The organism is Chloroflexus islandicus, from assembly GCF_001650695.1.
Taxonomy (GTDB): Bacteria; Chloroflexota; Chloroflexia; order Chloroflexales; family Chloroflexaceae; genus Chloroflexus; species Chloroflexus islandicus.
The window spans coordinates 1-57,671 of sequence record NZ_LWQS01000046.1 but is presented as its reverse complement, the minus strand read 5'-3'; the positions used below and the strand labels follow the sequence as shown (position 1 = coordinate 57,671).

Below are 57,671 nucleotides of genomic sequence, written 5' to 3'. Positions count from 1 at the left end.
TGCGCAACATCTTGAGTGCTTCACCATATTTGTGTTGGGCCATCAGGATGCGAACGCGCTGCACATAAATAGTCCACACCTGATGATTGGGATCGCCGGTATAGAGTTTTTCAGCGAGGTCGAGGTATTCCAGCGCCTTACGGAGGTAGGTGTCAGGCTCTTTTGGGGTGGATTCGTCTGCTTCGACGCCAGCGCGTTCCTGATACAACCGGGCGAGATCTTGCGCCAAGACGTAAGCATTCTCAATACCAAGCTGGATGCCCATCCGGTAGCGCGACTCAAGGATGGCTAAGGCCTCTTGATGGTAGGCGGCGAGCTGGTCAATGCTGTCGAGCGTGCGCAACGGCACCGAGTCGATCAAGACGCGGCGGTAGGTGCGCAAGATATCCATTAACCCGTCGCGCTTGACGAAAAGCAGGCCATCATCAAGCAACTGCAGCGCCGTGACAGGATCGTTCAGGGTCGTGGCATGGTAAATTGCGCCATACCCCCAAAACCGCCAGTATGGTCCAGTCTGCTCGCGTGGCATGCTGGCAAGCGTTTGCCACAGCCGTTGCGCTTGTTCTTGATCGAAGTGGATCGAGAAACGGTATTGGAGCGCATCACATAAGAGATCAACGTTATTCGGCCACTCGCGCAACCCTTCTTCCACAAAAGCGAGCTGGGCTTGGTTATGTTGGACCCGTCCCGCGGTCATGGCAATGTTGTGCCACAGATCGGGCGGACCGGTGTAATGGCTAAGACCTTCGGCCAGAATTTGATCAAAACGGTCTCGAGCTTTCTGGTGGTTGGAGAATTCTAACCCATCCACCTCACGGTAAAATGGCCAGAGGGATTTGGTGCGACTAGTCTGAGACTGTGGCTCGGCCATCGTCGACCTCCTTACCACATGGTGTTGAATGGTTCTTAGCTTATGTTGTGAACGTATTGTTGTCAATATCTTAAAATTACAATATTATCCAAATGTAATAACTTATTTTCTATCAATATTCTTGAGACGATGTATCATATTTGCTAATCAACCGCTGGAATTTCCGCCGAGTTGAGCAGTATGGTGGGATCGGGTCTCGACAAGGTATTAACCAATTTGGCAGCGCCCACGAGATGACGAGATTGGGAGCCGATCAGCGTCGCCACAGCTTGCTCGGCGGCCAGCCAAGCGCCAGCCTGAGCGGGCAGCGTATTACTCGCAAAACCGTTATCTCTTGCGTCCCGTTCCTGACAAATTTGCCATCCATGCAGCCGCCGCTGCCCCGTATAATAAAAGGCAACCGCCGCCGCTGCGAGGGAGGGTTGCATGCGCCATTATCTTGCCATCGTATTGATCGTTTGGTGGCTGCTTTCGGTATCGGCGGCGGCTGCCCAATCGCAGCGAACGTTTACCCTCGATTTTGAAGGGTTTCCTGATAATCAATCGATCGATGCCTACGGCGGGCTGGTGTTTCAATTTGGCTGGCGGTTTGGTGATCTGCGCAGTGGGCGCTATAATGCACCGTTCCCAGAATCATGCCCTGACTTTGGCGGTACCTGCGCTTTTGCGGTGAATGGCAACGGTTTTGCGCGGGTGAGTGGTTCCGGTACCGGCGAGATTGCGCTGCCAGAGGGTGTAATGTCATTTAGCGCAGCAGTATCCACCTCAGACCCGCTCACCTTCACTGCATTCGCGGCTGGCGGCGTCGTGTTGGGGACGGCGGTGGTTGAACCGAATACCTTTACCGGCTGGCTTGATCGGGTGACGCTGACTGCGCCGCCGAACCAGACCATCGCTACAATTGAGGTGAGCGGCACGCGCGATACGTGGCTGATCGATGATGTGCAGTACACGGTGGATCTGGCGCGCGGGGCGCAACCGGCCCGGCTGGTGGTGGCGCAGCGGGTGGATGATGTGGCGCGACCCGGCGAGGTGGTGACGCTCGATCTGGTGGTGGAGAATTATGGCCGCGGGCCGGTGTTTGATGCGACGATCGAGTTGCCGTTTGATGAGCATACGTTGATCTTGCTCGATGCGACGCCGAGCCGGGCCGGGGTGTGGGTGAGCGAGGTGCAGCCGGGGTTGATCACGATCCGCACCGGCCCGCTGGCGGCTAACCGCGATCTGGTGAGGATGACCATCCGTTTCCGGGTGCGGGATGATGCGCCAAATGGGGTTGCGATTGGCCGGTTGGCCCGCTTGGCGTACCGCGACGGCGTGACCGAAGGGGGGCGAGGGCGGAGTAATGTGCCGCGCACTACCATCGGCCCCGGCCCGGAATTGTCCTATTGGCGCGCGCCTGAGGTGACAGTGGCCGGGCAATCGCTAACCTATGCCGCCGCTGGGTTTGCTCCCGGCGAGCCAGTGGGGATTTGGTATAACCCGCCGGATGGCGCGCCGCCGGTGACGGTGACAACGGTGCGGGCCGATGGTGATGGCCGGGTGAGCGGGACGCTATCGTTGCGCGATGTGCCGGCGGGATCGTATACGCTGGTGTTGTATAGCCACCATTCGCAGCAGACGTTTGTGGGTGAGTTTGCGGTGGTTGCCAGATAGCCGCGATCACGTTACCGCAGGGCGCGCAGGGGGTAGTTTTACCGCAGGGCGCAGAGGTTGATAGTTTTACCGCTGGGGGCGCAGGGGACGCAGAGGCTTTGTCAACCCTAACATCTCGGCGCCCTCTGCGTCCTTCGCGTCTTTGCGTTTAAGGTCTCTGCGGCTTTGCCCCCTCTGCGGCGTGAGCCGCACCGCTGTGCGTGATGAGAGCCGCACCGCCGTGCGGCTTTACTTGCTTATGCCGCCAACACCCGCTCGTGGCCGAGGATCTGCCGCAATTCGTTAACCAGCGCGTCTGACAGTTCGATGGTTTGTTGCGATTGCAGCACGACCATACCGACGCCGTTGGGCAGGTATAGCGTGACCTGATCGTGGCCGTGGCTGGCGCTGAGCAGGCTGTGAATGTGCTGCATTAAGGCAACGTCGGCGTCGAAGTCGTTGCTGCGCGGCAAGTAGATGCGCAGATTGCGCGCCGGCGGGCCATCGGCGCGGGCCGGTTCGGCTGTCTTCCCGTGGCCGTTGCCATTGCTATGCCCGTTGCCATTGCCGTTGCTGGCTAGCTTGACCGGCTGGCGCGGGCGCACGGCTGGCGGTTTGGCCGGCGGCGGGGCAGCGGCAGGCACGGCAGCGGCAGGCGCGCTGGCGGCAGCGACCGCCGGGGCTGGCGCCGGTTGCGCGGCAGGTGCAGGCGCCGGTAGTTCGATCACTATGTCGCTGATCAGCTCCTCACTCATCCCTTCCAGATCCATCTCGACCGGTTGCGCGCTAGCGGCGACGTCAATCGTGCTCGGCGCTTCCACACTCTCAACCACCAACTGCGGTGTATCGCGCCGGTTATCAACTTTCGCCGTCACCCGCACCACCGCATCGTTCTGCAACAGATCGGCGGACTTCGCCAGCACCTTGGGGAAGACCACGATCTCGATGCTGCCGGTGAGGTCTTCGAGCATCGCCACCAGCATCGAATCACCCTTCTTGGTCGCAATCCGGCGCACGCCGCTCAGCACGCCGACGAAGGTCAGCGTCTCGCCGATCAGCTCTTCGTTGATTGAGCCAAGCTCGGTAGCGCCGCTGAGGTCAATCCCTTCCAGCGCCTTGGCGATCGGATCGTCCGAAATATTCAGCCCCAGCAGCTCTTTCTCCCACAGCAGCACCTCTTTCTGCTCGGCGGGAGTCTCGGTGATGAGCGGCATTGGGATGCGGGCCACGGTCGGGCCGCTGGTGCTGCTCTCGCCGAAGATATCGAACAGGCTGCTCTGGCCGATTTCGCGCGCCTTCTGCGCTTCAACGCCAGCGTTCACCGCCTGATCGAGGATGGCCAGCTTTTGGCGGCGAGTGCCGGGCAGCGAGTCGAGTGCGCCGGCCTTGATCAAACTTTCCAGCGTGCGCTTGTTGAGAGCGTGGCGATCGACGCGGGCGCAGAGGTCTTCGAGCGATTGGAACGGGCCGCCGGCCTCGCGGGCAGCGATAATCGCCTCGACTGGCCCTTCGCCGACGTTCTTGATGGCCATCAGACCGAAGCGAATGCCGCGGTTATGAGTGACGCCGGGGGGCAGCGGCGGCGCCAGCGGCTCGATGGTAAAGCCCTTCTGCGAACGATTCACATCGGGCGGCAGCACCGCCACCCCCAACCGGCGCGCCTCAAGCGCGGCCTTGGTCACATCTTCAATCACGCCGCCGGCCCCGGTCAGCACCGCGGTCATATACTCGACCGGATAATTCACCTTGAGCCACGCCGTCTGATAGCTGAGCAAGCCGTAAAGGGTCGCGTGGGGGCGGTTGAACGAATAGCCGGCAAAGGGCAAGATCAGCTCCCAAAGCTGGTCGGCGACCTCTTTGCTAATGCCTTTGCGCTGGCACCCCTGTTTAAAGATCGCCTCGTTTTCGGCCATCAGCTCTTTATTCTTTTTGCTAATGGCCTTAATCACGATATAGGCTTGGCCGAGCGTATAATCGGCCACCGTCTGGAGCAGTTGCATAATCTGCTCTTGGTAGACGATCACGCCGTAGGTATCGGACAAAATCGGCTCAAGCACCGGGTGGAGATAGCGGATTTGGGAGGGATTATTCTTATTCTGGATATAGACCGGAATCTGCTCGAGCGGGCCGGGCCGGTAGAGCGCGACCATGGCGTAGAGGTCTTCAACGCGGGTCGGTTTCAACTGCATGAGATAGCGGGTCATCCCCGCTGATTCCAGTTGGAACACATTCTTGGTCTCGCCGCGGCCCAACGCCTCAAACACCTTCGGATCATCGAGCGGAATCTCATCGAGCCACATGCGACGACCGGTCGTCTGCTCGATATACTTCAGCGCCTCGGCCACCACCGACAAGTTGGTGAGACCGAGAATATCCATCTTGAGCAGACCCATCTTGGCCAGCGTCGGCCCCTCGAACGCCGCCATCAGCGCGTTCTCGTCTTTGGTGGTGCGTTGGAGCGGCACCAGCTCTTCGAGCGGGGTGCGGCTGACCACCACGCCACAGGCATGGGTGCCAACCGAGCGCATGCGGCCTTCGACCTTCTGCGCTTCGATGATCAACTCGCGCAAGTGGGGTTGGGTCTCGTAGATCTGCTTCAATTCAGGCACCCGCTCCAGCGCCTGCGCGATGGTGGTACCCACCGGCAGCGACGGAATCAGCTTCGCCACCCGGTCAACCTCGCCGGGATCGAGGCCGAGCACGCGACCCATATCGCGGATGGCCGCCTTGGCGCCGAGGGTGCCGTAGGTGATAATCTGGGCCACATTCTCGCGGCCATACTTCTGGGCAATGTAATCGAGAATCTCGTGGCGGCGCGAATCGGCGAAGTCGGTATCGATATCAGGCATTTCGAGCCGTTCGGGTGAGAGAAACCGCTCGAAGAGCAGCTTATTCTTGACCGGATCGACATCGGTAATGCCGAGAGCGTAGAGCACGAGCGACGCGCCAGCCGAACCGCGGGGCAGGCAGGGGATGCCGCGCGAACGAGCGAACTTGACGTAATCCCACACGATCAACATATAATCGGGGAAGCCAGTCTTATTGATCACGTCCAGCTCATACTCTAAGCGGCGCATGTACTCTTCGGGCGGCTGGCCGTGAAAGCGGCGCATCAACCCCTCTTCGCAGACGAGGCGCAGGTACGAGGCGGCATCGTGCCCTTCCGGCAGCTCGAAGACCGGCAACTGGACGCGGCCAAACTCCAGCTTCAGCCGGGCCATATCAGCGATGCGGCGGGTATTTTCCAATGGCTCAGTCCCGTACCGCTTAAAGCGCGCCCACATCTCTTCGCCCGACATAATGTGGTAGGTTTCATCCATCGCGTATTCGCGGGCGCAGAACTCGGCGAAGGTCATATTCATGCCCATCGCCATCACCTTATGCTGGGTAGCCTTATCTTCGGGGCGGACGAAATGGGCATCGCTGGTAGCGACAAGGGGAATGCCGAGTTCGCGGGCGATCCGCACGAGTTCATCGTTGAGCGGTTCGAGTTCGGGCGTATTATCGTGCAGTTGCAGCTCGATATAGTAACGGTCGGGGCCGAGCAGATCGCGGTAATAGGCCGCCGTCTCGACAGCGGTGCGGCGATCGCCGCTCTTGAGATAGTGCAACACCTCGCCGGCCAGACAGGCCGAGGTGACGATCAGGCCCTCGTGGTGCGCTTCGAGCAGATTGCGGTCGATGCGGGGGCGGGCGAAGACGCCTTTGCCCATGCCTTCAAGGTGGGCGCGGGTGGTGAGCTTGACCAGATTGCGATAGCCGGTTTCGTTTTGGGCCAGCAGCAGCAGGTGGAAATAGTTCTTGGCCCCTTTGGTCATTGGGTCGCTGAGCGAACCGGGAGCCATATAGGCTTCGACGCCGAGGATCGGGCGGATGCCAGCTTTCTTGGCTGCCTCGTAAAACTCCATCGCGCCGTACAGCACCCCGTGGTCGGTGAGGGCAATGCTATCCATGCCCAAATCGGCGGCGCGCTGAGCGATGCCTTTGGTGGTGGCGTAGCCATCGAGCAGGCTGTATTCGGAATGGACATGCAGGTGAACAAAGTCGCGCATGGTGTGCTCGCGTCAAAAAACTCTTTACACTTGACAGATGAGATCAAGGGCAAACAGGCGATCTAAACCTGAAACATTTGTCCGAACGGAAGCGTGTGGTGTCGTTTTTTTGGTGTTATATCGACATAAATCGCGCCCGATGGCGCGGTGGTTTGGTCTGATTATAGCATATCGGCGGCGGGTTGCGAACACGGATTCATCAAACTGTAAGGGATTTTTAACAGCCGGATGGGGCTGTCCGGCTCATAAAGGCGCAAAGGGGGCAAAGGCGCAGTAGAGCCGGATGGGGCTGTCCGGCTCATAAAGGCGCAAAGGGGGCAAAGGCGCAGAGGACGCGAAGGGGCGCGAAGGGAATGAATGTAAAAACGGACGGCTGTCCGGCTCGCCGGTGTAGGGAGATCATGCCCCCACCCCAACCCTCCCCCGCTGGGGGAGGGAGCGGGCGCCCTCACCCCCCAACCCCCTCTCCCACCTGACGGCGGGAGAGGGGGAGCTGCTGGATGGGAGGGTGAGTGCTCACGCAGATGGGCGCGGCTATGATACAATCGCGATGTGATGTGATCCGCCCCATGCCGAACAGGGCGCAATGAGCGCCTCTGCCGCATGAAAGGAGCTGAACTCATGGCTGAGCGTTACCGCATTGAACGCGATTCGTTAGGCGAGATGCAGGTGCCGGCTGATGCGCTGTATGGCGCGCAGACGCAACGGGCCGTGTTGAACTTCCCGGTGAGCGGGATGCGTCCCTACCGCGCTTTTGTGTGGGCGCAGACGATGATCAAGCGGGCCGCGGCTGAGGTCAACCGCGATTTGGGTCTGCTCGATCCGCAGATCGCTAATGCGATCATTCAAGCCGCCGACGAGGTGCTGGCCGGCCAGCATGCCGACCAGTTCGTGGTTGATCCGTTTCAGGCCGGCGCCGGTACTTCGCACAACATGAACGTCAACGAGGTGCTGGCCAACCGCGCGAACCAGATTTTGGGCTACAGCCTTGACGACCCCAAGAAGCCGGTCAGCCCGAACGACCACGTGAACATGGCCCAATCAACCAACGACACCATTCCGACCGCGATCCGGTTGGGGTGTCTGTGGCGGTTGCCCGAACTGCTGGCGGCGATCGACGACCTAGCTGATGCGCTTGAGGCGAAGGCCGTTGAGTTCGATGATGTGGTGAAGTCGGGCCGTACCCACTTGCAAGACGCCGTCCCGGTGCGGCTCGGCCAAGAGTTCGGCGCCTATGCGAAGGCGGTGCGTAACGATATGGAACGGATCTCAGTTGCTGCCGACCGCTTGCGCCGGTTGGGGATCGGCGGCACCGCCACCGGCACTGGCCTCAATGCGCACCCCGAATACCATGCGCGCATGGTGGCTAAGCTGAGCGAACTGACCGGCCATGAGCTGCGCTCGTCGGGCAATCTGTTCGAGTCGATGCAGAGCATGGCCGACCCCGCCGACTTCTCGGCCAGTCTGCGCACGCTCTGCATTACGCTGGGTCGCATTGCCAACGACTTCCGCCTGCTCTCGTCCGGCCCGGCCACCGGTCTCGATGAAATCCGCTTGCCTGCTGTGCAGCCGGGGTCGTCGATCATGCCGGGCAAGGTCAACCCCGTGCTGGCCGAGATGCTGAATATGGCTTGCTACCACGTGCAGGGTTGTGATCTGACGGTGGCGCTGGCGGCGCAGGCCGGCCAGCTTGAGTTGAACGTGATGATGCCGATCATCGCGCACAATCTGTTTGAGATGATGCATGTGCTGATTGGCGCGATCAACGCCTTTACCACCAAGTGCGTGGTCGGCATCACCGCCAATCGCGAGAAGGCGGCGGGCTGGCTGGCCAAGAATGCGATTCTGGTCACGGCGCTCAATCCGGTGATCGGCTATCTAAATGGTGCAGCGGTGGCGAAAGAGGCGATGGCTACCGGCAAGACGATCAAAGAGGTGGTGGTCGAAAAGGGCCTGCTCACCGCCGAACAGGTTGACGAGCTGCTCGATGTCTACAAGATGACCGAAGGCGGTATTCAGGGCATTGCCGCTGCAGGCTAAGGGGAGGCCGGCTATCCCGTTGGGGGTGTGATACGTTTACTTCTCCCGCTAGGGGATGTGGCCCCTACCCCCAACCCCTCCCCCGCTGGGGGAGGGGAATAGCCACAAAGAGACACAAGAAGCACAAAAACATCTTTGGAGTGTTTGCGTCTTTATGGTGGCGATTCTCTGCGCTATACCGATTGCCCCCACCCACAACCCCTCCCCCGCTGGGGGAGGGGAGTGTACCGCAGAGGGCGCGGAGGTCGCAGAGGATGATCGCCATCCCCCAGATCTTTGCGCCCTCTGCGTTCTTGGCGTCTTTGCGTTACGAATCTCTGCGGCTTGGCTCGCTTTGCGCCTTGACAGTTGCCCCCACCCCCAACCCCTCTCCCGCTGGGGGAGGGGAATAGCCACAAAGAGACACAAGAAGCACAAAAACATCTTTGGAGTGTTTGCGTCTTTATGGTGGCGATTCTCTGCGCTATACCGATTGCCCCCACCTCCAACCCCTCTCCCAGCGGGGGAGGGGTGAGTGTACCGCAGAGGGCGCGAGGGGCGCAGAGGATGATCGCCATCCCCCAGATCTTTGCGCCCTCTGCGTTCTTGGCGTCTTTGCGTTAAACCCTTTGCGTCTTTGCGGAGCCGGACAGCCGTCCCCCTCTCCATACATCGCGGCGTTGACTAGCATCTCGCGGTGAGGCAAGCTATAATACCAAGCATCGCCTATCCGTTCCGCGCCTCGGAGAGCATCGATGGCGTCAGTGACCCTCTCCGTCCGCATTGTGTTGCTCGGTGATATCCGGTTTGAGACAGGAGCAGACCGCACTACCTTTCCGCACCGTGAGAGTCTGCGCCGGTTATTGGTTCGTTTGGTCTTGCGTCCGCGCCAGCCGTGTGGCCGCAAGCAACTGGCTTTTATCCTCTGGCCCGACGCTGAACCGGCTGAGGCGTTGGCGAATCTGCGCCGGCATCTGTACCTCTTGCGCGAGCTGTTGCCGCCGGCGGCGCGGCCATGGTTGGAGGTTTCAACGCAAGAAATTATCTGGAATGCACCGCCCAATTGCCAGCTTGATGTCACTGCTTTTGAACAAGAGTGGACGACGGTGGCTGAGATGGAGGCGGCAGCGGCGCTGTACGGCGGCGAATTGGCCCCCGGCGTTGATAGCGATGACGAGATTCTCTCCCGGCGCGCGGCCTTGCACCGGCGCTATCTGCTCTTGCTCAAAACGCTGGCGCGGGTCTGGCTCGATCGCGGCGATTGGCAGCGAGCAGGCGCATGGGCGCGCCGGTTGCTGGCGCTCGATCCGTGGGATGAAGAGGCGGTGCGGTGGGCAATGACGGCGGCGGCATCGTCCGGCCAGCGCGCGGCGGCGCTCGATCTGTATCGCGCGCTAGCCGAAGAGTTGCAGCGTGAGCTGGATGCTCAACCGGCCCCGGAAACGACGGCGCTGTATCACGATCTGCTCCATCACCGGTTGGAGCTGCCGGAACCTGCCCGCCAATCGCCGGCGCTGTTTATCGGGCGTGATGAACCGCTCCGGCAATTGCTTGAACTGATGCACCATGCCGGGCAAGGGCAGGGCCGGATCGTCTTTGTCTCCGGGCCGGCTGGTGTGGGCAAGACGGCGCTGGTGCAAGAGGCGATCCACCGCTCGAACGGGATGGCTACCGTTCCTGCATGGCAGGTGCTGCGAGGGTATTGCCAGCCGGCCCGCAGTATCGGCGAGCAGCAGGCATATTTACCGTGGCGGCAAGTCTTGACCGCCGCTGCCACCCGTTTGGTGCAGGTGGCGCCGAACGCCGATTGGCTGGCGCGGTTGGCTCCGCTAGCGCCCGAACTGGCGCTATTGCGGCCCGGTTTGATCGCGCCTGACCAGCCCGATGCCGCGGCGCTGCAGCTGGCGATCCGGCAAGCGTTGCAAGCGTTGGCCGCTACCCAACCACTGCTGTTGCTGATTGAAGATGCGCACTGGATCGACCAAGCTTCGCTGGACGCGCTGAATGACGTGGCTGCGGGGTGCCGTTCGCTGCCGCTCTTGGTGATTGTGACGCACCGGTCGGGCTCGATTACGCCGGCATTACTGGCGCTGAAGCGGAGTCTGCGCCGCCAGCAATGCGCGCATGATGTCACCGTGCAACCATTCACAGCAGAGGAAACGGATCGCTTTTTGACCCAGATGCTGGATCGGCAGTCGCTGAGTGCGGTCACACTGGCCGATATCCGGCGGTATGCGGGCGGGTTGCCGCTCCTCTTGCATGAAGCGGTAGCGGCATTGGGTGAGATGCGTCACGTGACCAAGAGTGGTCTGACCAGTTTGCGCGATATCCTCACATTGCGGTTACGCGCGATCGGCGATCACAACCGCCAGATGCTGGAAGCGGCGGCGATCTTGGGGTTTTCCTGCGCCGATGCGGTCTTGCAACGGATGCTCGCGTGGTCGCCGGCCAAGTACGCTTCGGCGCTTGATGAGTTGAGCGCGCGCCACTTGCTAGTGGATACGGTGATCCACGGCGCTGACGATTACGCTTTTTCGCACCACCTGATACACGATCTGATCGTGAGCGATATTCCCGCCGATCGGGTGCCACTCCTGCACGAGCAAGCCGCCCGCGCGTTAGCGGCGGTCTACGCCGGCCAGAGTGGCTATGCGGCACGGATTGCCTATCATTACGAGCAAGCCGGCTACCGGTTGCACGCTGCCCGTTGCTGGCTCGACCACGCCCGTGAGAGTACCGATCTGGCGGCATTTGCGCCGGCGAGCGAGGCGATTGCCCACGCCGAAGCGTTGCTCACCGGCGCCAGCCGCGCCGAGCGTGAATTGCAGGCGCGGGCCGCGATGCAACGGGGGGTTGTGGCGCTGTATCAGGGTGATTCGGCGCCAGCCTTCGCTCTGCTCGCGCAGGCGGTGGCGGCCAGCCGTGAGTTCCCGGCGCTTTATGTGCAGGCGCTGGTCATGCAGGCGTATGCCCTCTACACCCGCGATCGGGCTGGCGAGGCATACGCTGCGGCGACGCAGGCGCTGGCGCTGGCGACATCGCTCAACGATACAATCAATCTGGTGCGCGCGCGCAATATTCGTGGCGTCAGCGCCTTGATGTTGGGGCAGATGGAGGAAGCGATTGCTGATCTGCGCCAAGCGTGCGCCAGCATTGAACATATCCGGCCCGACGATGAGCACGGGCCGGGGGTGATGGCCCAAACCGCGCAAAGCTTGAACCATCTCGGTACGGCGCTGGTCTTTGCCCAAGAGTACCGGCAGGCCCGTGATGTGCTCGATCAGACGGTCGCGATCGCGCAACGCAGCGGTTTGCGCCGGTTGGAAGCGGCGGCGTTGACGATGATCGGCCAGATGTTGCTGAACTGCGGGCGGTACGATGAGGCCGAGCGGGTATATACGCGCTCGCTGGAAGTTGCCGGCGAGTCGTATAAGCCGGGGATGTGGGGCAAGTATGCCGGTCGCGGTTGGGTGTATCTGCGGATTGGTGAACACGAAGCGGCCCGGCGCGATTTCACGAGCGGCTTGCATATCGCGACGCAGGTCAAGAGCCAATACGGCGCGCTCTTAATGCAGAGCTACTTGACCTTCGTTGATTTGGCCCAAGGCCGGACGCCGGCATGGTCGTTGGCGCAATTGGCGGCGCAGGCTGAGGCTGCCCAAAGCTATCCGGTGGTATACATCGCTTGCCTGTTGGCGGGGCAGATTGGGGAATTGATTGATCAATCCGAACTGGCGCTCGCACTGTATGAGCGGGCTTGGCGCGCCGCGCAAGCGAGCAATGTGCCGTCGTTTGTCTTGGCGGCGCGGGCGCGGTATCTTGGCCGGCGGATCGCGATGGCGCCGCAGAGCGATCTTTGGGCCGAACTTGATGCACTCGGCGCAAAGGCCGGGCAGGCCGGCGAATTGCCGGCACAGGCGCTGGTAGCATTGGCGCAGGCCAACGGTTGGTTGGCGAGCGGCCAAGCGGCGCAAGCCGCGCCGGCAGCCGAGCAGGCGGTGATGCTGGCCCGCGCCTGCCCTGATGTGCCGTTGCTTGGCGAGAGCTTGCTTGTACTGAGCGACATTTGCTTGCGGTTGGGCGATACTAGCCGCGCGCAGGCTGCATTGGCCGAAGTGCAGAACATTGCGCACCAATCGTTTGCTCCGCTGGCGATTCCGCTCGGTTTGGCCGAGGCGGGCCGGTTGCGTGCGGATTGCCTCAGGAGCCTGAATCCGCACGCGCCGGAACGAGCGGTTGCGCCGCGGAAGTGGCGGGCGGGGTCGTAGACCGTTGTTCTTACTGCAGAGACGCAGAGGGGTGAACACGCAAAGGCGCGGAGAACGCAAAGCAGCGCAAAGGGGGTTGGAATCACTCGTACCCGCTGCGTCCTCAGCGTCCCCTGCGGTCAGCATAAGGCAGCCCCACCCCAGCATTCCCCGCTGGGGGAGGGGCGGACAGATCATGTGTCCGGTACCCGGCCCTAAAGGGCCGGGCTAGGCTTACGAAGCCCGCTGCGCGGGCTGATGCCCCCACCTCTTGCCCCTCCCCCGTTGGGTGAGGGGTGATGGGGATCTCAGCACGGGGCTTTACGGCATCGCCCAGCGATCGACAGTTGTACGCGATCAAACGTTCTGTCCGCTCCTCAACCCCACTGGGGGAGGGGAGAGCGCAGTGCCCCCTCTCCCAGCGGGAGAGGGGGACGGGGGGTGAGGGCTCACGGCAAGGCGTAGAGGGGGTTGGAACCGAACCGCATCCTCCGCGCCTGCGGCGGTGAGGCTAGGCGGCCCTGATCGCCGAGGACGTTTTGAGGACGCTGGCCTGCTACACTACGAATGCCCGGCCATGCTTGCAGGCTGGGCGCTTTTTGTATCAGCAGTGACGTTCTCAGAGGTGCTCGTATGCGGCCAACGCTCCTTGTGTTCGTTGTCTTGTTGCTCCTTTCCGCCTGCGGCGGCGGGACGCCTACCACCAACGCGCCCACCAGCGCGCCGGCTTCCGCCCCTACCCAAGCGCCCGCGCCCACCAGCGCGCCGGCTTCCGCCCCTACCCAAGCGCCCGCGCCTACCACTGCACCCGCGGCAGCCGGCCAGTTCGACCCGCGCGCAGCAGAACCGTGCGCCGTCTTCAACCCTGATGAGCTGGCGGCCATTACCGGCGTGCCGTTGTTGGATGCGTTTCCGGGGAAAGATCGCTTCTTTGCCACCTGCGCCTACGTGTTCAACGACCAAGATCAGAGTAACGCCAATCTTGGCATTGATCTGCGGAATCCCGGCGCTGAAGCCTTTGCCAAGGTGATCCAATTCAACCAAGAATCAGGCAAAACCGTCGAGCAAATAGACATTGGCGAGAGCGCGGCGATTGTGGAGAACGATGGCGAATTCTCGCTGTATGCCGTGATGAATGGCTGGAGCGTCACCCTTTACGGCTATAAGCTTAGCCGTGAAGAAGTTATTGCGATAGGCCGATTGCTCACTGATCGGCTGGTGGCGTTTACACCGCCGCCAGCGGGTGATGTGGCCAATCAGCCTGCCCCTCAATCTGGTGCGCTCATCGGGATGGAAGTCGTGATCGAAGAGCCGGCGAATATGGCTGGCGTGACCACGCTGGAAAGCCTTAACATCGTCTCAATTGCCGGCTTTGCGATGTGCTCATTCGATCCGGCAGCCGATCCGTTTATCGTCACATTCATCGCGCGACCCGGTGAAGACCCGCCCACGCCGGTCGGCGTCTTTACCCTCTCAGCTTCCGGTGGCGTCAAGCCCAATCAACCGTCGCCGGCCAATTTTGAGGTCGGGCTTGGCCGTTCCGATGAGCCGCAGATGTTTGCCGGCGAAGGGACGGTGATCGTCGCGGCGGATGGGAAATCCGGCACATTTGAGGCTGGCCGGCTGAAGGGGCGCTGGAGTTGCACCTTCGCGGAATGAGATAAGACCTGTTCGTGGTAAGGAGCGCAGCGCAATGCCGCTGCGCTCCGCCATAATAACGATGAAAGAGAGCCGTGATTTATGACGACTCGTTACTTGCGGTTAGGGTTGCTGATAGCGCTTGGCATGGCGCTGATGGGTGGCGCGGGTACAGCGCCCATACGGGCGGAAAGTGGTCGTTGCTACGTCAAATGGAATGCGCTAGGAGGCAATAATGGCACAGCGTGGATCGATGCGTACAACGATCTCCAATCGGCGCTGGCGAATCTGGGGTGCCGCCAGATTTGGGTGGCGGCGGGGTTCTACCAGCCCGGTTCCGATCCGAACGATAGTTTTATCCTCAGAAACAACGTGGCGATCTACGGCGGATTTGCCGGTACCGAATTGAATCTGGACGAACGCAATCCGGCTGCGAACCGCACTGTGCTCACCGGCGACATTGACGACAATGATACCTACAACAGCAATAGTATTGTTACGAGCATCAATGGCACGAATAGCTACCACGTCGTGACCGCGATTGAAGTTGATAACACGGCCATTCTCGATGGATTCACTATCACTGGCGGCAACACCGCCACTGGCAAAGGCGGCGGTATCTGGTTGTTCGATAGCCGTCCCCGCTTGAACGATCTGATCATTGGCGGCAACACCGCCAGCCAAGGCGGCGGTTTAGCGAATGAATACGGTTTTCCCATCGTTACTAATGTCACTTTCCGGCAAAATAACGCCCAGACCGGTGGCGGCATGGTGAATATCGCCGGTTCCGCCACTCTGTTTAACGTAACGTTTCAGGGCAACCGGGCGCAACGAGGTGGCGGCATGGCCAATCTGAACAGTGAAACGACGCTGGGCAACGTTACGTTCAGCGGCAATGACGCCACGGTCGATGCCAACAGCGATGGCGGTGGTATGTACAATAGCCTCAGCGCCGCGTACCTCAGATACGTCACCTTCCTCAGCAACAATGCGAATCGGAATGGCGGCGGCATGGCCAACGTTGACAGCACGATCATCTTGGAAGATGTCGTGCTGTCGCTCAATGCCGCTGCCAATTGGGGCGGAGGCGTCTTTAGCCGCAACCAGACCCTTGTGATGACCGGCGTTACCATTCACGCGAATGTGGCCAATTATGGCGGCGGCGTGTTTACAGAGAGCGCGGCAGGGACGTGGGTGAATGTTACGTTCAGCCAGAATAGCGCCAGCAGTTTTGGCGGCGGGATCTATCTCTACAGCAACAGCAGCCCGACCTTGACCAACCTGACTGTGACGGGGAACAGTGCCGGTACGAATGGCGGCGGCATGTACAACGACAGTTTCAGCAATCCGTCGGTCAGGAATGCAATTATTTGGGGCAACAGCGCAACTTCCGGTAGTGGCATCCATAATTTCTCCAGTACCCCGACGATCGCCTACAGTAACGTGCAGGGTTGCTTCACGAGCGGCTCGTGGAATGGGTCATGCGGTACGGATGGCAGCAACAATCTTCAGCTTGATCCGTTGCTAGGCGCCTTAACGAATAACGGCGGCTTCACGCCGACCCATGCTTTGCAACACGGTTCACCGGCGATCAATAGCGGCCTGTGCGGGATTGGCAACTCGATTGATCAACGTGGCGTTAGCCGGCCACAGGGTGGCGCGTGCGATATGGGAGCGGTCGAGCGCGCCTTTATTCATGTGCCGTTGGTGCAGCGGTAGGTTGGTTACTGGGAGAGCAGGGAACCCGGCCCTGAAGGGCCGGGCTAGGGTTACGAAGCCCGCTGCGCGGGCTGCTGGCCCTCACCCCCCAACCCCCTCTCCCGCCGTCAGGTGGGAGAGGGGGAGCTGCTGACACCCTCCCCCAACATGGAAGATTGGGGTGGGGGTATCCCTCGCTCTCGTGTTCAGGCACCCCCACCCCTAATCCCTCCCCCGCTGGGGGAGGGGAACATGTACCGCCGAGGACGCCGCGGGCGCGGAGGAATAGCCACAAAAACTCACAAAAGCCACGAAAAATAAGCAAATGTTTTTCGCTTTCTCTCACCCAGCGAGAGGAGGGATGGGGGTGAGGGCTAGCCATTGACCGCCGCGAACGTGGAGGAAGCTCCCAATCCCAAACCCCTTCGCGTCCTCTGCGCCCTTTGCGGCTTTGCGTTAAGAATCTCTGCGCCTTTGCTCCCTTCGCGCCTGTGCGTTGATGTCCCGCTCGTGTGGCGCTACTGTCTGTTCACCGCCGCAACAATCGCCGTCTGCAACAAGCGATATAGCTCATCGGTCAGCGTGTCGTATTCGGCTTGAACCTCACCGGCGAAGCTCATGTCCGTCCACGATCCCATGCCGCCGAACACCCACGCCGCGCGCACGGCGGCCAGCAATTGGCTGGAAGCGGGGGGCAAGAGGTCATCCTCATCGGCGGCGCTCGCTGGGGTGGTGAGGAAGTGCAGCGCGATCTCGAACGAACGGGCGAATTGATCGGCGTAGTGGTCAAGCGCAAAGTCAATCATCTTGGGCAGGTGCGCGATGAGCTGCTGTGTCACCTCGGCCACGGTGGCCGAAGTGGCAGCGTAGCCAGCAGGGGCATTGGTGGCGATCCGGCCATACGTCACCTGCCATCGCCTCCCATCAGCGCGAAAACGGTCGCCCAATTCCCAACGCGCCTCCCAATAATCAGAAGCCGCTGGTTTCACCGCTTCAATCAGCCAGCGGGAGCCGTCCTCGCCAAACCCCACCGGCGGACTGCCGGCGGCAGCGTCGGGTTCCGGATCGTACACCAGACGCAGCGCCGTGACACCCTCTTCCCTGAGCCGCGCCAGCCACGCGATCGGATCCGCCGCATATACCTCCCCCGCGGCGCCAGCGTGGTTCAGATCAACAAACCGGACAACCTCGCACGACCGGAACACCGGGTTATCCGGGTAGACATCGCCGAGATTCACCGCCGCCGGCGCGCGCAACGCCGCATTGGCCCATGCGGTGAGGGTGATGATCTGGGCAAGTGAAGCGTCCATGGTGTTTCCGCTTGGATGGTGATGGGATGGTTTACCGCAGAGGGCTATGGTTATTGCTGCGTGATTGCGGCGGTGATGGCATCTGGGAGAGTATTCGCAAGCAATACGACCATCCTGCTCTTGCTATTGTCAGATTCGATACACTATCCTGCCTCATGCAGGATCTGCTGAATATCTCGCTTGACTTGTGGGATCCGCTCACTGATGGTTTGCCAAACCAATCGATAATCTATACCGAAATAAAAATGGATTAACTTGTCTCTCATACCAGCCATCTCTCGCCAAGGAATCTGAGGATGCTGCTGGCGAATCTCTTCAGGTATTTGTTTTACAGCTTCACCGATAATTTCAAGTTTTCTAATAACTGCACTCGATGTTTTATCATCAGCTTGAAACATCTCCAAATCCATTCCTGCAACGAATCTTTCAATACTGTCTATTGCTGCTAGAATGTCTTGTAAATAGATAGTATAGTTTCTCATACCATCACTACTTCTCCTAGTACTGCGTCCTGCAACTCGGCGCGCAGAGCGCGTTTCGGCACCACATCCACCGGTCGCTGGAAGATTTCTTCGAGGTAGAGTGCCAATCCGATGACGTCGAATAAATCTGCGCTCTCCGCAAAATCCACTAACAAGTCAATATCACTCGTAGCAGTCTGTTCGCCGCGCGCAAACGACCCGAAGAGACCGATTGCCGCGGCTTTATAGCGCGTGGCCATGATTGGTTGCAGCTCTTTTAACTTGGCGAGGATCGTTTCGGCGTTGAGCATTGGGATTGGTTGGTTTTATCTGATACACGAACTACTATAGGATGACCCCATCCGCATGTCAAGCAATCGCACCATCGTTTCACTCTGGGCAAGGAACGCTCCCTGAAAGCGCTTTCACGGTTTTGTGCAACTGATTCGCGCTTTTTGAAAAGCCAGCGCAGCGCCGTTTCGGTACTATACGGGTAGTTGGAAGCGTTCCCAGTCAGTGGCGGCAAGCTATGAATATCACCCTTGACGACATCGCCCGGCGGGCCGGGGTTTCGCGAGCAACCGCTTCGCGGGTGATCAACAATCATCCGCACGTCAATCCGGCGGTGCGCGAGCGGGTGTGGCAGGCGATCCGCGAGACGAATTATCAACCCAATTTGCCGGCGCGCTCGCTGGCTAGCCGCCGCTCGCAGGTGATCGGGATCATTATTCCACAGCCGATCCATACGCTGTTTGCCGATCCCTATTTCCCGCTGTTGATCGAAGGGATTGCCCACGTCTGCAATGAACGGCAGTTTTCGATCATGCTCGATCTGGCCACTACGACTGACAGTGACCCGTATCGCCACCTTGGCCGGCGCGGGTTTTTGGAAGGGGCGATTGTCGCTTCGGCGGTCGAAGACCAATTTCTCTTGCAGTGGCTGGCGCAAGAGACGATCCCGGTGGTGTCGGTGGGGCGGATTACGTCACTGCAAGCGATCCCCTATGTCGATGTCAATAATCGCTACGGCGCGCGCATGTTGGTTGAGCATCTGCTCTCGCAAGGGTATCGCCGGATTGCGACGATTACTGGCCCGATGAATATCGTAGCTGGACGCGATCGGTTTGCTGGGTATAGTGATGCGCTGCATGCCGCCGGGTTGCCGGTGTTGCCGGAACTGGTGGTCGAAGGCAATTTTAGCGAGCAGAGCGGGTTTACCGCGATGCAGACGCTCTTGCGGCTGGTACCGATCCCCGACGCGGTCTTTGCCGCCAGCGACATGATGGCGCTCGGTGCGTTGAAGGCGTTGCGCGCCGCCGGTCTCAGCGTTCCCGGCGATATTGGCTTAGCCGGGTTTGACGATATTCCGCTGGCGGCAGCGATGACGCCAGCGCTCACCACCGTGCGCCAACCGATCGGTGAATTGGGCCAGACGGCGGCCCAATTGCTGCTCGACCGGCTCGCGACCGATTCTCTCGCACCCGTGACCCAGCGGGTGATGTTGCCAACCGAATTGGTGATCCGCGACAGTTGCGTTCGCCAGCATTGAAAGGGGGTGCAAGCGACCAGACGTGAATCCAGTGTTGAGGATGCGGGAGGAGGACATATCCAGTCGTTATAGCTGCCCAACTCGCCCGCCAGTTCAAACCATCTTCGGCACGTAAATAGCAATGGCGACTCATTCCAGAGGAGGAGATTCAATGAAATCGCTGAAACCGCTGCTCGTTAGCCTTATGTTGATCGTGGCTGCGCTGGTCAACGCCGCCTGCGGCAGCGGCGGCGCAACGCCGCCGGCCCAACCCACCAGCGCACCCGCGGCGAGTGAACCAACCGCCGCTGTTGCTCCCACTTCAGCTCCTGCTCCCACTGCTGCCCAAACCTCTAATCGCGTCAAAGTGCGCTGGTTCGTCGGGTTGGGCGCCGGCACCGATGAAGGCGCTATTCCCGGCCAGAATGCCTTTGTTGAGCGGTTTAACGCTAGCCAAGATAAGATTGAGCTAGTGCTCGAGATTGTCGACAACAACGTCGCTTTCGATACGCTGGCTACCCAGATTGCCGCCGGTAATGCTCCCTGTCTTGTCGGCCCGGTCGGCATTCGCGGACGCGACAGCTTCAAGGGCGCGTGGCTCGACCTGCAACCGTTGATCGATAAATACAACTATGATCTGAGCGATTTCGATCCGAATCTGGTCAAGTTCTATCAGGTGAAGGAAGAGGGCCAGCTCGGCATTCCGTTCGCGATCTTCCCCTCGTTCATCATCTACAACAAAGACCTGTTTGACGAGGCTGGCCTGCCTTACCCGCCCGCTACCCACGGCGCGCCATGGGTTGACGAGAACGGCGTCGAGCGTGAGTGGAACATTGAGACGCTGACCGAGCTGGCGAAGAAGCTGACCGTTGACGTCAACGGCAACGATGCCACCTCGCCCGATTTCGATCCCACCAAGATTGTGCAGTTCGGCTGGATGAACCAGTGGACTGACCCGCGCGGCATTGGCACCTTCTTTGGCCCCGGCTCGCTGGTTGATGAGAACGGCAATGCCCAAATTCCCGACAACTGGAAGGCGGCGTGGAAGTGGACCTACGATGGCTGGTGGAAGGATTGGTTCATTCCGAACGGCCCCTACGGCGGCGCCGACTTCCTGCAAGGCCCCGGCGGCCCCTTCTCGTCGGGCAATCTGGCGATGATCCACATCCACATGTGGTATGTTGCGCCGTGGGCCTTGGGCAATGTGGGTTTCGATTGGAATCTGGCCGCCACACCGAGCTATAACGGCACGATTACCGCCAAGATGCACGCCGACACCTTTGGCATCCTCAAAGGTTGCCCCTACCCCGATGCCGCCTTCGAGGTGTTGAGCTATATGCTGAGCGCCGAGCACGTCAATGAATTGCTGACCATCTACGGCGGTATGCCGGCCCGCCTCTCGCTGCAAGACAACTACTTTGCCCAGTATAATCAGACCAGCTTCCCCAACAAGACTGACATTAACTGGGACGTGGTGGTGGAAGCGATGGCGTATGCCGACAACCCCAACCACGAGAGCTGGATGCCCAGCTTCCAAGAGACGACCGACCGCTACAACGAGTTCTGGAACTATCTCGCCAACACGCCGGATGCCGATTTTGAGGCTGAAGTCGCTAAGTTGAAGGCTGATCTGCAGAAGATCTTCGACGCGGCGAAGCGGTAATTCTTGGCAAGCGGCGACTCTGCCGCAAACAGTCCGGCTCCTCCCTCAGCGGGAGTTGGGAGAGGAGCCGGACAAACAGAAGAGCTAGTTGACAGACTGATCAACGCAACGACGCGATACGCATGTGAGGTTGAAGACCGTTTCCCCTCGCCTGCGCCAACCCACCGACAAGGAGGCGTGACAATGGCTCCCTTGCCAGAACTGAGTAGCGTATTGCGCAGCCGAACCGCTGCCGCGCAGCGGCGGAAGCTGAGCAAGCTGGAAAAGAAGGAGATCCGTTGGGGTTTGTTCTTTATCAGCCCATGGATCATTGGCTTTCTGCTCTTTTACTTGTTGCCGATGCTGGCATCGTTCGGCTTCTCGCTCTACGACTTCAACCCAGCGGTGCCTGATCAAGCGCGCTTTGTCGGCTTCGCCAACTGGCAGCGGGCGCTGTTCCAAGATGCCGAGGTCTGGCTCTCGTTGCGCCGTACCTTGCACTTTGCCGCTATTTCATTGCCAATTTCGCTGCTCTTTGCGCTCTTTTTGGCGATTTTGCTCAATTCTGAACACGTGCTGGGCAAGAGTGTCTATCGCACGCTGTTCTATATGCCGACTATGATCCCGCTGGTGGCGACGGTGTTGATCTGGAACGGCGTGCTCAACGAGCAGACCGGCTGGATCAATGTGATCATCGAGCGGTTGACCGGGATTCGCGCCACTGGCACGCAGGGCTTGCGCTGGCTGGCTGACCCCAATCTGGTCTATTACGCTTACACCATGTTTGGCCTGTGGGGGGTCGGCAACGCGATGATCATCTTTCTGGCCGGCTTGCAGGGCGTGCCGACCGAGCTCTACGAAGCGGCCCAGATCGACGGCGCTAACTGGTTTCAGCGCCTGATCTTCATCACCATTCCGCTGATCACGCCGGTGATCTTCTACCAACTGGTGCTGGGGGTGATCGGTTCGCTGCAATACTTCCTCGCCCCGTTTGTGCTCAATGGCGGCACCGGCTTCCCCGAAGGCATGACCCGCTTCTTCATGGTCTATTTCTACAAGCAGTCGTTCAGCTTCTTTAGCATGGGATACGGCGCGACGCTAGCATGGCTGATGCTGATTATCGCCATGATTATCACGGTTGTGCTCTTTGGCACCTCGCGGCTCTGGGTCTTTTACGCAGGGGAGGAACGGTGATGATACTCTCACGACGCGCGAGCGGCAATGTACTGACCAAATCAACCCGCGAGGCGATTGCGCGCATCGGTCTGACCAGCCTCACCCTCGCTGTGCTGGCCCTGTTCTTGATCCCGATGGTCTACGGTATGACCACCGCGGTCAAAACCGATAGCCAAATCGCCAAGACCGGCGCACCATGGTGGCCGGCGCGGGAACGCACCTTTGAATATGAGGGCAAGGCGTACGATGTCTATCTAGTGCCGGTTGATGGTGAGATCCGTGAATTGGCGCTCTACCGGCCCGGACGCCAGAGCAGCTTGTTCATCGACCCGGAAAATCCGGCGGCGGGGCCGTTTGAGTGGCAAGGCCAGTGGCGGCAGCTCGAACGGGTCTGGCAGCTCGATATTCAGTGGAGTAACTTTACCCGCGCATGGAATACGATCAACTTCCCGAACCTGTTGCGCAACACGTTGATGTACGCCGGCATCACCACCTTCGGCGCGGTCTTGTCGGCGGCGCTGGTAGCCTACGGCTTCGCCCGCTTCCGCATTCCCGGCAAGAACATTCTCTTCATGATTATGCTCTCGACCGTGATCTTGCCCGGCGCGGTGACGCTCATTCCGACCTACTTCGTCTTCTTGCAGATCGGTTGGGTAGGCACGTGGCTGCCATTGATCGTACCGGCCTTCTTCTCGTGGGGCACCAACGTCTTCTTGTTGCGCCAGTTCTTCCTCGGCATCCCGCGTGATCTGGAAGAGGCGGCTCAAATCGACGGCGCGAGCCCGCTGCGCATCTTCTTCTCGATCATTCTGCCGATGTCGCGTCCGGCCCTAACCGCTGTTGCGCTCTTCCACTTCTTCTGGGCATGGAACGACTTCTTCGGCCCGTTGATCTATCTCGCCGGCCATCCCGATAAATTCCCGATTACCGTCGGTCTGACCGCGTTCAACAATCTCTATTCGCAGTCAACCAATCTGATTCAGGCGGCATCGCTGATTTCAGCGGTTATCCCGATTGTGGTCTTCTTCTTCGCCCAACGGATCTTCCTTGAGGGTGTGGTGATTACCAATATCGAGAAGTAGGCTGCGCAATGCGATTGCGACTTTTCATTGTACTCACCTTGATAGCGGCGATGCTCAGCGCGTGTGGCGGCACAGCGCCAACCACCTCGCCGGTTGCAACCGTCGCACCCTATCGCGATCCGGCGGCAGCAATTGCTGTGCGGGTTGAGGATGTGCTGCAACGGATGACGCTGGCGGAAAAGATTGGCCAGATGACCTTGATCGAAAAGAACAGTCTCACGCCTGATCAGGTGCGAGAACTGTTCATCGGCGGCGTGCTCAGTGGTGGGGGCGGCTACCCCAGCACTGAGAATTCGCCGGCAGCGTGGGCCGAGATGGTCAATTCCTTTCAGCGCGCTGCGCTGAGCACCCGGCTCGGCATCCCGATCATCTATGGCGCCGATGGTGTACATGGGCATAACAATCTCTACGGTGCAGTCATCTTTCCCCACAACATCGGCTTGGGCGCTGCCAACGATCCGGTGTTGGTCGAACAGATCGGGCGGGCCACCGCCATCGAGATGGCCGCCACCGGCGTCTTTTGGAACTATGCGCCGGGTGTGATGGTGCCGCAAGATGTGCGGTGGGGGCGCACGTATGAGGGGTATGCCGAGCGGCCTGACCACGTGGCCACACTGGCTGCCGCTTTCTTGCGCGGGTTGCAAGACCCTGATATCGTTGCCCCTAATCGGGTGATCGGCACGCCCAAGCACTACCTCGGCGATGGCGGCACGGCATGGGGTTCATCAACGACCGAAAACTACCAGCTTGATCAGGGTGAAACGATGGGTGACGAAGCCATTCTGCGCGCCGTCCATTTACCGCCCTACCGCGCCGCGATTGCGGCGGGAGCGCAGGTGATCATGGCGTCGTATTCAAGCTGGAATGGGCAAAAGATGCACGCCAGTTCGTATTGGCTGACCGAGGTGCTCAAGGGCGAACTGGGTTTTACCGGCTTTGTCGTGTCTGATTGGGCCGCGATTGATCAGATCGATCCCGATTACGAGCGCGCAGTCATAACTGCGATCAATGCCGGGATTGACATGAACATGGTTCCTTACGATCCCCAGCGCTTTATCGCGATCCTGACGCGCGCGGTTGAGTCTGGCGCGGTAAGCGAAGAGCGGATCAACGATGCAGTGCGGCGCATTCTGGCCGTCAAGTTTGCGATGGGTCTCTTCGAGCAACCCTTTGCCCAGACCGAACTCCTCGCGCAGATCGGCAGCGCCGCGCATCGCGAATTGGCTCGCACAGCAGTGGCCGCATCACTGGTATTGCTCAAAAACGAGCAGGATCTACTCCCGTTGCCCAAAGACATTGGTCATCTCTATATTGGCGGGCAAGCGGCTAACGATCTCGGCATCCAAGCCGGCGGTTGGACGATCGAATGGCAGGGACGGGCTGGTGCTATTTTTCCCGGTACCACGATTCTGGCTGGGATTCAGGCTGCGGTCTCGCCGCAGACCGTCGTTGAATACAACGAACATGGTCGCTTTACGGGTGATCCGGGAGCTGCCGATGCGGTGTGTATCGCTGTGGTTGGTGAGCTGCCCTACGCCGAAGGGCGTGGTGATAGCGCCAGCCTCAGTCTGCCGTCGGGTGAACAGCGCGTGTTGCGCCGTATGGAAGCGGCCTGCGCGCGCCTCGTCGTCGTGCTCGTCGCGGGCCGTCCCTTGATCGTAACCGATGATTTGCCCAAGTGGGACGCCTTCGTCGCTGCATGGCTGCCGGGCAGTGAAGGCGCCGGCGTGGCTGATGTGCTCTTCGGCGACCGGCCCTTTCGCGGACGCTTGCCAGTGACTTGGCCGCGCAGTCTCGACCAATTGCCGTTGGGAAGCGGCAATGGCGATCCGCTCTTTCCGTATGGATTTGGCTTGATCCCTTAGCTGGTAACCCGTTTACACAGGAAGACGACGGTGTTGTACCTACGAATGCGAGTAACCCAACAACTCTGTTTGCTCTGGCTGGTGCTGCTGCTGGCCGGCTGCGCAACTGCGCCGGCAGCGCCAGCACCGCCAGAACCGGCGCCAACCGTCTCGCCATGGACGCTGGTCTGGAGCGATGAGTTCGACGGCGAGGCGCTCAATCCGCGCAATTGGCTGTTTGACAAGGGGGCTGGCGGTTGGGGTAATAACGAGTGGCAGTTCTATACTGACCGGCCCGAAAATGCCCGGATCGAAAATGGCGTCTTGGTGATCGAGGCTCGCAACGAAGAGTACTTAGCGTGGGAATATACCTCGGCCCGGATCAAGACCCATTACTTGCACGCATGGACGTATGGCCGGATCGAGGCGCGCATCAGGTTGCCACCCGGCGGCAAAGGCATCTGGCCCGCCTTCTGGATGCTGGGTGAGAATGTCGCTACTGCGCGCTGGCCGAACTGCGGCGAGATTGACATCATGGAGAACATTGGCGACCCGACCACCGTGCATGGTTCGGTGCATGGCCCCGGCTATTCCGCCGGCAATGCGATCACCAAATCGTTCACTAGTCCGGTGTCGCTAGCCGATGACTTTCATCTCTACGCAGTCGAATGGGAGCCGGACGAGATCCGGTGGTACGTTGACGACCAGCTCTACCACACGCTGCGCCGTGAACAGACACCGGGCGAGTGGGTGTTCGATCACCCGTTCTTCATCATTCTCAATCTGGCGGTAGGCGGCAACTGGCCGGGGTATCCCGATGAAACGACCGTCTTCCCGCAGCAGATGTTGGTTGATTATGTGCGGGTGTATCAGAAGAACGGGTGAACGGTGCGCGCCGTTGGTGCGTTGGCTGGCAGGCAGCTACCGGGGATATATCGTTCACACTGATGCGGGAGATTGCGGACGTTCCGCGCTCTTGCGATGACAAAGCGATGTGCGCCGGCGGATCGGCGAGCATCGACATAACGATCTGTTTGCGTCTCTTTGCGGCTATTCCAACACACACTTAGAGGAACATCATGACCAATCACATCGAAACTCTGCTTGCGCAACTCACGCTCGACGAGAAGATTGCGCTCGTGGCTGGGGCCGATGCATGGCATACCGTCGCCATCCCGCGTCTCGGCATTCCGGCGATCAAAGTCACCGATGGCCCCAACGGTGCGCGCGGCGTGAGCCGCAATGGTACGCATACCTCGGCTTGTTTCCCGATCGGGGTGGCGATGGGAGCGACGTGGAACCCAGAACTGGTGCGCCAGATCGGCGAGGCGCTGGCCGAAGAGACGAAGGATAAAGGCGCGCATATTCTGCTCGCGCCGACGGTCAATATCCATCGCTCGCCGCTGGCCGGGCGCAATTTCGAGTGCTTTTCCGAAGACCCATACCTCACCGGCGTGATGGCTGCGGCCTACATCACCGGCTTGCAGAGCCGCGGCGTGGGGGCGTGCATCAAGCATTTCGTCTGCAACGATTCGGAATTTGAACGCTTTAGCATCAGTTCTGACGTGGGCGAACGCCCGTTGCGCGAGATCTACCTGCGCCCGTTCGAGCTGGCGATCAAGCAGGCCAAGCCGTGGACAATCATGTCGGCCTATAACCGGATCAACGGCGTCTGGGCTAGCGAAAATCGCCGGTTGCTGGTGGAGATTCTCAAAGGCGAATGGCAGTTCGATGGGTTGGTAATGTCAGACTGGTACGGCACCTACAGCGAGCGCGCCACCAGCAACGGGCTCGATCTTGAGATGCCGGGGCCGGCACGCTGGCTAAACCGCGAGCATGTCTTGGCGGCGATCGAGCGGGGTGATCTGAGCGAAGCTGAGCTCGACGATAAGGTGCGCCGGCTGTTGCGTACCATCGAGCGGGTTGGCGGCTTTGCCAATCCCACGCCGGCGGCGGAACAGGCCAACGACCGGCCTGCTCACCGCGCACTCATCCGGCGGGCCGGCGCCGAGTCGATTGTGCTGCTGAAGAATGACGGGCCGGTGTTGCCGCTCGATCCCGAACAATCGCAAACGATCGCCGTGATTGGGGCCAATGCGCATTGGGCCGCGATCATGGGTGGCGGCAGCTCGGAAGTCGCGCCGCACTATGTGGTCACGCCGTTGCAGGGCATCCGCGCGCGCGCCGGCGCGCAGTGTATTGTGGACTATGCGATCGGGACACCGATCTTCCGCCGCTTGCCCAACCTCGATCCGGAGTGGATTCGGGTGCCCGGCAGCAACCAGTCGGGGGTACGGATCGACTACTTCACCAACCTCGACCTCAGCGGCGCGCCGGTGCGCACCGATCACCTCGCGACGCTCGAAGCGAGCTGGTTTGGCGACCAGATCGAATATCTGAACCTTGCCACCTTCGCGGCCCGGCTCAGTTGCGATCTGCTGCCGCCGCAGAGCGGTCGCTACCAACTGGGGCTGTCGTGCGTCGGCCAAGCGCGGATCTGGCTCGATGACGAATTGGTGCTCGACCAGTGGCACAAAGAGTTGATGGATGGCAGCGAGCAACGCCAGCCCATTACCCTTGTGGCCGGCAAGCGTTACCGCTTGGCAGTCGAATTTCGCTGGCCAACACCCGGCAATTGGCGGGCAGTGCAAGTTGGTCTCTGGCCGGAACGGGAGGATGATCCGATTGAGGAAGCGGTGGCGCTGGCCGCCCGCTCGCATGTAGCCATCGTCTTTGCCGGTTTGACCAAAGAGTGGGAGAGCGAAGGCTTCGATCGGATCGATATGGATCTGCCGGGCCGCCAAAATGAGCTGATCCGGCGGGTGGCGGCGGTGAATCCGCGCACGATTGTGGTGCTGAATGCCGGTTCGCCGTTGCAGATGCCATGGCTTGATGAAGTGGCGGCGGTGGCGCTGGCGTGGTACGGCGGCCAAGAGGCGGGCAATGCGATCGCCGATGTACTGTTTGGCGTGGCCGATCCCGGTGGCCGCCTGCCCACCACCTTCCCCAAGCGGCTGGCTGACAACCCGGCCTACATCAATTATCCCGGCGAAAATGGCCATGTGCTGTACGGCGAGGGCTTGTTCGTTGGCTACCGCTACTACGACCGCAAAGGCGTCGAACCGCTCTTCCCGTTTGGGTTTGGCTTGAGCTACACTGAGTTTGCGTACCGCAATCTGCGCCTCTCGGCGAACACGATGCGGCCTGACGAGACGATCACTGTGAGCGTTGATGTCACCAACACCGGCCCGCGCCCCGGCGCCGAGGTGGTGCAGCTCTATGTGCGCGATAGCGCGGCCCGTCTCACCCGGCCCGACAAAGAGCTGAAAGGCTTTGCCAAGATCACGCTGCAACCCGGCGAAACCACCACGGTGACGTTCACGATCGACCGGCAGGCGCTGAGCTACTACGATCCGGCGGTGCCGGGGTGGGTGGCCGAACCGGGTGAATTCGTGGCGTTGGTGGGCCGTTCGGCGGCAGACATCCGGCTAAGCGCGCCGTTTGAGCTGGTGTAGCGCCGGACGGCTGTCCGGCGCCGCAGAGAGCGCAAAGGTTTTAACGCAAAGGCGCAAAGCACGCAGAGGGCGCAAAGGGAGTTGGAATAACCCTCGCCCTCTGCGCCCGCTGCGGTCATTTTTTTGTGCTTCTTGTGTCTTTTTGTGGCTATTCCCCTCCCCCCAGCGGGGGAGGGGTTGGGGGTGGGGGCCACATCCCCCAGCGGGGTTGGGGGTGGGGGCAACGGTCAAGGCGCAGAGCGAGCCAAGGCGCAGAGATTCGTAACGCAAAGGCGCAAAGCACGCAGAGGGCGCAAAGGGAGTTGGAATAACCCTCGCCCTCTGCGCCCGCTGCGGTCATTTTTTTGTGCTTCTTGTGTCTTTTTGTGGCTATTCCCCTCCCCCAGCGGAGAAGGGATTGGGGGTGGGGGCCACATCCATCACACTGGCGGCCACGGCACATGCGGGCCGGGGCCGGGCGGGGGGTAGCGACCGGTTTCGAGGAGGTGATTCAGGCGGCGGCGCAACGCTTTGACCTCAGCCCGATCGAGCAGCATCGATAGCGCCTGCGCCACCTGATCGTTCTGATCGAGCTGCTGGCGAAACACCCGAAACGCCGCCATCACCTCATCGGGCAATGGCTCGCCGACAAAATCCCACAGCACGGTGCGCAGCTTGGGCTCGACGTGAAAGCAGATGCCATGATCGATGGCCCACAAGCGCCCATCCCGCCCTTGCAGGCAATGGCCGCTCTTGCGATCGGCATTGTTGACCAGACAATCAAACGCGCAGAGCTGTTTGATCTCCTGCTCGTAACCGCCCTGCTTCAACATCGTAAACAGATGCACCTCTTCGTCGTTGTCGATGAAGAGTTGCACCATCCCGATCCCATACGGGCCATCGCGCACCACGGTCGGCGGCACCAGATGAAAGCCGAGCGCTTCGCTGACCACATACGCCGCCGCCTCGCGCCGGTAGAGCGTACCGCGCGGGAAATCCCAGAGCGGGCGCTCGCCGCGCTGCGGTTTGTACACCGCCAGCAAGTGCAGATCTTCATACACAATGCTGGTCAGCAGCGTGTAGTTGCTGCTGTACGGCATTGCCGCTTCGATGTTCATCTCACCCTGCGCCAACGCCGTTAATACGCGGGCGACGCTCAATTCACGCGAGTGGCTGCGATCAAGCTCCATACCGTCCCCTTGCCGTTTGATGGATTGGTCGCTCAACGCCAAGACGCAACGGCGGTATCAGCTATACACCGGCCCATGGCCGTTGCGGTGCGGGCAGAAATGGCCGCTCGGATCGATCGGGCGACCGCAATTGCCGCAGATCGGGCGTCCGGCGGCGACGACCCGCTCGGCGTGAATGCTCAACGCCTTCATCTGCTCGCGGGTGGCGTAAAATCGGGCCGAGAGCGGCTCTTCATCGTTGCCTTCGGGCATGCCTTGCGCCAGCAACACCACCCGATCACGCTCGCTATCGTAACCCAAACCCAATTGATAAATGCGGAACTCCGGCTCTAGCGGCTCTTCGAGGCTCATATCGGCCACGATCAGATCGTCAGAAGTTGCTAAGCGGGGATTCCGTTCACCGATGGTTTCGAGCAAGCGGTTGATCGCGCTGGCCAACTCGCGGATCTGCTCCTTCTCGGCCAGCAGCGTCACCAGCCGGTTGCCGCGCCGGGCCTGCAAGTAGAACACGCGCCGGCCACGCGGCCCAACCGCGCCGGCAGTAATGCGATGTACCGATTCGAGATCAAACGTAAACTCTGACATAGTCCTACGCTGCCTCCGTTGACGACGGGGACGTTGCCGCCGGTTCAGCCGGCGGAGCGGGTGGTTTGGGGCGAAGATGTTCAAGCGACCCGGTCTCATTGTAGGCCAGCAGGCGAGGCCCCATCGGCTCGAAGGCGACGGCGCTCAACGAGCACGGATTGATGACCAGCCGCTGAAACAGATCGATATGCACGCCAATATAATACGCTAACGCCAACCGGATCAGGTCGGCGTGCGAGACCACTGCGATCAGTTCGCCTTGATGGCGGGCGCGCAATTGGTCGAGCGCGCTGACCATGCGCATCTGCGCTTCACCGAGCGTCTCGCCTTTGGGGAAGCGGGTGCCGCTGGGGTAATGTTGCACTCCCGGCCAGAGCTCGTGCTTGTACAGCTCTTTCAGCTCGGCCCCTTCCCACTCGCCATACCGCACCTCGCCGATCTGCTCGACGATCCGCAAGGGCAACCCGCGCGGTTCGGCAATCGCCCGCGCCGTTTCGATACAACGATCGAGCGGGCTGGTATAGAGCGCCGTAATCGGCAGATCACCCAGCCGTTCGCTCAGCGCCGCCGCTTGCCGCCGGCCCTCTTCGCTCAGATGCACCCCCGGCAGCCAGCCGGCTAGCCGGCCATGCACCCAATCGTTCATCCCATGGCGGATCAAGAGCAACGTAGTCGGACGGCGTTCTTGGTCTGGCACAACTGCACCTATAGTCTTTCAATGATATCGAACAGCATCGTGGCCATAGTCAGCTTGCCCCCAGCGGCTTGCATCGTCGCTGATGCCATTGCAATATGGTGGTACGGCCCGCTGTTGATCTCTGCCTGCTCCATCCATGATACCACGGATACGCCCTGATGATCGCCCGTTACGCCGGGTTCGCGACACTCACCGCCAACGCTGCCGCCAGCTTAGCCGCGTCGAGCGTAAAGGCGCGGCCAAAACCGCCTACATACCGCGCTTCACGCAGCTCAACTCGAAACAGGGTGAAATCAGGCAAGGCAAAGAGATGTTGCTGGCCGGGTAGTTGGCCCAGATAGCTTGCCTGCGCCGCCGGATAATCAGGCGCATCGCGCCCGATCGGCTGGGCCGCGCCTTGCAACGTCACCCGCGCCAGCGCCTGCGGATCGGCGACGCTGGCCGGCGCCGCCGTGATCAACAGCGAGATGCGCGGTTCGACCAGTAGATGGCCGGTGTGCGCCGCCAACCGGCTGAGCAGCAGCAAGAGAGTTGGCGGATGCCCATCGCGCCGTTCGACGGCGTACAACACATACGAAACAAACGGCGCCCCATCGGAAGTGACCGTACCGAGCGCGGCGGTATGGTTCTCGTCAATCAGCTTGCGCAGCGCCACCTGATCTTCGTGTCGCATGAAGTTACCTCTTTCTGGTTGGTACCCATTCTGTCTCCCTCCCAACCTCTCCCGTTGGGGTAAGCGGTTGAGCTGTATTCCTGATTGTAGCGCGCTTGCCTCTCTGGAGTGCGGCAGTCACACTGCCGCACGTTTGTTATGCGTAAGGTTCCCCGCGCTACCGTGAACGATGCTGCGCTGCGGCTTGCCCAACGGCGAACTCTTAACGCTTTTCGGTACGTTGCCGGTCTGTATCTTCCCGTGCAGGCAGAGATAGCGCTGAAGGAGGGGATTGCTTCGCCGCGCGGGGCCAATGCCCCGCGCAGCTCGCAATGACAGCGAGGCGCTGGTGCGAGTACCGTTATCCTTACGCGGGTATAGCCTCAAAGCAATCTCCCGCACCACTGCACACGATGGTATGCCCCTCTGGCGTGCGGCAGTCATACTGCCGCACAGAGTTCGCTCACTGTCACTACGATCCTGCCACAATCTTCCATCAACCCAAGTCAACGCAACCCCTTTCCAGCACCGATCTCGCCCAACACCGCATCATAGCGCGGCGCTAGCGTTTCCCAGCGGTACGGCGCGGCCAGCGCCGGCCAATCGCGTTGGCGCAGCTCCGGCAGCTTGGCAATCAGCCGGGCGAGCGCAGCCGGCAAGTCGTCATCGGTAGCGTACAAGCAATCGCCCTGCCATGCCGGCGGGATCAAATCGGGATAGTTGAGCCGCGCCGGCAAGAGCGGGATGCAGCCGCACGCCATCGCCTCGACAATCGCAATTCCGAAATACTCTTGGATCGCCGCCGAGACCACAATGTCAGCCTGTTGCAACAATTGGAGATAAGCCGCACGGCTGGCGGCATAGCCCCAATGGATCGTCTGCGCCTGCCACCGTTCGCGCGCTGCCACCAGATCAGGCATGGTCGGGTCAATGTGCTCGCCGGTCACAATCAGACGGAAGTTAATCCCCTGCGCCGCCAGATATTCCAACGCCGCCATCACCACCTGCGGTTGTTTGTCGTACTCCCACCGCGCATTCCACAGAATCACCGGCGGCGCAGCGGAATTGCGCGGCGGGCGCGGCGGCAGCGGCGGCAGATCGAGACCGGGTGGCAAGACCTGCGCTTTGGCCGCAATCTGTTCAACCGTCTGCAATTCATGATAGTCGTGATAGCGCTGCAACATAGCTGGCAGCGCTGCCAAAAAGTCACGGCGGTGAAACGCAGAATTGAAGATCACCGCATCGGCGACCAGCGCGCTGGTGAAGTTGATCCACGCAAACGTGTAGTCGCGTTTGCGACCCGGCGGCAGCGGGTAGGTCAACTGATTTTCGTGAAAGTAGACGGCCAACGGTACTTGACCCAATTGGCGCTGGGTCAAGGCTCGAAAGGCAGCCACATCGAGCATATCGGTGGTCACGATCAGATCGGGCGTATCGTGCCGCTCGGCCACCTGCCGGGCCAACGTCACCGCCCCGCCGCGCATGCGCCAGCGCCAGCCACCGGCTTGGCTCAGCGTGATCAGAGTCACCCGGTGCGCGCTGTGCGCGGCGTAGCCGCTAGCAACTGCCGCATGCGAACCGCCGTGAAAGGGATCGAGCCACCAGATCTGCATAGAATAACCCGCTAGCGAGCGAATGATGGCATATTGTATGCCATCACTGCTCGATCCGCTTCAAATAAGCATTCACCCCCGCCACGCCCAACTGTGCTTCCAGCTCAAGCATGTGGCGCAGCGGATGGTAATACGGATGGTTTTCATCAAGCATGCGTGCCGCCGCCTTTTGGCTGCCAAGTTGCAACAGGTGCCGGTAAGCCACCCATTCGGCATGCCCCTCGCGCAAAAACTCGTCGTGCAGTAACGGGCATTGCTCGGTTTGCCAAGCGTGCGCGTATTCGTGAGCTGCCGTGATGCGGAACACCAGCAACGGCAAGCCATAGAGCAGATAGATCACGCGAATATGGTTCCGGCGCTGGTAAAGACCAAGCGTGTTCAGACCGGGCAACTGCGGGTCACGGAGCTGGGCCATGGTGGGTGCATCGACCAGCCGGAAGGCCACGCCGACATTCAACCGCAACCCCATGCCCTCGGCCAGCATACTAGCCGTCTGCTGAAAGAGCTGCTGCGCCTGCGCCGGATCGTAGATCGCAACCGCATGGCAAGCATCGCACTGCCGCCGGCCATCGTGCAAATTCCAAAAACGATTACCGAGCGGCGCGCCGCAGGTGTCGCACCTTGGCCGGGTCGCGATGCACTGCGGGCAAAACCGGTCAGGCCGGTCAATTAAGACGTAGTAGCCATTGGTTAACGGCTGCCCGCAACTGGCGCAGCGTGTGAGATCAACCGCCATGGAATACCTCAGATGGTACGCAAAGGTCTTGCCGAGCAGGGTGCTGGCATTGCTCATGTATACCATACGGCAAGGCGCTGCGGCGCGGAACTACACACTCTCGTCTGTCATTGCGAGGGAGCGGCGGCCCTCGCAACAATTGCCCAGCCCCCCATTGTCATGGCGAGGGAGCGGCGGTCCCCACAGCAATCGCCCGCCCCCCATTGTCATGGCGAGGGAGCGGCGGTCCCCGCAGCAATCGCCCGCCCCCCATTGTCATGGCGAGGGAGCGGCGGCCCCCGCATAGCGCGGGGCCGCCCGACCGAAGCAATCTCCCGCTTCAGCGAACGAGATGCCTGAGTACATATCTCCCGTGCTCGCGGGGGATTGCTTCGCCGCGCTGCGCGCGGCTCGCAATGACAGGAGGAGTGCGGAAGGTATGCCTGCGCGGGTTTCTCCCCTATCCCGATAATCATAGTGAGGGAGCGGCGGCCCCCGCAGCAATCGCCTGCACCCCATTGTCATTGCGAGGGAGCGGCGGCCCCCGCAGCAATCGCCCGCCCCCCATTGTCATGGTGAGGGAGCGGCGGCCCCGCGTCGCGCGGGGCCGCCCGACCGAAGCAATCTCCCGCTTCAGCGATACATATACCTGAGAGGGTGTCTCCCGTGCTCGCGGGAGATTGCTTCGCCGCCTGCGGCGGCTCGCAATGACAGGAGGAGCGCGGAAGGTATGCCTGAGCACATATCTCCCGTGCTCGCGGGGTATGGCTTCGCCGCGCTGCGCGCGGCTCGCAATGACAGGAGGAGTGCGGAAGGCCTACCTGTTACCCATCACCGTGCGGTGGCGGGCCGTCGAGCTGCTCGGCCAGCCAGCGCTGCATCAGGTTCAACCCGTTCGGATGGAGGCTGTGCCCGACTGGGTCTTCGTGGTAATGATGGCGCGGTGCGTGTTGGGCCAACAGATCACGGGTGGCGCGGGCCTGTTCGACCGGGATGACATCATCGTAGCTGCCGTGCAGTTGCAAGATCGGCAACCGGGCCAACCCCGCCGCTGGCGGATCAGTTGCCAAGGCCGGATCGAGGTAGCCGTTGGCTGCAATCACGCCGGCCAGCTTTTCGGGAATGCGCCATGCCAACGCCAGACTGAGGATCGCGCCTTGGCTGAAGCCAAACAGATAGGTGCGCCGTGGATCGGTGCCAATCCGGCCCGGCAATTCGCTGACAAATTTGATCAACAGATCCACCGCTCGCGCCCGCCCCACTGGATCGGGAATCAGCCGGCCCGGAGCGCCGCTCAGTTCGTACCACGCAAACCCGCCCCACGGCAACGCAATGGGAGCGCGTGCGCTGACAATGTGCATCCGGTCGTCGATCAGATCGGCCAGCTCAAACAGATCGCGTTCGTGGCTGCCAAACCCGTGTAACATCAGCAACAAAGGCGCCGGCCCGGCCTCAACCAGCGGGCGCCGTTCAACGGTGCGAATTGTGGTCATGGAATCACCAGTTCTTGCCCGACGCGCAGGTTATCGCCTTGCGCCGGGGTCAGATTATTCGCCTGCAAGATCGCTTCAATTGTAACCCCAAACTGTTCGGCAATCGTGCGGAGGGTGTCGCCCGCCTGCACGGTATAACGGCGCGGCCCGGCGGCAGGAGGTTCCGGCGTTGGGGTCGGTTCCGGGGTTGGTTCCAGTGTTGGTGTTGGCTCCGGCGTTGGCGTCGGTTCCGGCGTTGCTGTTGGCTCTGGTGTCGCCGTCAGGGTTGGGGTCAGCGTTGGCCGCGGGGTCAAGGTTGGCAACGCCGGCGACGGGGTAACGGTGGGCAGCTCCGGCGCTTCTTCAGTGTCAACTGCCTCAGCGACCGGCGGCGACCACGCCGGCAGCAAGGTCAGATCGCCGATCCGCAACGGCGGCAACGCCGAACGGGCAATGGTCAGCAGTGCCACCGCCGCGATGAGCAACAGCAAGCCTGCCCCTGCCGCCACTCCAGTGCTGCCGATGCGGTTTTGCAGCAGGCGCAGGATGATGGCGCCGATTGGAGGCAAAACAAAAGCCAGCGCCAATAACAACCACAGCATTGTTTCCGATACCACCATTCCGTATATCCCCGTAGAGCCGCACGGCTGTGCGGCGCTCAAGCATTCATTGCCCTGAATGGCATGCCCTATCCCGGCGCAATATCGCTATCACGGCGCCAAGGCCCACGCCGGATTGTAATCGCGCCCCAACAGCAAGACAATATCGGCCCCCAGCGGTTGGGGCGGCGCATCAGCCGGCGGGGTGGCAAACACCTGCGTCGCCGGCAACCCCAAATGAGCGGCCAAGCGGGCGAGCGCCGCCGGTTTGCCGGCATAATCGATAATGATCGTCGTCTCGCGGCGTTCGGCGTTGGCGGGCGGCAAGGTGCGGAAGCCAGCATTATCCAGCGCCCGGCTGACCCGTGCCGCCAACCCGTTCACCGGCGTCCCGTTCAGCACCTGCACCGTCGCTTGTTCGCGATCGATGCGCGGCCCGGCTCGCACTCGCTCGACCAATGCCGCCAAGTCGCGCCGGTTCCAGTAGATGTCTGAGCCGATTTCGGCCACCACTGCCACCTCACGCGGGTTGATGCTGAAAGTTGCGATCCGGTCAGGATCGAGCGATTGGGCCAGCGCAATCAACTCGCGCAACGCCGCTGGATCGTCAATTGGCAATGTCGTCTTGATGCTGCGCCGCGCTTCGGCCAGCAAAGCTGAGACAGCACTGGCCTGATCAAGCAGGCCGCGCGAGCGTACCGTCGTTAGGGCCGCGCGCACCAGCGCCTGCTGGCGGCGGGCGCGGTCAAAATCGCTCGAACCATGGCGCGAGCGGGCGTAGCGCAACGCTGTCGCGCCGTCGAGCACTTGCAAGCCGGCAGGAATGAAAATGCGCTCGTACCCGTAATCAGCAGTCGGAAAACTGCTGTCGAGCAAGGGGGAGGGTACCTCGATGATCACGCCGCCGATCGCATCGATCAGTCGCTCGAAGCCGGCAAAATCGATTTGGGCGACATAATCGACCGGCAGATTGAGCAAGGTTGCCACCGTCTCGGCGGCAAGCGCCGCCCCCGCCGCCGCTGGATCAACCCCGCGCCCGTACAGGTCGGCGGCATGGAGGTAGCCATAACTATACGCTGCATTGATCTTCTGCTCGCCAAGCCCGCGGATCACGGCCACCGTATCACGCGGGATCGAGAGTAGGCTGACCCAGCGTTCATTTGGATTGACATAAGCCAAGATCAGCGTGTCGCTGCGCACCCCTTCAGCGCCATCGTCGCGCTGGTCAACACCGAGCAGCAAGACGGTGAATGGCTGGCGAAAGACAGTATTCGCCGGCGCCGACCCGCCGCTCGCCGGACGCGGATCGCTCAGGCGCATACTGGCGGCGAAGGTGTTCCACAGCCACCCCACGCCCCACACTGTTACCAGTACTGCCAGCGCCAAGCCGCCAAACGTCAAAAAGCGCCGCCAGCGCTGCTGCCGTTGCGCGCGCAGTGCAGCCACCCGTTCGCGCGCGCTCACCCGTGGCTGTCGCCGCTCATGATCCTGCCAATCCATCGCCGCCGCACCCTGTTATTCTTCGATCTCAGGCTCATCGGGCGGTTCGTAATGGCCGGTAGCGATGATCGGCGCACTGACCATTAGCCGTCGCAGACCCGGCGCATCGCTGCGCGGCAAGATCGCCAGCACCACGATGCTCATATCATCGCTCGGTTGGCCATCATCAAGTTCGAGCGCCCGTTGCATCACACTATCAACCAGCGTCTGCGGATCGCGCCCCTCGCGCGCCGGCCATGCCGCAAGGTAATTCGGCAATCCCAAATCCTCGCCGCGCCGCTCACCTGCCCGCAACAGGCCATCGGTAAACAAGACGACATACGTGTAGGCCGCTACCGGCAATTCGCTGATCTGGGGCCGGATGAGCGGTTGCAAACCGATCGGCGCCGAGGGCGCGTTAAAGCTGCGCAATCCCTGCGGCGTAATAGCGAAAAATGGCGCTGGATTATTGCGCGTCACCAAGATTTTGTGCGCGGCAAAATCGACCGAGAGGATATTGAGCGTCGCCGCCGCCTGCCCCATTCGATAGGTATACAGGTAATCGTGGACAGCGCGCGCAACGGCTCCATCCCGAGCGCCATCTTTGAGCAGCGCAATTGCGCGGGTGGCCACCAGATGCGACAGCGTCTTGGCGCTGCGCCCGCTACCCTGTCCATCGGCGAGCACAAACGAAAACCCGCCCCCCGGACGCTCGATCATCTCTAGGGTATCACCGCTCTCGACCTCGCCGGCGCGGGGAACTTTCGCAATCGCGACCCGCATCTCTAACTCTGCCATTGCCCGTTTCCCCTCTTGTTCGCCCAATATCCGTTACAGCATACCACAAGTTGCCCCGTGCTATAATCAGAGCGTTACCAGTTCTTGAGACAAGGAGGACGAAGATGTCCGCACCGCGGATCTTTCACAATCTTATCGGCGGCGAGTTTGTGCCCGCCCAGAGCGGCAAGACCTTCGAGCGCCGCAATCCTGCCGATACCCGTGATGTGGTGGGGGTGTTCGCCGATAGCGATGAGCGCGATGTTCACGCGGCGGTTGAAGCCGCCAAGGCGGCGTTTGCTACGTGGAGCAAAGTGCCCGCACCCAAGCGGGGCGAGATTCTGCTCCGCGCCGCCGAGCTGCTGCAAGCGCGCAAAGAGCAGTACAGCCGCGACCTGACCCGCGAGATGGGCAAGCCGTTGTTCGAGGCTGGCGGCGATATTGTCGAAGCGATCGGTATGGCCCAGTACGCCGGCAGCGAGGGCCGCCGCATGCACGGTGTCACTACCCCATCCGAACTGCCCAACAAGTTTCAGATGAGCATTCGCCAGCCAATTGGCGTGGTTGGCCTGATCACGCCGTGGAACTTCCCTATGGCGATCGCGTCGTGGAAGATGCTCCCAGCCATTGTCTGCGGCAACACGGTCGTGATCAAGCCGGGGGAAGACGCTTCGGTCAGCACCTACAATTTAGTGCAATGCCTGATGGAAGCAGGCTTGCCTCCCGGCGTGGTCAACATTGTCACCGGTTATGGCCCCAAAGCTGGCCAACCGCTGGTCGAGCACCCTGACGTGCCGGTAATTTCATTTACCGGCAGCACCGAGACGGGCCGGCTCGTGTACGAGCTCGGTGCGCGCCGGATCAAGCGGGTTAGCCTTGAGATGGGTGGCAAGAACCCGCTGATCGTCATGCCCGACGCCGATCTCGATCTGGCGCTCGACGGGGTGTTGTGGGCCGCGTTTGGCACCACTGGCCAGCGCTGCACCGCCACCAGCCGCCTGATCGTCCACCGGGCAGTGGCCAAAGAGCTGGTGGATCGGATCGTCGCCCGCGCCCAATCGTTGCGGATCGGCAACGGCCTCGATCCGGCCACCGAGATGGGGCCGCTGGTGAACGAGAAGCAGGTTCAGCGCGTGCTCAACTATATCGAAATCGGCAAGCAAGAGGGGGCAACGCTGCTGTGCGGCGGCTACCGCCTCACTGGCGGCGATTACGACTACGGCCACTTCATTGCGCCCACCGTCTTTACCAACGTCACGCCGCAGATGCGCATCGCCCGCGAAGAGATCTTCGGGCCGGTGCTGAGCGTGCTCGAGGTGGATAGCCTCGATGAAGCGGTGGCGGTGGCTAACGATGTGGCCTACGGCCTCAGCTCGGCGATCTACACCCGCGACATCAACGCCGCTTTCCGCGCCATGCAAGCGTTGCAAGCCGGCATTGTCTACATCAACGCGCCCACCATCGGCGCCGAGATTCACCTACCCTTCGGCGGCGTCAAAGCCACCGGCAACGGCCACCGCGAAGCCGGCCCGACCATGCTCGATGTCTTCTCAGAGTGGAAGAGCGTGTATATCGATTACAGCGGCGCCTTGCAGCGAGCGCAGATCGATAATGCGGATTAGGTTGCGGAAGGGATAACGATATGGCGAGACGCTTGCATGGGCGTCTCGCCACGTAGTTTAGTAGCGATAGCATACCCTGATACAGGCGCTGATCGCTTTGTCACAGTGATCCACTAGCAATCAATAACACTCCGCTCAATCTCCTCCGCCACCCATGGCAACCGGATACCGCGCACGCCGGTCGGCGTCAGCACATCGACCCGCCGGCCTAAGAGGCGCTCGAGGTATTCAGCTAATTCCACAAAGCGAAATCCTAGCGGACGTTCAAACTCCACAATGATGCCAACATCGCTCGTGTCGTCTGCCTGATCACGAGCATAAGAGCCGAACAGGCCTATCTTCGTAACTCCATAGTGGGCGGCTAGATAGGGATACTGTTGCCGCAGCAATGCAATCATTTCTTCGCGGTTTGGCATAGGCTGTTCCTTCCAGTATGGAATAGCGGCAAGCAATGATCGCCGCCTGTGCCACCCAACCATGCGAGCGCAACACCCTGCTCCGAACCAGCGAGTTGAAAGCTGAGCCGGCGGTTTTGCCTACAGCTTCAATCGCCGCTTGGCAAATGACTGCCCAAAGATGGATAGCGACCTGAATATACGGCAGTTGGAACAATCGTATCATCTTGGCTACACTCCTGCCAGAACACGATCAGTACCCGATGTGACCACCGGCTGGTCTGAGCGTTCCGATGACGCCACCGCGCAGCCGGCCCGACTATGCTCGATGTCTGCTCAGAGTTGAAGAGCGTGTCTATCAATGACCGTGGCGCGTTGCAACAGGCGCAGATCGATCATGTCGATTAAACGCTGGTTCGTGAGGTGAGCCAACGAGGGTTGCACGGTCGCGTGACCCTCATTTTACTTGATGAATAAATTGTAATTTAATCCTAATAGGTATTAGTTGATTATGGAAATGATGTGGTAACATGGAAATGGTACCATTTTCCTGTCAAGATATAGTTCTTAAAATAGGGTTAAAATGCGAATTCAAAACGTTGCAACTATATTTTTACTATTTCTCGCGGCATGTTCATTTATGCCCGCACCAACACCCACACCAGAGCCACGAAAGCTCACCATTACCGGCTGGACTGGGTATATGCCGCAAGAGTTGCTTGACGCTTTCAGCGCCGAAACCGGGATTGCAGTGGAATATATCGGTTATGACACGCCGGAAGAGGTGTTAGCCGCTTGGGAGCAAGGCGCCGCGTATGATCTGGTGATTATCGGCAATCAGTTTATTTCGGGTCTGGTGAGTGACAAAAAGATTGCATCAATAAACTACGCCAACATTCCCAACGCCCGCAACCTGAGCGCCAACTTCCGCGATTTGGCGTTCGATCCGGGTAATCGCTATTCGGTGGTCTACCAGTGGGGTACTACCGGTCTGCTCATTCGCACCGATCTGCTCGAACGCCCAATTATGCGCTGGTCTGATTTGTGGGATCCAGCCCTTGACGGCAAGATCTTGCTCTGGCCCATCCCGCGCGATGCGGTGAGCGTGCTCTTGAAATCGCTGGGTTTTTCCGTCAACACCACCAACCCTGCCCATTTGGCCACCGCGCTCGAACGGGCGCCAGATTTTGCCCGCCGGTTAGGTTGGGTTGGCGAAGGAGTTGACACAGTAACTCAATACCTTGTATCCGGCGAGTATGCGGTGGCGTTGGGCTGGACGTATGACGCGCTTGATGCGCAGCGCCAAAGCAATAACATTGCGTACATCCTTCCCGGCGAAGGAACCATCCTCTGGGTTGACTGTTTTGTCCTGCCGGCTACCAGTACCAGACAGGCGCTCGCCGAACAATTTATCGATTTCTTCCTGCGGCCGGAAATGAGCGCCTTAGTGACGAACCAGCTCGGTGTCGCCACGGCGAACGATGCTGCGCGACCTTTGATCGACACGGCATTGCGCAATAATCAAGCTATTTTTCCAGAGTTAGCTGTCTTGCAACGGGCTGAATTGGAAATGCCCCTTGATCCGGTAACCCAAGCAAGGTACGATGAAATTTGGAATGTATTTCGCGCTGCTCAACCATAATCTATGCGTCACTCCTTGCACCTCATCCTGCTCTTCATCCTCGCTGCGTGCAGTCCGGCGACGGTGGTCACGCCACCTCCTGCTACGCCGGCGCCCGACAAGCTGGTTATTGCCGGTTGGGCCGGCTATATGCCGCAAGCCCTGCTCGACGCCTTTAGCGCCGAGACCGGGATTGCGGTGGAATATGTCGTCTATGAGAGCCAGTTCGATGTTATCGACCAATTGCGCGCCGGCACTGGCGATTACGATGTCGTGGTGATGGGGAATACATTGATGCCAACGTTGGTCGCGGATGGATTGCTGGCGCCGATGGATTACAGCCAGATCCCGAATTTTCGTTATGTCAGCGCCAATTTCCGCGATCTGAGCTACGATCCGGGCAGCCGTTATTCGGTCGTGTACCAGTGGGGCGTAGGCGGGTTGGTCGTGCGGCCCGATCTGCTCGACCGCCCGATTACGCGCTGGGCCGATCTGTGGGATCCGGCTTTGGCCGGCAAAATCGCGATGTGGCTCGAAGAAGACCAGCTTTTTATGATTGCGCTGAAGGCAATGGGCCAGCCCCTCACAGTCACCGATCCGGCCGTGTTCGATCAGGCTGCCGAACGCCTGCGCAAATTATTGCCAAACGTGGTGGCGCTCGATCCAATGATGCCCAACGCCGCCGAGCTGGTGGCCAACGGTACCCACCCGGTGTTGTACGGCTGGTCGTATGATGCGCTGGCGGGCCAAGCGCTCAATCCGGCGGTCACGTTCGTTCTTCCTGAAGAGGGTCCGCTGCTGTGGATTGATACGCTCGTCGTGCCTGAGCGGAGCGAGCGTAAAGCGGATGCCCTCCAATTCATCAATTTTGTTTTGCGGCCGGAAATGTGCGCGCTGATTACAAATGAAATCTACGTGGCGACGGCGAACGATCAAGCTATGCCGTTGATCGATCCGGCGTTGCAACATCACCCGTGGATCTTTCCGCACGGAGAAGACATGTTGAAAGCGGAATATATGCTGGAACCGCCGCCAGATCTGGCTGCGTACCGGCATCAATTGTGGGAGCAACTACTGGCAGCGAGGGTGAGGTGATTCGTGCGACGTTTGCGGATGTGGCTGCGCTCTCTTAAGCACCGTCTCAATACCAGCTTGCAGGCCAAGCTGACGCTCTTTCTGAGCTTAATGCTGGCCGTGATCTTGCTGGTTGCAGCGTATGGCGTCTTCCTGTTCATCGAGTCGATCGAACACGAGGGCTGGGCCGGTCGCCAGCGTGAGGCGGCCCAGAACGCGGTGCGCACGATTGATGACTTTTTGCTGCGCATCGAAGACACCTTGACGCTGGTTGGCGCGTTGTCGGTCGAACAAGTCGAACGCTCGCCCGATCTGTTGCCAGAGATTTTGAACCGGGTGCCGGCATGGATCGAGATCGTGCGGGTTGATCGCAATGGCCGGGTGGTGGCGGAAGTGACGCGCGACCGTTCCTTGCTGGGTGATTTAGTGACCATCCCGCTCGCCAATTGGTTTCAGCAGGCGCGGGCCGGCCAACGCTACCTCGGCCCCCTCTTTATCACCGCTGATAGCGAGCCGTACATCATTATAGCGATCCCGGCCAACGATGGCGGTGTGGTGGCCGGACGGTTGCGCATGAACTTGCTGTGGGAAACGGTGGCGACGATCCGGTTTGGTCGCACTGGCAGCGCCTACATTGTGAACGATCAGGGGGTGATCATCGCTCACCCCAATCCTCAGATCGTGTTGAACTATACTACAATCAGCGACCGGCCCGAGTTTCGTGAGTTTCCGCCTGATGGCAGCCAACAATACTATGTTAACCTTGCCGGTGAAGAGACCCTTGGCGTCTCTTTAAATATCCCCGGCACCCAGTGGCGTCTGATCACGGAAGTGCCTGAATCAGAAGCTACCGAGCTGTCAACTCGGGCCGGCATCACCTTCACGGGCAGTTTGATCATCTTCGGCATCCTGCTCTTGCTGGCGACGAACTATCTTCTCAACCGATTTGTCTTTCGGGTGCTCGACGAGCTGCGCCACGGCGCCGAACGGATCGGCGGCGGTAATTTGACCCACCCGTTGCCGGTACGCTCAGAGCGGGAAGTGGCGGAGGTGGGGCGCGCGTTTAATGCCATGATGCACCAACTGCGCATGCGCAACGCTGAGATTGCTAAACAGACTGAGAGTTTGAAAGCCGAGATTCAAGAGCGCCGCCGGGTGGAACAAGAGTTGATCAAAGCCCGCGATGCCGCCGAAGCCGCCTCGCGTGCCAAGAGCACCTTCCTCGCCACCATGAGCCACGAGCTGCGCACGCCGCTGACGGCGATCATTGGCTATAGCCAACTGATGGAACAACTCGTGAACAAAGGCATCTACGAGACCGTGATCCACGACGTAGGACGCATCCGGGCCGCTGGTAATCATCTGCTCTCACTTATTAACGATATTCTCGATATCTCGAAAATTGAGGCTGGCCGGATGACGATCAGCGCCGAGTATGCCGATGTGGCCGATCTGGTGCGCACCGCGGTGAATACGGTGCTGCCCCAGATGGATAAAAACCGCAACCGCTTCCAAGTCCATTGCCCGCCTGATATTGGGTTGCTCAATAGCGATGCGACCAAGGTGCGGCAAGCGTTGATCAATCTGCTCAGCAATGCGGCCAAGTTTACCGAAGACGGCGAAGTGAAGTTGACCGTCACTCGCCACGAGCAAGATGGCAAGACGTGGTTTCGCTTTGAGGTGGCCGATACCGGGATTGGCATCCCTGCTGACAAACTCGATAAGCTGTTCAAAGCCTTCTCGCAAGTTGACGACTCGCCGACCCGTAAGTATGGCGGCACCGGCTTGGGCTTGGCGCTCAGCCAGCGTCTGTGCGAGCTGATTGGTGGGCGGATCACGGTGCAGAGCACTGTTGGCGAGGGTTCGGTCTTCACCATGGAGATCCCGGCTGAGTTGGGTAATGCGTTGCCCGCGCCAACCCTGCGCTTAGCCGATCTGCCTTCAGCAGCGGAGGTAAGTGAGCCGTCGCCAGTGACGGCTGACACGTCCACGCCAGTGAGCAATGCGATCGTGCTGGTAATTGATGACGATCCTGCGGTTGGCGATCTGATCCGGCGGATAGCGCCGGGCAATGAGGTCTATGTGGTGACAGCCGAGACCGGCGCGGAAGGGTTGCGCGTGGCAACCGATCTGCTGCCCGATCTGATCGTGCTCGATCTGAAACTGCCTGACTTGAATGGGATCGAAGTATTAGCCCGGCTGCGCGAAACGCCTGAACTGGCTGCTATCCCGGTCGTGGTCTTGACGATTGACGATCAGGCGCGCCGCGGTTTGGCGTTGGAAGTGGCTGAATATCTCGTTAAGCCGATCGAGCCAGAGAAATTGCTCACGGTGGTCAAACGCTACTGCCGGCGCCAAGACGAAGGGACGCCGTCCCACATTCTGATCGTCGAGGACGATCAGGCGCTGGCCGAACTCGTGGCGCGCACGCTGCGCATGGCTGGCTGGCCGGTCGAGGTGGCGTTTGATGGTGAAACCGGTCTGACGGCTGCGCTGAGCCGTCCGCCGGGCTTGATCCTGCTCGATTATATGCTGCCAAAGATGGATGGCTTGCAACTGCTTGAACATCTGCGAGCCGATCCGGTAGGGCAGAGCATCCCGGTGATTTTCATGACCGCTCGCGATCTGACAGCCAACGATCGCGAACGGCTAGCCCAAACGGTGAGTGCGATCCAGCGCAAGGCCGAATTAGATCTGGAGCAGATCGTTGTCCGCATCCGGCAGATGATGCAACGCAATCCGGCATCGTCTGCCGCCAATACCACATCAAACTAAACGGATTGCATGACTAAGGAGTATGTTATGGGGTGGGGTGCTACAGCTATGGCTAAGATTCTGATCGTAGAAGACGACGCTAACAATCGCGATCTCATCGCGCGTATTGTAGAATTAATGGGACACGAACCCATCTTGGCGGTAGACGGTGCGCAAGGAGTGGCGCTGGCCCGCAGCGCCAAACCGGATTTGATCATTATGGATATGGGATTGCCGGTGCTTAATGGCTGGCAGGCAACCCATCGCATCAAGTCTCAACCGGGAACGAGCCATATTCCGGTGTTGGCCCTCACGGCCTATGCCTTGAATGAAGATCGGCTACGCTCGTTGGCTGCTGGCTGCGATGACTTCGAGACCAAACCGATCGATTTTGGCCGTTTCCGTGAAAAGGTGCAAGCCCTCCTGAGCCGCACTGCTTAAATTGATGAGCAGGCTATGAACCACATCCAACGCTCCCAGCCGGATGTTGCCGAGACGCAACCCGGTAGGATACTGATCGTTGATGATCAGGAAGTGCTGCGCTTTTTGCTGCGGCGCGAACTTGCCGCCCTTGGCCATGAGGTCGATGAGGCGCCCGATGGGCCAACGGCGCTGCACATGCTGCGGCAGCATGCCTTTGATATAGTCCTGCTCGATATTATGATGCCCGGTATGGATGGGATCGAGGTGTTGCATCATATTAAAAGCGACCCTGATCTGTACGATCTGCCGGTCATCGTTGTCTCGGCTGATATTGATATCGATCATATCGTCACCTGTATCCGTAACGGGGCTGATGATTATGTCTTTAAACCGTACAACATTGTGCTGCTGAATGCGCGGATCAATGCCAGTCTAGAGCGCAAGCGGTTGCGCGACCGCGAGCGGCGCTACCGGCTCGAACTTGAGCGGATGGTCGCCGAACGCACTGCCGATCTCGAACGTTCCCAAGAAGCGTTGCGCCTCAGCGAAGAGCGCTATGCACTGGCAGCGCGCGGCGCCAACGATGGTTTGTGGGATTGGAACATTGCCGCCGGTACCATCTATTTCTCGCCGCGTTGGAAAGAGATGCTTGGCTATGCCGAAGATGAGATTGGCCATACGCCGGGCGAGTGGTTCAATCGCATTCACCCAGATGATCGCGAGTTGTTCGAGGTGCGGCTAATGGCTCACTTTCGCCGGCTGTTGTCGCACTTTCAGCACGAATACCGGATTCTGCATCGTGATGGTTCGTACCGTTGGATGCTCTGCCGCGGCCTCGCCGTTTGGGATCAACACGGCCAAGCAATGCGGATTGCCGGTTCACAGACTGATATTACCGATCGCAAAAAAGCTGAGCAGCAACTTCAGCACGATGCGCTGCACGATAGCTTGACCGGTCTGCCCAACCGCGTGCTCTTCACCGACCGGCTCGAACGCGCGATCGTGCGCTTGCGGCGCGAGCCGGATCGTCACTTTGCGGTGCTCTTCCTCGATCTCGACCGGTTTAAAGTTATTAACGACAGCCTTGGCCATGAGGTAGGCGATCAGTTGCTGGTTGCAGTGGCAGTGCGCTTGCAAGAATCGGTGCGTCCGAACGATACGGTGGCCCGCCTTGGCGGTGATGAGTTTACCATTCTGCTCGAGCCGATCGAGCACGAACAACAAGCCGAGCAGGTGGCTGAACGCATCCAGCACGCCTTGTCAGCGCCACTCTACTTGCAAGGCCATCAGATCGTCATTTCGTCAAGCATCGGGATTGCCTACAGCAGCAGTGGCTATGCCCAACCCGCTGACCTGATCCGCGATGCCGACACCGCGATGTACCATGCCAAGTTACGCGGCAAAGCATGCTACGTGCGCTTTGATCCCTCGATGCATACCGAAGCGCTGGCGAAATTGCAACTCGAACAAGACTTGCGGCTCGCGCTCGAACGCAACGAATTCCGCCTCTTTTACCAGCCGATCGTGCTGTTGCGCACCGGCGCAATTGTCGGGTTTGAGGCACTCATTCGCTGGCAACACCCGCAACGCGGCTTGCTGGCTCCCGGTGAGTTTTTGCCGCTGGCCGAAGAAACCGGCCTGATCGTACCAATGACATGGTGGGTGCTGGAAGAAGCATGCCGGCAGATGCAGCGCTGGCACGAACAGACTCTCACCGAACCGCGCTTGTCGATTAGCGTAAATTTGAGCGGACGGCTCTTTTCTCAGCCTGATCTCATCGAGCGGCTGCAACATATTCTCGATCAAACCGGTTTGCCGCCGCAGTATTTGAAACTGGAAATCACCGAACATACCTTTATTGAGTTTGGCAGTTTCACTAATAATTTGCTCGAAGGCATTCGTAATTTAGGCGTTGAATTGTGTATTGATGATTTCGGCACCGGTTATTCGTCATTAAGTTATCTCCATACCTTCCCGGTGAATGTACTCAAAATTGATCGCTCGTTTGTTAACCGGCTTGATGCGAAATCGAGCCAAGGCGATATTGTACAGACGATCATCCAATTGGCGCACAATCTGAATATGGAAGTGGTGGCTGAGGGGATCGAAACCCCGGAACAGTTTGAGCAATTGAAAGCACTAGCGTGCAGCCACGGGCAAGGCTGGCTGTTCGCCCCGGCCTTGAGCGAGGCGGAAGCGCAGGCGTTGATTGGGACGATGAAGGTTTAGGAGTGTGCAGCCGGTTTGACGCGATAGAAGATAGGGAACCCGGCCTGAAGAGCCGGGCTGCCATTACGAAGCCCGCTGCGCGGGCTGCTGGCCCTCACCCCCCGGCCCCTCTCCCACCTGACGGCGGGAGAGAGTGGACAGAACTTCTGTCTGGAACCCGGCCCTAACGGGCCGGGCTAGGGTTACGAAGCCCGCTGCGCGGGCTGCTGGCCCTCACCCCCCGGCCCCTCTCCCACCTGACGGCGGGAGAGAGTGGACAGAACTTCTGTCTGGAACCCGGCCCTAACGGGCCGGGCTAGGGTTACGAAGCCCGCTGCGCGGGCTGCTGGCCCTCACCCCCCGGCTCCCTCTCCCACCTGACGGCGAGAGAGGGGGCGCCGCTGGATGGCGGTTACGGCCCCATTCCCAACCCGTTGTGCTGTTGATGGCAGCGCAACGTAAGCCGCCGTCCCCCACCACACCATGCTATACTGCTCTCGTGAAGAAAGGAGCATGTATGGCGCTCACGCAGTTGCCCCGGCGGCGCGGCGCGTTGTGGCTGCTTTGCCTCCTCTGCTGGTCGCTGGCGGGATGCTTGATGCCGGTAGCGCAACCATCACCGACTGCCACCCCCACTTCCCTGCCGGCTACGCCAACTCCACTGCCGATCACGGCGGCTGACCTCTGGCAGCGCGCGTTAGCTTCCAGTGAGATTGGCGATGATGATACGGCGGCGAGCTTGCTCAGCCAGTTGTTGCAACTCTTTCCCGCCGCTGCCGAAGCGCCGCTTGCCCGCCTGATGCTGGCCCGCTCGTACGGCGATCGCGGCAATTGGACATCGGCGGCGGAATTGGTGCGCCCATTATTGGGCGACCCGGCGACGCCGCTCTATGCCCCGGCGCTCTTTCTCACGGCCCGCGCCCACGAGGCGGCTGGCATGCATGCTGAAGCGGTAGCTGCTTATACCCAATACGAAGCGCTCGGTACGCCGCTCGCACCCTACGCGGCGCTGCGAGCGGCGGCCCAATTGCGCGTGTTAGAGCGCTGGGCGGAAGCGGAGGCCAGTTATCTGCGCGCTGCGACTGGCGAGATGGCGGCGGGCCAGCGCGCTGCCGCATACGAACAGGCGATGGCGCTCGCCGCTGCACAGGGCCGTCCGGCAGATGCAGTAGACTATGCGCGCCAAATCCTCGCCTTCGCCACCCAGCCTGACTACCGGTCCCGGATCGTGGCGCGGGCGGCGGAACTGGCTGCCGAGGCGGGTGATCCGGCCACGGCCAGCGCCTTGCGCCGCGAAGCGATTGCGACCTATGCCGGGCAAAGTGCGGCGCTGGCCGCCGATGCCCTCCGTGCCAGCAACGACCCGGCGCTTGATCCGTTTGCCGCTGCCCAAGCCTACCGGGCCGTGGAACGGTGGAACGATGCGATCGCTATGCTTGATCGGGCGATCGCCGCCGGGCAGAACGAAGCCGAGGCGTTGCGCCAGCGCGGGTTAGCCCGGCGCGCCTTGGGTGACTTTGCCGGCGCGCTGGCTGATCTGGCTGCGGCCCGCGATCGTGACCCCAACAGCGACACCGGGCGGCAAGCGGCGCTCGACTGGATCCAGACCTACGGCCAGAGCGGGATGGTGGCCGAGGCTGCCGCGCGCTACCGGCAATATGCACTAGAATGGCCCGACGATCCACGCGCGCCGGTGGCGCTCGACCGGGCCGCGCAGTTGTATGACCGGTTGGGCGACGGTGCGACCGCGACCGACGTGCGGCTTGAACTAGGGCAACGGTATCTGACCACCATGCTCGGCATTGCTGCGTTGCACCGGGTCGCGTTGGCGCGCTTTGATAGCGGCGATCTGGCTGGCGCCAGCGAACTCTGGCGCGCGCTGGCCCAACGCGGGCAAGGGATTGGGCAGGCGCTCGGCGCGTTCTGGGCCGGCAAAGCAGCGCAGCAGCTCGGTGATCCGGCGGCGGCAGACTACTTCCGGCAGGCGCAGGCTGCCGCGCCAGACAGCTACTACGCCGCGCGGGCCGCCGAAGCGTTGGGAGAGATTCCCAGCGGCCCGATCCCCATTGGCGCGCCGATCGATGCCGCCGATTGGATCGTGCTCGCCGAGTGGGTGCAAAGCTGGAGCGCGAGCGAGGTTCAATCGTCATTGGCGAGCGTGGCCGAACGAGCGCGTCTCTTGCGTGAAGTAGGCTTGTACAACGAAGCCGATAGCGAATGGCTCGATGGGTTGCGGCAAGCAGGCGAGGAACCGTTGCGTTTGCTCGATCTGGCCCAGCGCGCCTATCAGGCCGGTGCAACCTACCCGGCGCTGCTGGCTGCCGAGCGGCTAGCGCGTTTAGCGCCGCCGGCAGCGAATCCGCCCCCGCCTGCCCTGCTTCGCCTGCGGTTCCCGACCCCATACCCTGAACTCGTGCAGCGGGAAGCGGCGGCATTCGGCGTCGATCCACTCTTATTCTACGCGCTGATCCGACAAGAGAGCCTCTTTAATCCAGCGGCAACCTCATGGGTAGGCGCGCGCGGCTTAGCCCAAATCATGCCCGACACCGGGCGCGGCATCGCCCAAAACCTCGGCGTCAGCGACTTTCAGCTCGACGATCTCTACCGGCCCCACGTCAGCATCCGCTTCGGCGCTTTCTACCTTGGCCGCCGGATCAGAGACATGAATGGCAGCCTGCACGGGGCGTTAGCCGCCTACAACGGCGGCCTCGGCAACGCGCAACGCTGGGCCGGCGGCAATGTGGTCGCCGATCCCGACCGTTTTGTCGAAACGATCGATTTTAGCGAAACGCGCAACTACGTGTGGGCCGTGTATGCGTTTTATGGGGTGTATCGAGGCATCTACACTGGCGAGTGATATCGTTTCTTATGCATATATCCCATACTACGCCCTCGCATATATTGACAATATCAACCTCATCTGCCATAATAACTAAAATAAAAACCCTCTTACACAAGTAAATAAAAAATTAAAAGGCCGTGAATTGCCTTGACTAAACGCAGTGGATACGGGACATTGTATCGCTTGCTGGATTGTACGCTCGATAACGTGCTGTGATTGACTGTTCAGGCCATTCATTGCCATACGACATGCAACTGTAGGGGAAGTCACATCTTCATGGAGCCAGTCTTAATCCTATTCAACACCATCCTCCTGACTGCGAGCCTCGTCTACATCTTATTGCAAGATTGGAAGGCGACCGCCAATCGCCTCTTTGTCTTACTCACCCTGTTTGCATTGGCTTGGAGCGGTGGGGGTGTGCTGCTCTATTCCAATCCCACCCCCAGCAACATCTGGTTTCTTGCTGGGTTGCTGCCCACCATGCTCGCAGCCACCTTCGGCAGCCTGATTGCGCTTATTTTGGTGCTCTTTATCCCGCACCGCTACGAGCAGCCGGCAGTGCGCTGGGCTATCTTGGCGCCCTACATGGTTGTGACCGTTATCCTTGCGGTAAGTTGGTACGGTCACACTGGCTGGTTTATTCGTGATGTCACTTGGGAAGCCAAGAGCGGTTTGACCTTTGTGCCCGGCCCAGCATTTCCGCTGGCGCTAATCCTCTTTGTGATTGGCGGTTTTAGCGCGCCGCTGAGCATGCTGATCACGATTGCTATCCGCCATCGCTCATTTCGCGCGCCAGTGCTCTGGTTGATTGCGGGTCTCACCTTCAACTTTTTGACCGGATCCGCCGCTAACTTGCTCGACATACCGGCATTGACATACCTCAATTTCTTGCCATTACATTTTGCGTTTGGCTGGGTGACGCTACGCTACGGCATCTTCCTTCCCTCGCATGTCGCGTTACAAGCTGCGATCGAGAGTCTCCCTGATGGAATCGTGGTGCTGCAGAATGACCGGCAGGTACGGTTTGCCAATCGGGCGGCGCAGCAATTACTCCCAACCTGTGTTGGCCAACCCTTCGAGCAAGCGTTGGCGCAGGCTGGATTGACCGCCCAAACCGGCGCAGATCCCAACCAGCAAGGTTTGCTGCGGTTGGCCCGAACTCATGGGCACGCGCAGGTGTTAATCGTGACTGAAGTCGCCATGACCAACGCGCGCGGCAAAGAGAGCGTGGTCTTGCTGCGCGATGTCACGATGGCCGAACGGCAGCAAGCCGAGTTGCTAGCATCGCGGGCAGCGCTGGCTGAACGCACCGCTGAACTTGAGCGGTCGCTGGCCGAGTTGCAGCAGCGCGATGCGTTATTGCGCCGGCTGACCTTGCCGATCATTCCGTTAAGCGAAACGGTGTTGCTCGTGCCGCTGATTGGGGCATTTGATGCCACCCGTTGCCAGACGTTGGTTAGCCTCATCCTGCCGGAAATCGCTGCGCGCAATGTGCGCACGGTGCTGGTTGATTTGACCGGCCTCACTGTCTTCGATCAAGACCTTGCCCGCGCCTTGCGCCAACTGAGCGACGGGGCGCGGCTGATGGGGGCGCAGGTGGCGCTGTGCGGCATCCGGCCCGATATGGCCGAGGTGATGATCCACACCGGATCGACGTGGAACGGGATGCGCTCGTTTGGCACTCTGCAAGCTGGGGTGAAGGCGCTGTTGGCGAGTGGGCCGGTCACGAATGGGCAACACCCAGAGCGCAATGCGGTTCCTATGAATGGCTCTTTCACACCTCTTCATAATGATCTGCGTGAATGAACATTGAGCGGCGCTGGGTGAACGTGCTTCCATAGCACAGGGCAACGATGATGGAGTGCGGAGTTTGTCTCCTGCACTCCATATTATTATCTGTTCGCCGTTATCAATACCAGATACTCTTCTCATCAGGCCTGATCCGCAGAGAGAAGATCTTCTCCTTCTCACATCCAGTTGAGTATAGAGCGGACTTTTTATGTTCTGCTAGGCAATTTCATCGCATCAGAGAACTCGCTAAGCAGAAGCCAATTTGCTTTCACTCATTTTTGACAATCACCTGCGAAACAGCCATAATAATGGCAGATACATACTCCCCGCTTGAGCCATTGTTGCAACGCAGCAATACTACCTACCGTTACCAAAGCGTTTTCCAAACAGCAACCGTTTTCGTAACCGAGGAAGGCTGACATGGAACTACTCCTCGTGCTCTTTACCCTGATCATCCTCGCTGCCAGTATCGTGTACGTGTTGCTGCAAGATTGGCGGGCTCAGGCGAACCGGATCTTTGCTCTTTTTACCGGCTGCTCGTTGGTGTTGACATGCGCCGGCGCGGTGCGTTTTGCTAGCCGTAACGCGGATGAAATTTGGTTACTTTCTGGCTTGCTCACTTCACTCCTCGCTGCGATCTTTGGTTTTTTGGTTTGGCTGATCATGATTTTGTTCATGCCACACCGCTACCGCCAACCGGTGGTGCGCTGGGCCGCCATCACACCGTATGCTTTCATGACGGTCTTTCTCGCCATCGATTGGTATGGACGATTTGGCATTGTAGGCGGCGATGTGTTTCGCGCTGAGACGGGCGTGCTCAGCTTTGTGCGCGGGCCGCTCTTCTGGCCAGTGTTTGCGCTCTACATCATCGGTTGTCTGCTGGCGCCGCTCGCGATGTTGGGAACAGTTGCGATCCGCCATCCGGCACTGCGCACTCCGGCGCTCTGGTTGACCGCCGGAGCGGTAGCTACCTTTTTGATGGGCTATGTGTTTCGTGAACTTGGCTTAGTCGCAGTTACCTATATTAGTTTGCTGCCTCTCCATCTTTCCTTCGGTTGGGTGACATTGCGTTACGGCGTCTTTCGCCCCTCGCAAGTCGCGTTGCAAGCCGCGGTCGAGAACCTGCCCGATGGTGTGCTGATCCTCGACGCTAGCCGTCGTGTGCGCTTTGCCAATCGGGCGGCGCAGCGGCTTATTCCGGCCTATGCTGAGAATGGACGGACGTTTGAGCAGACTCTCGTCGAGAATGGCGTTCACGAGCAAACGACGGCTGAGGATCAAGAGCGGGGCCGGCGCCGGTTTGTGCGCGCTGCCGATGGCACGATCGTCCTTGCCTCGGAAGTTGCGATCAGCGATGAACAGGGCACCTCAAGCGTGGTGTTGCTGCGTGACGTTACCCGCTCGGAACGGCAGCAAGCCGAGTTGCTGGCATCGCGGGCAGTGCTAGCTGAACGCACCGCTGAACTGGAGCGGTCGCTGGCCGAGTTGCAGCAGCGCGATACGTTGTTGCGCCGGCTGACCTTGCCGATCATCCCGTTAAGCGAAACGGTGTTGCTCGTGCCGCTGATTGGGGTCTTCGATGCTGACCGTTGCCAGACGTTAGTTGACTTGATTCTGCCGGAAATTGCCGAACGCAATGCGCGCACGGTGCTGGTTGATTTGACTGGCCTCACCGTCTTTGAACAAGACCTTGCCCGCACCTTGCGTCAACTGAGCGACGGGGCGCGGTTGATGGGGGCGCAGGTGGCGCTGTGTGGTATCCGGCCCGATATGGCCGAGGTGATGATCCACACCGGATCGACGTGGAATGGGATGCGCTCGTTTGCTACTCTGCAAGCCGGGGTGAAGGCGCTGTTGGCGAAAGCCGCGGTGATGGGTGCGTAGCGGCGCGGAGGGGTGGAACGAAAAGACTCAGAGGGCGCAGAGGGCGCAAAGGACGCAAAGGGGTAGAACGCCAAGACGCTAAGAACGCAGAGGGCGGCGCCGATTGTCATTGCGAGGGAGTGGCGGCTCACAGCGCGGCTGGGAGCCGCACGACCGAAGCAATCTCCCACGATAGCGAAACGAACCGGCTCAGGCATAGCTATGCAGGTACCCCGGCCCTGAAGGGCTGGGCTTAGGGTACGGGCTGAATAGCCACGAAAAGACACAAAAGGCACAAACACCATACGATTTGTTGCATCGTTGGTGTGTCTTTGTGGCTATTCTGCTCGGTGCCCTCACCCCCCGACCCCCTCTCCCACCGTTAGGTGGGAGAGGGGGATCTGCTGGCTCCCTCCCCCGGAGGGGGAGGGTTGGGGTGGGGGCAACTAGCAGTGACGAAGGCCTCGCCACGAACACCTTTTGCGTCTTTTGCGGCTCTTGGTGGCTATTCCTCTCCAGCGGCGTGTCTATGTGCGCTCTTCCCCGCGCAAGCCAGCCAGTGCCTGCGCGACGGTCAGCCAGCCGCGACCGGGGAAGAGTTTGGCGACTTGCGACGAGAAGATCAGGCTATTACCGAGCAATTCGGTCGCCAGCCCTTCGACCACCACCTCACCTTCGCCGAGCAACACCACCCGATCGGCGCACGCGGCAGCTAGCTCGACATCGTGAGTTGCCATCACTACCGTGCGACCTTCGTCGCACAAGCGGCGCAACATGGTGATCAAGCCGGCTTTGGCGTGATAATCAAGGCCGCGGGTCGGTTCATCGAGCAGGATAAGCAGCGGATCGCCGGCCAAACCGGCGGCCAGCGCCGCTCGCTGCGCTTCGCCGCCGCTGAGATCGCGCGGATAGCGCTCGGCCAGATGGTTGATACCAAAGCGCGTCAAGGCATCGGCGACGGCGGCGGACGATGGCCGTAACCCGCGTCCGCGCAAGCTGAACACCACCTCTTCGCGCAGGGTGTCGTGAAAGAGCATACTGCGCGGGTCTTGCGGCACATACGCCACCCGGCGAGCCAATTCCTCTACCGGAATGGGCGCAATATCGCGGCCTTCCAGCTCGATCTTCCCCTCAACGGGCCGCACCAATCCGATCAGCGTCTTGAGCAGCGTGCTCTTGCCGCTGCCATTGCGGCCCATCAAGGCAATTAACGCGCCGCGCGGCAGATCAAGATTTACCCGGTAGAGCGCCTCGTGCTGGCCGTATTGCACGGTGACGTTGCGCAAGCGAGCTAGCGGCTGATTGTCCGGTGACACGGGGGCGGATGGTGGTGAGACGGGCAGATCGGCGGGCACAAACCGCCGGCCCTCTTTGATCGTCAGCGGCAGGGGTTCCCAGCCTAACGCCGCACCCAGTTGTTGCAGCGGCGGGCGCAGCTCGATGCGCGCTAGCACCTCGCGCGGCGTACCCACTTCAACCCTGCCACCCGGAGCGAGGTAAAGGATGCGGTCGGCGTATTGCACCACCCGTTCCAGCCGGTGCTCGCACAGCACGATGGTAATGCCGAGGTCGGCATTGAGCTTTTGCAACGCGGTCAAGACCTCTTCTGCGCCGTGCGGATCGAGCTGGCTGGTCGGCTCATCGAGTACCAGCGCGCGCGGTTGGGCAGCGAGTGCGGCGGCAATCGCCACCCGTTGCTGCTCGCCGCCGCTCAGGGTGGCGACGTGGCGGTGGCGCAGATGGGCAATCGCTAACTGGTCAAGCACCTCTTCCACCCGCCGGCGCATTACTGCCGGCGGCACCCCCAGATTCTCCATCGCGAAGACGATCTCGTCTTCGACCCGCTCGACGACAAACTGGCTTTCGGGGTCTTGCACCACAAACCCGACCAGATCGGCCAGATCGCGCGGCTGGCAGGCCAGTGTGTCGCGCCCCCACACGCGCACCCGCCCGCCGAGCCGCCCGCCGTAAAAGTGGGGAACGAGGCCGTTGAACAGGCGCAAGAGGGTGCTCTTGCCGGCGCCGCTCGGCCCGCAGACGAGCAAAAATTCGCCATTGGCGATCTGCACGCTCAGATCACGCAGGATCGGTGCGCTGGCGCCGGGGTAGGTGTAGGTGACACGGTCGAGTTCGATCATAGTGTTTGCATGTTCCTGCAATTCGCAAAAGGCATTGCGAAAGGGTGCGCCATTGTTGGTGAGACAATCCTTGGCGGTACCTGCCTCCACCTCAGCCTTCGGTTGCCCCCACCCCAGCCCTCCCCCGGAGGGGGAGGGCGCAAGTCTTTTCCTCCCTCAGTGGGGAGGGGCGAGTGTGGACAGAACATCTGATCCGGCACACGGCCCTGAAGGGCCGGGCTAGGGTTACGAAGCCCGCTGCGCGGGCTGCTGGCCCTCATCCCCAGCCCCGCTCCCACCTGACGGCGGGAGCGGGGAGCGTAGTACCGAGCGTTGAGGCATTGTACAGCGAGTCGTTGTGAACAACCAAACGTTCTGTCTATCCCTCAACCTCTCCGAGGGAGGGAGCAAATCCTTCCCCTTCCCCAGCGGGAGAGGGGCGAGGGGTGGGGGCACATCCTCCCCCAGCGGGGGAGATCGGAAGA

39 protein-coding genes (1 of these 39 running past the window's edge) are annotated in these 57,671 nt (G+C 60.4%); 21 read left to right on the top strand and 18 right to left on the bottom strand.

The features are described 5' to 3' along the window. Window positions 1-871, bottom strand: partial view of a hypothetical protein gene (locus A6A03_RS08035; RefSeq protein WP_066786094.1) — the 5' portion only. 278 nt of this gene lie to the left of the window's left edge; the window shows 871 of its 1,149 coding nt (coding positions 1-871); the start codon lies at window positions 869-871; its stop codon lies beyond the left edge, outside the window. 143 nt (window positions 872-1,014) lie between these two features. Next, window positions 1,015-1,299 carry a hypothetical protein gene (locus A6A03_RS08030; RefSeq protein WP_066786087.1) on the bottom strand — a complete coding sequence of 95 codons (285 nt, stop codon included), beginning with the start codon at window positions 1,297-1,299 and terminating at the stop codon, window positions 1,015-1,017. Here A6A03_RS08030 and A6A03_RS08025 point away from each other — a divergent pair. Next, window positions 1,298-2,527 (top strand): hypothetical protein, encoded by a 1,230-nt coding sequence (locus A6A03_RS08025; protein WP_066786084.1) that lies wholly within the window; start codon window positions 1,298-1,300, stop codon window positions 2,525-2,527. The two genes, A6A03_RS08030 and A6A03_RS08025, sit on opposite strands and share 2 nt — an antisense overlap. A 236-nt stretch (window positions 2,528-2,763) precedes the next feature. Here A6A03_RS08025 and dnaE read toward each other — a convergent pair whose 3' ends face one another. After that, the gene (gene dnaE, locus A6A03_RS08020) at window positions 2,764-6,558 is read right to left on the bottom strand and encodes a DNA polymerase III subunit alpha (protein ID WP_066786081.1); all 3,795 of its coding nucleotides are present in this window, start codon (window positions 6,556-6,558) and stop codon (window positions 2,764-2,766) included. Between the two features lie 621 nt (window positions 6,559-7,179). Here dnaE and A6A03_RS08015 point away from each other — a divergent pair. The 4 genes from A6A03_RS08015 (at window position 7,180) to A6A03_RS08000 (ending at window position 16,181) form a co-directional block, all read left to right on the top strand. Further along, window positions 7,180-8,598, top strand: coding sequence for an aspartate ammonia-lyase (locus A6A03_RS08015; protein ID WP_066786078.1), 1,419 nt, complete (start codon window positions 7,180-7,182; stop codon window positions 8,596-8,598). Window positions 8,599-9,332: 734 nt separating this feature from the next. Further along, window positions 9,333-12,845 carry an ATP-binding protein gene (locus tag A6A03_RS08010; RefSeq protein ID WP_066786075.1) on the top strand — a complete coding sequence of 1,171 codons (3,513 nt, stop codon included), beginning with the start codon at window positions 9,333-9,335 and terminating at the stop codon, window positions 12,843-12,845. Between the two features lie 612 nt (window positions 12,846-13,457). Then, window positions 13,458-14,483 (top strand): DUF3558 domain-containing protein, encoded by a 1,026-nt coding sequence (locus A6A03_RS08005; protein WP_066786072.1) that lies wholly within the window; start codon window positions 13,458-13,460, stop codon window positions 14,481-14,483. An 81-nt stretch (window positions 14,484-14,564) separates the two neighbouring features. Continuing rightward, the gene (locus A6A03_RS08000) at window positions 14,565-16,181 is read left to right on the top strand and encodes a choice-of-anchor Q domain-containing protein (protein WP_066786069.1); all 1,617 of its coding nucleotides are present in this window, start codon (window positions 14,565-14,567) and stop codon (window positions 16,179-16,181) included. 497 nt (window positions 16,182-16,678) lie between these two features. Here the strand turns inward: A6A03_RS08000 and A6A03_RS07995 are convergent, their stop codons facing one another. The 3 genes from A6A03_RS07995 to A6A03_RS07985 all read right to left on the bottom strand — a co-directional run bounded on the left by A6A03_RS07995 (window position 16,679) and on the right by A6A03_RS07985 (window position 18,242). Further along, window positions 16,679-17,470 (bottom strand): hypothetical protein, encoded by a 792-nt coding sequence (locus A6A03_RS07995; protein WP_066786067.1) that lies wholly within the window; start codon window positions 17,468-17,470, stop codon window positions 16,679-16,681. Between the two features lie 143 nt (window positions 17,471-17,613). Further along, a complete protein-coding gene (locus tag A6A03_RS07990; RefSeq protein WP_066786064.1) occupies window positions 17,614-17,952 on the bottom strand; it encodes a HepT-like ribonuclease domain-containing protein in 339 nt (112 codons plus the stop codon). Next, window positions 17,949-18,242: a nucleotidyltransferase family protein gene (locus A6A03_RS07985; protein WP_066786061.1), complete on the bottom strand. Its 294-nt coding sequence runs from the start codon at window positions 18,240-18,242 to the stop codon at window positions 17,949-17,951. Before A6A03_RS07985 ends, A6A03_RS07990 begins: the two co-directional genes overlap by 4 nt. A 176-nt stretch (window positions 18,243-18,418) precedes the next feature. Here A6A03_RS07985 and A6A03_RS07980 point away from each other — a divergent pair, with 176 nt between their 5' ends. The 7 genes from A6A03_RS07980 (at window position 18,419) to A6A03_RS07950 (ending at window position 28,718) form a co-directional block, all read left to right on the top strand. Further along, window positions 18,419-19,480 (top strand): LacI family DNA-binding transcriptional regulator, encoded by a 1,062-nt coding sequence (locus tag A6A03_RS07980; protein WP_342673055.1) that lies wholly within the window; start codon window positions 18,419-18,421, stop codon window positions 19,478-19,480. A gap of 151 nt (window positions 19,481-19,631) precedes the next feature. Beyond that, window positions 19,632-21,122 carry an ABC transporter substrate-binding protein gene (locus A6A03_RS07975; protein ID WP_066786055.1) on the top strand — a complete coding sequence of 497 codons (1,491 nt, stop codon included), beginning with the start codon at window positions 19,632-19,634 and terminating at the stop codon, window positions 21,120-21,122. Window positions 21,123-21,305: 183 nt separating this feature from the next. Beyond that, complete coding sequence (locus A6A03_RS07970; RefSeq protein ID WP_066786053.1) at window positions 21,306-22,295, top strand: carbohydrate ABC transporter permease; 990 nt, start codon at window positions 21,306-21,308, stop codon at window positions 22,293-22,295. Beyond that, window positions 22,295-23,359 carry a carbohydrate ABC transporter permease gene (locus A6A03_RS07965; protein ID WP_066786050.1) on the top strand — a complete coding sequence of 355 codons (1,065 nt, stop codon included), beginning with the start codon at window positions 22,295-22,297 and terminating at the stop codon, window positions 23,357-23,359. The genes A6A03_RS07970 and A6A03_RS07965 overlap by 1 nt, the downstream gene beginning before the upstream one ends. Window positions 23,360-23,367: 8 nt before the next feature. Further along, a complete protein-coding gene (locus A6A03_RS07960) occupies window positions 23,368-25,224 on the top strand; it encodes a glycoside hydrolase family 3 protein (protein ID WP_066786046.1) in 1,857 nt (618 codons plus the stop codon). Window positions 25,225-25,254: 30 nt separating this feature from the next. Further along, window positions 25,255-26,088 (top strand): glycoside hydrolase family 16 protein, encoded by an 834-nt coding sequence (locus tag A6A03_RS07955; RefSeq protein WP_245668902.1) that lies wholly within the window; start codon window positions 25,255-25,257, stop codon window positions 26,086-26,088. Between the two features lie 194 nt (window positions 26,089-26,282). Next, complete coding sequence (locus A6A03_RS07950) at window positions 26,283-28,718, top strand: glycoside hydrolase family 3 C-terminal domain-containing protein (RefSeq protein ID WP_066786040.1); 2,436 nt, start codon at window positions 26,283-26,285, stop codon at window positions 28,716-28,718. Between the two features lie 419 nt (window positions 28,719-29,137). Here the strand turns inward: A6A03_RS07950 and A6A03_RS07945 are convergent, their stop codons facing one another. The 10 genes from A6A03_RS07945 to A6A03_RS07900 all read right to left on the bottom strand — a co-directional run bounded on the left by A6A03_RS07945 (window position 29,138) and on the right by A6A03_RS07900 (window position 38,497). Continuing rightward, window positions 29,138-29,887: an SCO1664 family protein gene (locus A6A03_RS07945; RefSeq protein WP_066786037.1), complete on the bottom strand. Its 750-nt coding sequence runs from the start codon at window positions 29,885-29,887 to the stop codon at window positions 29,138-29,140. A gap of 57 nt (window positions 29,888-29,944) precedes the next feature. After that, entirely contained in the window at window positions 29,945-30,472 is a 528-nt protein-coding gene (locus tag A6A03_RS07940; protein ID WP_066786035.1) for a DUF3090 domain-containing protein, read from the bottom strand. Between the two features lie 4 nt (window positions 30,473-30,476). Further along, window positions 30,477-31,169: a histidine phosphatase family protein gene (locus A6A03_RS07935; RefSeq protein WP_172812293.1), complete on the bottom strand. Its 693-nt coding sequence runs from the start codon at window positions 31,167-31,169 to the stop codon at window positions 30,477-30,479. Window positions 31,170-31,338: 169 nt separating this feature from the next. After that, complete coding sequence (locus A6A03_RS07930) at window positions 31,339-31,842, bottom strand: pyridoxamine 5'-phosphate oxidase family protein (RefSeq protein WP_066786030.1); 504 nt, start codon at window positions 31,840-31,842, stop codon at window positions 31,339-31,341. Window positions 31,843-32,327: 485 nt separating this feature from the next. After that, a complete protein-coding gene (locus tag A6A03_RS07925; RefSeq protein WP_066786027.1) occupies window positions 32,328-33,434 on the bottom strand; it encodes a tRNA-queuosine alpha-mannosyltransferase domain-containing protein in 1,107 nt (368 codons plus the stop codon). 43 nt (window positions 33,435-33,477) lie between these two features. Continuing rightward, window positions 33,478-34,227 (bottom strand): LIM domain-containing protein, encoded by a 750-nt coding sequence (locus A6A03_RS07920; protein WP_245668900.1) that lies wholly within the window; start codon window positions 34,225-34,227, stop codon window positions 33,478-33,480. 746 nt (window positions 34,228-34,973) lie between these two features. Next, window positions 34,974-35,642 carry an alpha/beta hydrolase gene (locus tag A6A03_RS07915; RefSeq protein WP_066786024.1) on the bottom strand — a complete coding sequence of 223 codons (669 nt, stop codon included), beginning with the start codon at window positions 35,640-35,642 and terminating at the stop codon, window positions 34,974-34,976. Beyond that, window positions 35,639-36,241, bottom strand: a complete 603-nt coding sequence (locus A6A03_RS07910) for a LysM peptidoglycan-binding domain-containing protein (protein ID WP_245668899.1) — start codon at window positions 36,239-36,241, stop codon at window positions 35,639-35,641. Before A6A03_RS07910 ends, A6A03_RS07915 begins: the two co-directional genes overlap by 4 nt. Before the next feature lie 90 nt (window positions 36,242-36,331). Further along, window positions 36,332-37,720 (bottom strand): LCP family protein, encoded by a 1,389-nt coding sequence (locus A6A03_RS07905; RefSeq protein WP_066786020.1) that lies wholly within the window; start codon window positions 37,718-37,720, stop codon window positions 36,332-36,334. Between the two features lie 15 nt (window positions 37,721-37,735). Continuing rightward, window positions 37,736-38,497, bottom strand: a complete 762-nt coding sequence (locus A6A03_RS07900) for a PP2C family protein-serine/threonine phosphatase (RefSeq protein WP_066786017.1) — start codon at window positions 38,495-38,497, stop codon at window positions 37,736-37,738. A 104-nt stretch (window positions 38,498-38,601) separates the two neighbouring features. On the opposite strand from A6A03_RS07900, the gene A6A03_RS07895 reads away from it, so the two are divergent. Continuing rightward, entirely contained in the window at window positions 38,602-40,098 is a 1,497-nt protein-coding gene (locus A6A03_RS07895; RefSeq protein WP_066786014.1) for an aldehyde dehydrogenase family protein, read from the top strand. Between the two features lie 113 nt (window positions 40,099-40,211). Here the strand turns inward: A6A03_RS07895 and A6A03_RS07890 are convergent, their stop codons facing one another. Beyond that, a complete protein-coding gene (locus tag A6A03_RS07890) occupies window positions 40,212-40,514 on the bottom strand; it encodes a nucleotidyltransferase family protein (RefSeq protein WP_066786011.1) in 303 nt (100 codons plus the stop codon). Between the two features lie 619 nt (window positions 40,515-41,133). On the opposite strand from A6A03_RS07890, the gene A6A03_RS07885 reads away from it, so the two are divergent. The 8 genes from A6A03_RS07885 to A6A03_RS07850 all read left to right on the top strand — a co-directional run bounded on the left by A6A03_RS07885 (window position 41,134) and on the right by A6A03_RS07850 (window position 55,090). Then, window positions 41,134-42,135, top strand: a complete 1,002-nt coding sequence (locus tag A6A03_RS07885) for a polyamine ABC transporter substrate-binding protein (protein WP_245668897.1) — start codon at window positions 41,134-41,136, stop codon at window positions 42,133-42,135. Window positions 42,136-42,138: 3 nt separating this feature from the next. Next, window positions 42,139-43,209, top strand: coding sequence for an ABC transporter substrate-binding protein (locus tag A6A03_RS07880; protein ID WP_066786005.1), 1,071 nt, complete (start codon window positions 42,139-42,141; stop codon window positions 43,207-43,209). Window positions 43,210-43,212: 3 nt separating this feature from the next. Further along, a complete protein-coding gene (locus tag A6A03_RS07875) occupies window positions 43,213-45,963 on the top strand; it encodes a hybrid sensor histidine kinase/response regulator (protein ID WP_245668895.1) in 2,751 nt (916 codons plus the stop codon). Between the two features lie 48 nt (window positions 45,964-46,011). After that, entirely contained in the window at window positions 46,012-46,383 is a 372-nt protein-coding gene (locus tag A6A03_RS07870) for a response regulator (RefSeq protein WP_066785998.1), read from the top strand. Between the two features lie 15 nt (window positions 46,384-46,398). Further along, the gene (locus tag A6A03_RS07865; RefSeq protein ID WP_066785993.1) at window positions 46,399-48,594 is read left to right on the top strand and encodes an EAL domain-containing response regulator; all 2,196 of its coding nucleotides are present in this window, start codon (window positions 46,399-46,401) and stop codon (window positions 48,592-48,594) included. A 496-nt stretch (window positions 48,595-49,090) separates the two neighbouring features. After that, on the top strand, window positions 49,091-51,430 hold the full coding sequence (locus tag A6A03_RS07860; RefSeq protein WP_066785990.1) for a lytic transglycosylase domain-containing protein: 2,340 nt from the start codon (window positions 49,091-49,093) through the stop codon (window positions 51,428-51,430). Window positions 51,431-51,691: 261 nt separating this feature from the next. Beyond that, complete coding sequence (locus A6A03_RS07855; RefSeq protein WP_066785987.1) at window positions 51,692-53,221, top strand: STAS domain-containing protein; 1,530 nt, start codon at window positions 51,692-51,694, stop codon at window positions 53,219-53,221. A 405-nt stretch (window positions 53,222-53,626) separates the two neighbouring features. Next, window positions 53,627-55,090: a histidine kinase N-terminal 7TM domain-containing protein gene (locus tag A6A03_RS07850; protein WP_066785984.1), complete on the top strand. Its 1,464-nt coding sequence runs from the start codon at window positions 53,627-53,629 to the stop codon at window positions 55,088-55,090. A gap of 506 nt (window positions 55,091-55,596) precedes the next feature. Here the strand turns inward: A6A03_RS07850 and A6A03_RS07845 are convergent. Next, on the bottom strand, window positions 55,597-57,297 hold the full coding sequence (locus A6A03_RS07845; RefSeq protein ID WP_281181278.1) for an ABC transporter ATP-binding protein: 1,701 nt from the start codon (window positions 57,295-57,297) through the stop codon (window positions 55,597-55,599). Window positions 57,298-57,671: the final 374 nt, after the last annotated feature.

Excerpts from the sequence above, each read along its gene's own strand:
- A6A03_RS07915 (WP_066786024.1), bottom strand. The coding sequence starts at position 35,642 with ATGACCACAATTCGCACCGTTGAACGGCGCCCGCTGGTTGAGGCCGGG.
- A6A03_RS07970 (WP_066786053.1), top strand. The coding sequence starts at position 21,306 with ATGGCTCCCTTGCCAGAACTGAGTAGCGTATTGCGCAGCCGAACCGCT.
- A6A03_RS07900 (WP_066786017.1), bottom strand. The coding sequence starts at position 38,497 with ATGGCAGAGTTAGAGATGCGGGTCGCGATTGCGAAAGTTCCCCGCGCC.
- A6A03_RS07920 (WP_245668900.1), bottom strand. The coding sequence starts at position 34,227 with ATGAGCAATGCCAGCACCCTGCTCGGCAAGACCTTTGCGTACCATCTG.
- A6A03_RS07990 (WP_066786064.1), bottom strand. The coding sequence starts at position 17,952 with ATGAGAAACTATACTATCTATTTACAAGACATTCTAGCAGCAATAGAC.
- A6A03_RS07895 (WP_066786014.1), top strand. The coding sequence starts at position 38,602 with ATGTCCGCACCGCGGATCTTTCACAATCTTATCGGCGGCGAGTTTGTG.
- dnaE (WP_066786081.1), bottom strand. The coding sequence starts at position 6,558 with ATGCGCGACTTTGTTCACCTGCATGTCCATTCCGAATACAGCCTGCTC.
- A6A03_RS08015 (WP_066786078.1), top strand. The coding sequence starts at position 7,180 with ATGGCTGAGCGTTACCGCATTGAACGCGATTCGTTAGGCGAGATGCAG.
- A6A03_RS07910 (WP_245668899.1), bottom strand. The coding sequence starts at position 36,241 with ATGGTGGTATCGGAAACAATGCTGTGGTTGTTATTGGCGCTGGCTTTT.
- A6A03_RS07880 (WP_066786005.1), top strand. The coding sequence starts at position 42,139 with ATGCGTCACTCCTTGCACCTCATCCTGCTCTTCATCCTCGCTGCGTGC.
- A6A03_RS08025 (WP_066786084.1), top strand. The coding sequence starts at position 1,298 with ATGCGCCATTATCTTGCCATCGTATTGATCGTTTGGTGGCTGCTTTCG.
- A6A03_RS07985 (WP_066786061.1), bottom strand. The coding sequence starts at position 18,242 with ATGCTCAACGCCGAAACGATCCTCGCCAAGTTAAAAGAGCTGCAACCA.
- A6A03_RS07930 (WP_066786030.1), bottom strand. The coding sequence starts at position 31,842 with ATGCGACACGAAGATCAGGTGGCGCTGCGCAAGCTGATTGACGAGAAC.
- A6A03_RS07855 (WP_066785987.1), top strand. The coding sequence starts at position 51,692 with ATGGAGCCAGTCTTAATCCTATTCAACACCATCCTCCTGACTGCGAGC.
- A6A03_RS07890 (WP_066786011.1), bottom strand. The coding sequence starts at position 40,514 with ATGCCAAACCGCGAAGAAATGATTGCATTGCTGCGGCAACAGTATCCC.
- A6A03_RS07940 (WP_066786035.1), bottom strand. The coding sequence starts at position 30,472 with ATGTCAGAGTTTACGTTTGATCTCGAATCGGTACATCGCATTACTGCC.
- A6A03_RS08000 (WP_066786069.1), top strand. The coding sequence starts at position 14,565 with ATGACGACTCGTTACTTGCGGTTAGGGTTGCTGATAGCGCTTGGCATG.
- A6A03_RS08030 (WP_066786087.1), bottom strand. The coding sequence starts at position 1,299 with ATGCAACCCTCCCTCGCAGCGGCGGCGGTTGCCTTTTATTATACGGGG.
- A6A03_RS07975 (WP_066786055.1), top strand. The coding sequence starts at position 19,632 with ATGAAATCGCTGAAACCGCTGCTCGTTAGCCTTATGTTGATCGTGGCT.
- A6A03_RS07965 (WP_066786050.1), top strand. The coding sequence starts at position 22,295 with ATGATACTCTCACGACGCGCGAGCGGCAATGTACTGACCAAATCAACC.
- A6A03_RS07870 (WP_066785998.1), top strand. The coding sequence starts at position 46,012 with ATGGCTAAGATTCTGATCGTAGAAGACGACGCTAACAATCGCGATCTC.
- A6A03_RS08005 (WP_066786072.1), top strand. The coding sequence starts at position 13,458 with ATGCGGCCAACGCTCCTTGTGTTCGTTGTCTTGTTGCTCCTTTCCGCC.
- A6A03_RS07865 (WP_066785993.1), top strand. The coding sequence starts at position 46,399 with ATGAACCACATCCAACGCTCCCAGCCGGATGTTGCCGAGACGCAACCC.
- A6A03_RS07945 (WP_066786037.1), bottom strand. The coding sequence starts at position 29,887 with ATGGAGCTTGATCGCAGCCACTCGCGTGAATTGAGCGTCGCCCGCGTA.
- A6A03_RS08010 (WP_066786075.1), top strand. The coding sequence starts at position 9,333 with ATGGCGTCAGTGACCCTCTCCGTCCGCATTGTGTTGCTCGGTGATATC.
- A6A03_RS07850 (WP_066785984.1), top strand. The coding sequence starts at position 53,627 with ATGGAACTACTCCTCGTGCTCTTTACCCTGATCATCCTCGCTGCCAGT.
- A6A03_RS07950 (WP_066786040.1), top strand. The coding sequence starts at position 26,283 with ATGACCAATCACATCGAAACTCTGCTTGCGCAACTCACGCTCGACGAG.
- A6A03_RS07885 (WP_245668897.1), top strand. The coding sequence starts at position 41,134 with ATGCCCGCACCAACACCCACACCAGAGCCACGAAAGCTCACCATTACC.
- A6A03_RS07995 (WP_066786067.1), bottom strand. The coding sequence starts at position 17,470 with ATGGACGCTTCACTTGCCCAGATCATCACCCTCACCGCATGGGCCAAT.
- A6A03_RS07925 (WP_066786027.1), bottom strand. The coding sequence starts at position 33,434 with ATGCAGATCTGGTGGCTCGATCCCTTTCACGGCGGTTCGCATGCGGCA.
- A6A03_RS07960 (WP_066786046.1), top strand. The coding sequence starts at position 23,368 with ATGCGATTGCGACTTTTCATTGTACTCACCTTGATAGCGGCGATGCTC.
- A6A03_RS07905 (WP_066786020.1), bottom strand. The coding sequence starts at position 37,720 with ATGGATTGGCAGGATCATGAGCGGCGACAGCCACGGGTGAGCGCGCGC.
- A6A03_RS07860 (WP_066785990.1), top strand. The coding sequence starts at position 49,091 with ATGGCGCTCACGCAGTTGCCCCGGCGGCGCGGCGCGTTGTGGCTGCTT.